General features: G+C 70.6%; 42 protein-coding genes and 5 pseudogenes. 15 read left to right on the plus strand and 32 right to left on the minus strand.

Annotation, left to right across the window (positions count from 1 at the left end; genetic code table 11):
- The coding region (locus tag STSP_RS41290) for a DUF6777 domain-containing protein (protein ID WP_067281579.1) at positions 1 to 1,273 on the minus strand (1,273 nt) is incomplete at its 3' end.
- Positions 1,274 to 2,095: 822 nt separating this feature from the next.
- On the opposite strand from STSP_RS41290, the gene STSP_RS23290 reads away from it, so the two are divergent.
- Positions 2,096 to 3,334, plus strand: coding sequence for a streptophobe family protein (locus STSP_RS23290; protein ID WP_067281642.1), 1,239 nt, complete (start codon positions 2,096 to 2,098; stop codon positions 3,332 to 3,334).
- A gap of 187 nt (positions 3,335 to 3,521) precedes the next feature.
- Here the strand turns inward: STSP_RS23290 and STSP_RS23295 are convergent, their stop codons facing one another.
- The 6 genes from STSP_RS23295 to STSP_RS23320 form a co-directional block, all read right to left on the minus strand.
- Entirely contained in the window at positions 3,522 to 4,541 is a 1,020-nt protein-coding gene (locus STSP_RS23295) for a serine/threonine-protein kinase (protein WP_067281582.1), read from the minus strand.
- A 6-nt stretch (positions 4,542 to 4,547) separates the two neighbouring features.
- Positions 4,548 to 5,264, minus strand: coding sequence for an SH3 domain-containing protein (locus STSP_RS23300; RefSeq protein ID WP_067281584.1), 717 nt, complete (start codon positions 5,262 to 5,264; stop codon positions 4,548 to 4,550).
- 11 nt (positions 5,265 to 5,275) lie between these two features.
- A complete protein-coding gene (locus tag STSP_RS23305) occupies positions 5,276 to 7,678 on the minus strand; it encodes an ABC transporter ATP-binding protein/permease (RefSeq protein ID WP_067281586.1) in 2,403 nt (800 codons plus the stop codon).
- A gap of 106 nt (positions 7,679 to 7,784) precedes the next feature.
- Positions 7,785 to 10,340, minus strand: a complete 2,556-nt coding sequence (locus tag STSP_RS23310; protein WP_232789755.1) for a glycoside hydrolase family 65 protein — start codon at positions 10,338 to 10,340, stop codon at positions 7,785 to 7,787.
- On the minus strand, positions 10,337 to 11,128 hold the full coding sequence (locus STSP_RS23315) for an HAD family hydrolase (RefSeq protein ID WP_067281644.1): 792 nt from the start codon (positions 11,126 to 11,128) through the stop codon (positions 10,337 to 10,339). The genes STSP_RS23310 and STSP_RS23315 overlap by 4 nt, the downstream gene beginning before the upstream one ends.
- Positions 11,125 to 13,509, minus strand: a complete 2,385-nt coding sequence (locus tag STSP_RS23320; protein ID WP_067281589.1) for a phosphoketolase family protein — start codon at positions 13,507 to 13,509, stop codon at positions 11,125 to 11,127. The genes STSP_RS23315 and STSP_RS23320 overlap by 4 nt, the downstream gene beginning before the upstream one ends.
- A 50-nt stretch (positions 13,510 to 13,559) precedes the next feature.
- On the opposite strand from STSP_RS23320, the gene ppk2 reads away from it, so the two are divergent.
- Positions 13,560 to 14,378 (plus strand): polyphosphate kinase 2, encoded by an 819-nt coding sequence (gene ppk2, locus STSP_RS23325; RefSeq protein ID WP_067281592.1) that lies wholly within the window; start codon positions 13,560 to 13,562, stop codon positions 14,376 to 14,378.
- A gap of 12 nt (positions 14,379 to 14,390) precedes the next feature.
- On the opposite strand, the gene STSP_RS23330 is transcribed toward ppk2, so the two are convergent.
- On the minus strand, positions 14,391 to 15,269 hold the full coding sequence (locus tag STSP_RS23330; RefSeq protein WP_067281594.1) for a universal stress protein: 879 nt from the start codon (positions 15,267 to 15,269) through the stop codon (positions 14,391 to 14,393).
- 166 nt (positions 15,270 to 15,435) lie between these two features.
- Between STSP_RS23330 and STSP_RS23335 the strand changes: the two genes are divergently transcribed.
- Positions 15,436 to 15,915: a VOC family protein gene (locus STSP_RS23335; RefSeq protein WP_067281596.1), complete on the plus strand. Its 480-nt coding sequence runs from the start codon at positions 15,436 to 15,438 to the stop codon at positions 15,913 to 15,915.
- Positions 15,916 to 16,011: 96 nt separating this feature from the next.
- A complete protein-coding gene (locus tag STSP_RS23340; RefSeq protein ID WP_067281598.1) occupies positions 16,012 to 17,244 on the plus strand; it encodes an FUSC family protein in 1,233 nt (410 codons plus the stop codon).
- 191 nt (positions 17,245 to 17,435) lie between these two features.
- On the opposite strand, the gene STSP_RS23345 is transcribed toward STSP_RS23340, so the two are convergent.
- The 4 genes from STSP_RS23345 to STSP_RS23360 form a co-directional block, all read right to left on the minus strand.
- Complete coding sequence (locus tag STSP_RS23345; RefSeq protein WP_067281601.1) at positions 17,436 to 17,999, minus strand: hemerythrin domain-containing protein; 564 nt, start codon at positions 17,997 to 17,999, stop codon at positions 17,436 to 17,438.
- Positions 18,000 to 18,213: 214 nt separating this feature from the next.
- Positions 18,214 to 18,732 carry a mycothiol transferase gene (locus tag STSP_RS23350; protein ID WP_067281647.1) on the minus strand — a complete coding sequence of 173 codons (519 nt, stop codon included), beginning with the start codon at positions 18,730 to 18,732 and terminating at the stop codon, positions 18,214 to 18,216.
- Positions 18,733 to 18,932: 200 nt separating this feature from the next.
- Positions 18,933 to 20,039, minus strand: a complete 1,107-nt coding sequence (locus STSP_RS23355) for an NAD(P)-dependent alcohol dehydrogenase (protein ID WP_067281603.1) — start codon at positions 20,037 to 20,039, stop codon at positions 18,933 to 18,935.
- A gap of 523 nt (positions 20,040 to 20,562) precedes the next feature.
- Complete coding sequence (locus STSP_RS23360) at positions 20,563 to 22,050, minus strand: aldehyde dehydrogenase family protein (protein WP_067281606.1); 1,488 nt, start codon at positions 22,048 to 22,050, stop codon at positions 20,563 to 20,565.
- A gap of 161 nt (positions 22,051 to 22,211) precedes the next feature.
- Between STSP_RS23360 and STSP_RS23365 the strand changes: the two genes are divergently transcribed.
- On the plus strand, positions 22,212 to 22,694 hold the full coding sequence (locus tag STSP_RS23365; protein WP_408646346.1) for a MarR family winged helix-turn-helix transcriptional regulator: 483 nt from the start codon (positions 22,212 to 22,214) through the stop codon (positions 22,692 to 22,694).
- Positions 22,695 to 22,745: 51 nt separating this feature from the next.
- On the opposite strand, the gene STSP_RS23370 is transcribed toward STSP_RS23365, so the two are convergent.
- Positions 22,746 to 23,153: a hypothetical protein gene (locus STSP_RS23370; RefSeq protein ID WP_067281608.1), complete on the minus strand. Its 408-nt coding sequence runs from the start codon at positions 23,151 to 23,153 to the stop codon at positions 22,746 to 22,748.
- 234 nt (positions 23,154 to 23,387) lie between these two features.
- Between STSP_RS23370 and STSP_RS23375 the strand changes: the two genes are divergently transcribed.
- Entirely contained in the window at positions 23,388 to 24,203 is an 816-nt protein-coding gene (locus tag STSP_RS23375) for a PP2C family protein-serine/threonine phosphatase (protein ID WP_067281611.1), read from the plus strand.
- Between the two features lie 19 nt (positions 24,204 to 24,222).
- Complete coding sequence (locus tag STSP_RS23380) at positions 24,223 to 25,218, plus strand: MASE1 domain-containing protein (RefSeq protein ID WP_067281650.1); 996 nt, start codon at positions 24,223 to 24,225, stop codon at positions 25,216 to 25,218.
- Between the two features lie 27 nt (positions 25,219 to 25,245).
- Here STSP_RS23380 and STSP_RS23385 read toward each other — a convergent pair whose 3' ends face one another.
- The 3 genes from STSP_RS23385 to STSP_RS23395 form a co-directional block, all read right to left on the minus strand.
- Positions 25,246 to 26,253, minus strand: a complete 1,008-nt coding sequence (locus STSP_RS23385) for a LacI family DNA-binding transcriptional regulator (protein WP_078067432.1) — start codon at positions 26,251 to 26,253, stop codon at positions 25,246 to 25,248.
- A 176-nt stretch (positions 26,254 to 26,429) separates the two neighbouring features.
- The gene (locus STSP_RS23390) at positions 26,430 to 27,773 is read right to left on the minus strand and encodes a glycoside hydrolase family 27 protein (protein WP_232789756.1); all 1,344 of its coding nucleotides are present in this window, start codon (positions 27,771 to 27,773) and stop codon (positions 26,430 to 26,432) included.
- A 102-nt stretch (positions 27,774 to 27,875) separates the two neighbouring features.
- Positions 27,876 to 29,393: an alpha-N-arabinofuranosidase gene (locus STSP_RS23395; protein ID WP_067281613.1), complete on the minus strand. Its 1,518-nt coding sequence runs from the start codon at positions 29,391 to 29,393 to the stop codon at positions 27,876 to 27,878.
- Positions 29,394 to 29,757: 364 nt separating this feature from the next.
- Between STSP_RS23395 and STSP_RS23400 the strand changes: the two genes are divergently transcribed.
- Both STSP_RS23400 and STSP_RS23405 read left to right on the plus strand, forming a co-directional pair.
- Positions 29,758 to 30,441, plus strand: coding sequence for a DUF899 family protein (locus STSP_RS23400; protein ID WP_067281615.1), 684 nt, complete (start codon positions 29,758 to 29,760; stop codon positions 30,439 to 30,441).
- A 203-nt stretch (positions 30,442 to 30,644) separates the two neighbouring features.
- Positions 30,645 to 31,163 (plus strand): VOC family protein, encoded by a 519-nt coding sequence (locus STSP_RS23405; RefSeq protein ID WP_067281618.1) that lies wholly within the window; start codon positions 30,645 to 30,647, stop codon positions 31,161 to 31,163.
- 43 nt (positions 31,164 to 31,206) lie between these two features.
- On the opposite strand, the gene STSP_RS23410 is transcribed toward STSP_RS23405, so the two are convergent.
- The 3 genes and pseudogenes from STSP_RS23410 to STSP_RS23420 all read right to left on the minus strand — a co-directional run bounded on the left by STSP_RS23410 (position 31,207) and on the right by STSP_RS23420 (position 33,781).
- On the minus strand, positions 31,207 to 32,271 hold the full coding sequence (locus STSP_RS23410; RefSeq protein ID WP_232789757.1) for a sugar ABC transporter substrate-binding protein: 1,065 nt from the start codon (positions 32,269 to 32,271) through the stop codon (positions 31,207 to 31,209).
- A gap of 183 nt (positions 32,272 to 32,454) precedes the next feature.
- Positions 32,455 to 32,876 (minus strand): annotated as a pseudogene (locus tag STSP_RS23415) (PPOX class F420-dependent oxidoreductase).
- A 17-nt stretch (positions 32,877 to 32,893) separates the two neighbouring features.
- Positions 32,894 to 33,781 carry an NAD(P)-dependent oxidoreductase gene (locus STSP_RS23420; RefSeq protein ID WP_067281655.1) on the minus strand — a complete coding sequence of 296 codons (888 nt, stop codon included), beginning with the start codon at positions 33,779 to 33,781 and terminating at the stop codon, positions 32,894 to 32,896.
- Positions 33,782 to 34,033: 252 nt separating this feature from the next.
- Here STSP_RS23420 and STSP_RS23425 point away from each other — a divergent pair.
- Together STSP_RS23425 and STSP_RS23430 are read left to right on the plus strand one after the other, a co-directional pair.
- A pseudogene (locus STSP_RS23425) lies at positions 34,034 to 34,727 on the plus strand (LysR family transcriptional regulator); the annotation flags it as partial.
- Positions 34,728 to 35,182: 455 nt separating this feature from the next.
- Positions 35,183 to 36,658: a short-chain fatty acid transporter gene (locus tag STSP_RS23430; protein WP_067281625.1), complete on the plus strand. Its 1,476-nt coding sequence runs from the start codon at positions 35,183 to 35,185 to the stop codon at positions 36,656 to 36,658.
- Between the two features lie 89 nt (positions 36,659 to 36,747).
- Here the strand turns inward: STSP_RS23430 and STSP_RS37375 are convergent.
- Together STSP_RS37375 and STSP_RS23435 are read right to left on the minus strand one after the other, a co-directional pair.
- Positions 36,748 to 37,102: pseudogene (locus STSP_RS37375) on the minus strand (FAD-dependent oxidoreductase); the annotation flags it as partial.
- Between the two features lie 6 nt (positions 37,103 to 37,108).
- Positions 37,109 to 37,693, minus strand: a complete 585-nt coding sequence (locus STSP_RS23435) for a helix-turn-helix domain-containing protein (protein WP_067281626.1) — start codon at positions 37,691 to 37,693, stop codon at positions 37,109 to 37,111.
- A gap of 116 nt (positions 37,694 to 37,809) precedes the next feature.
- Between STSP_RS23435 and STSP_RS23440 the strand changes: the two genes are divergently transcribed.
- From STSP_RS23440 to STSP_RS23450, 3 genes and pseudogenes are all read left to right on the plus strand, one after another.
- A complete protein-coding gene (locus STSP_RS23440) occupies positions 37,810 to 38,646 on the plus strand; it encodes an EamA family transporter (RefSeq protein ID WP_067281628.1) in 837 nt (278 codons plus the stop codon).
- A 22-nt stretch (positions 38,647 to 38,668) separates the two neighbouring features.
- Positions 38,669 to 39,316 (plus strand): FMN-binding negative transcriptional regulator, encoded by a 648-nt coding sequence (locus STSP_RS23445; RefSeq protein WP_067281630.1) that lies wholly within the window; start codon positions 38,669 to 38,671, stop codon positions 39,314 to 39,316.
- Between the two features lie 62 nt (positions 39,317 to 39,378).
- Positions 39,379 to 40,080: pseudogene (locus STSP_RS23450) on the plus strand (B3/B4 domain-containing protein); the annotation flags it as partial.
- A 208-nt stretch (positions 40,081 to 40,288) separates the two neighbouring features.
- On the opposite strand, the gene STSP_RS37380 reads toward STSP_RS23450, so the two are convergent.
- The 4 genes and pseudogenes from STSP_RS37380 to STSP_RS41295 all read right to left on the minus strand — a co-directional run.
- On the minus strand, positions 40,289 to 40,858 hold the full coding sequence (locus STSP_RS37380) for a DinB family protein (RefSeq protein WP_408646348.1): 570 nt from the start codon (positions 40,856 to 40,858) through the stop codon (positions 40,289 to 40,291).
- Between the two features lie 249 nt (positions 40,859 to 41,107).
- The gene (locus STSP_RS23455) at positions 41,108 to 42,952 is read right to left on the minus strand and encodes an SDR family oxidoreductase (protein WP_078067437.1); all 1,845 of its coding nucleotides are present in this window, start codon (positions 42,950 to 42,952) and stop codon (positions 41,108 to 41,110) included.
- Positions 42,952 to 43,245, minus strand: a complete 294-nt coding sequence (locus STSP_RS23460; RefSeq protein ID WP_232789758.1) for a hypothetical protein — start codon at positions 43,243 to 43,245, stop codon at positions 42,952 to 42,954. Before STSP_RS23460 ends, STSP_RS23455 begins: the two co-directional genes overlap by 1 nt.
- Before the next feature lie 163 nt (positions 43,246 to 43,408).
- Positions 43,409 to 43,834 (minus strand): annotated as a pseudogene (locus STSP_RS41295) (metal-dependent hydrolase); the annotation flags it as partial.
- Between the two features lie 365 nt (positions 43,835 to 44,199).
- Between STSP_RS41295 and STSP_RS23470 the strand changes: the two are divergent.
- Positions 44,200 to 44,637, plus strand: a complete 438-nt coding sequence (locus STSP_RS23470; protein WP_198547415.1) for a hypothetical protein — start codon at positions 44,200 to 44,202, stop codon at positions 44,635 to 44,637.
- Here STSP_RS23470 and STSP_RS23475 read toward each other — a convergent pair.
- The 7 genes from STSP_RS23475 to STSP_RS23505 form a co-directional block, all read right to left on the minus strand.
- A complete protein-coding gene (locus tag STSP_RS23475; protein ID WP_232789760.1) occupies positions 44,562 to 46,133 on the minus strand; it encodes an LLM class flavin-dependent oxidoreductase in 1,572 nt (523 codons plus the stop codon). The two genes, STSP_RS23470 and STSP_RS23475, sit on opposite strands and share 76 nt — an antisense overlap.
- Entirely contained in the window at positions 46,130 to 47,032 is a 903-nt protein-coding gene (locus tag STSP_RS23480; protein ID WP_078067433.1) for a carbohydrate ABC transporter permease, read from the minus strand. The genes STSP_RS23475 and STSP_RS23480 overlap by 4 nt, the downstream gene beginning before the upstream one ends.
- Complete coding sequence (locus STSP_RS23485; RefSeq protein WP_067281633.1) at positions 47,029 to 47,946, minus strand: carbohydrate ABC transporter permease; 918 nt, start codon at positions 47,944 to 47,946, stop codon at positions 47,029 to 47,031. The genes STSP_RS23480 and STSP_RS23485 overlap by 4 nt, the downstream gene beginning before the upstream one ends.
- Positions 47,943 to 49,292, minus strand: coding sequence for an ABC transporter substrate-binding protein (locus STSP_RS23490; RefSeq protein ID WP_067281635.1), 1,350 nt, complete (start codon positions 49,290 to 49,292; stop codon positions 47,943 to 47,945). Before STSP_RS23490 ends, STSP_RS23485 begins: the two co-directional genes overlap by 4 nt.
- A gap of 21 nt (positions 49,293 to 49,313) precedes the next feature.
- Positions 49,314 to 50,555: an acyl-CoA dehydrogenase family protein gene (locus tag STSP_RS23495; RefSeq protein ID WP_067281637.1), complete on the minus strand. Its 1,242-nt coding sequence runs from the start codon at positions 50,553 to 50,555 to the stop codon at positions 49,314 to 49,316.
- 11 nt (positions 50,556 to 50,566) lie between these two features.
- Positions 50,567 to 51,751 (minus strand): SfnB family sulfur acquisition oxidoreductase, encoded by a 1,185-nt coding sequence (locus STSP_RS23500; RefSeq protein WP_067281639.1) that lies wholly within the window; start codon positions 51,749 to 51,751, stop codon positions 50,567 to 50,569.
- The coding region (locus STSP_RS23505; protein ID WP_067281641.1) for an LLM class flavin-dependent oxidoreductase at positions 51,748 to 52,825 on the minus strand (1,078 nt) is incomplete at its 5' end. The genes STSP_RS23505 and STSP_RS23500, both read right to left, overlap by 4 nt.

Here is a 52,825-nt window from a genome sequence, read left to right on the forward strand (position 1 = left end):
GCTGCTGCGGTGCAGGCGGCTCAGGCTTGGGCTGCTCAGGCTCCGGCTGCTGCGGTGCAGGCTGCTCAGGCTTGGGCTGCTCAGGCTCCGGCTGCTGCGGTGCAGGCGGCTCAGGCTTGGGCTGCTCAGGCTCCGGCTGCTGCGGCTGCTGCTCCTCAGGCCTAGGCTGCTCAGGCTGCTGCTCCTCGGGCTGCTGCTCCTCGCGCCTCTGCTCCTCTTCAGGCTGCTGCTCCTCGGGCTGCTGCTCCTCGCGCCTCTGCTCCTCTTCGTCCTGCTTCGGGCCCTCCTCTCGCTTCGGGCCCTCCTCCCGCTCCTCCTCCTGCTTCTTCTTGTCTTCCTGCTTCTTCTTCTCGTCCTCCTGCTTCTTCTTGTCCTCCTCCTGCTTCTTCTCGTCCTCCTCCTGCTTCGGCTCCTCGTCCTCCCGCCTCGGCTCCTCCTCCCGCCTCTGCTTCTCCTCGTCCTCCTGCTTCGGCTCCGACGTGCCCGGGGGCGGGATCGTCTCCTTCTCCGTAGGGAACGGCCTCTTGGGCGCAGCCGTCTCCTTGTCGTGCGCTCCCGTCTTGTCGCCGCTCTTCCGGGCGATCCACTCGTCGTTCTCCGGGTCGTGGACGACGAACTCCTTCACCGGTTTGGGCGCGGGCACCACGACGACGGTGTTCGTCGGCTGGTAGCCCGGCCAGGAGTCGCCGGTGCTCTTGGGGGCCTTCTTCTGCGCGACCGGCGGCTTGAGCGGGTTGCCGCAGGCGCAGCGCACCCGTGGCACGCCGCGGTCGTCGACGAGGACCGCGGTGCCCGCCTGCAGCACCGCCTGATAAGGAGTGGCGACGCCGTCCCGGAAGCCGTGGTTGGTGACCCGGGTGTCCGCCCGCAGTTGAACGGGCGTGAGGCCGCGCAGATACGCAGGGACTTCGGAGGGGGCGATGCCCAGCGCCGAGGCGAACGCGTTGTTCTTCGCCGAATCCTTCTGGAGCGCACTGATCTGCTTCTCCACGTCGCAGCTGGCCACGCTCCGCGTACCGCCGTAGAGGCCCGGAGCGTTGCCGTCCACGCCCTTCGCCACGTTGCCTGTGGCCTCTGACGTGTCGGTCGGCGAGGGCCTCGGCGGCGGCGGGGCGCTCTTCCGTGCCGTCGACTCCGTGAACGGGTCCGGCCCGGTGCTCGCGGCGGGCTGGAGGAAGATCTCACCCTGCTGCTGGTTCGACGTACCGTCGGGCCGGGTGAAGACGACGATCAGCGCCACCGCCGCGACGATGGCGGCGGCGATGGTCGCCACCCGGGGCACCGACCTCCACCAGGGGCGACGAGGGCCTTCGCCGGCGCCGCCCCCTCGACCGCGGCCCCGGCCTCCTCCGCCCGGCGGCTCACCCGTGGGAGGCCTGGCACCGCTGGGCGGGGGCGGTGTGCGATGTCGCTGTGAGGGGCCCGAGAGCGGACCTGTCGGGGGGCCTGTGGGGCGCTCGGACGGCGGAGGTTCGACGTTCACGAGCTCTCTCCCCTGCTTGGGGGCCTGCGGTTCTTCAGGCCGCATAGGGCCTGCGGTGCTCCCGCGGCGGGGCGGCGGCACTCCGCGCGGCGGATGCACCGGCGCGGCAGGCGTCCCGGAGCGGAAGCGTTCCAATGAGGCGGAACGGTCCTCCGCAGCAGAGGTTCTTCGACGCAGAAGCCAACGTGAAAGCCCGGACCCGGCCCGGATCGGCCCGGGAACCCTGCCCCCGGCGCGGCGCCCCGGACACCCGTACACCGCCCGGAAACCCGGCCCCCGGGGAAGGCTGAGAACCATGCGGCCAGAAGGCCATGCGTCACTCTTCCCTCTGCATCCATTGTGTGCGCCCGCTCTCGGCGGCCCGCAAGTCGACCTGTGCGTCTTCAAGTCGACGTGTGCGGCCCCGCCCGCAAGCCGACCTGTGCGCCTGTGCCGCCCGCAAGCCGACGCGGTCGGCTCTCCCGAGGGGCGGGTCTGCGACATGCTGCTTAGCGTGACAGCGTGAGCGGCGAGACACCGACTGACCGGGCAGGCGCCCAGGACGCCTCCCACCAGCAGCGGAGGAGCGCCCCCGGCCACCAGCAGGCCCGCCACGGCTGGCTCGAGGCCCTCGTGACGGTGCTCGCCGGGCTCCTCGTCATGGCCGTCGTCGCGGCACTCGGCTTGTGGGCTGCCGACGCGTCCCGCCTTCCGGGGGCGGCGTTCCCCCGTGTCGTGGCGGGCGTGGTCGTGATGGCGGTCGGCGGCTCCCTACGTTTCTCGGGTGACGCCGGGGCGCTGGCCGAGACGCGTGCCGAACTGTCCGTGATCCCGCTGTCGGTGACGCTCGCCGGTGCCCTCGTGATCGCCGCCGGGATCCTGCGGCCGCTGCGTCACCGGGCGGTCGCCGGGGCCCGCGAACTGGCGGGGTGGGCCGGCCGCCTCGTGATCCTGTGGGTCCTGGCCCTCGTCGGCCTGTCGTTCCTGGCGCGTCAGACGTTCGCCGTGCCCGCGGGGAGCGAGACGCTGAGCGATCTCGGTGACCTACTGGACATCTCGCCCACGATCGGGTTCGAGACGGATCTGCCCCTCACGCTCGTCTTCGGGCTGCTGTGGCTGGTCGGCCTGTTCCTGCTGACCCTGCTGGTGTCCCGTAAGGCGCCTCTTCCGGCCCGTCTGGTGCGCTTCCAGGAGACGGTACGGCCGGCTGCGTTCGCGATGGTCGTCCTGCTCCTGGTGTGCGTGGTCCTGGGTGCGGTCATCGGGCTGGTATCGGCGGCGACCCAGGGAGGTGCCGCCGACAAGCTCGCCGTGATCCTGCTCTGCCTGCCGAATCTGACGTGGCTCGGCCTGACCATCGGTCTCGGCGCCACCTGGGAGGGCCGCGTCGAAGGGCAGCCGTTCGAACTGCCCATACCGCAAGCGCTGGACACCGTGCTGCGCAACGCAGACGATCCCACGCTCAACCTGCGCAGCCTCACCGAGATCGACGGCCGCTGGTGGTGGCTGGCGGTGGCCGCCGGGATCCTCGTCCCGGCCTGCGCCTTCCTGATGGCGGCCCGGTCACCGGCCCGTATGCGGGCCTGGCAGCACGCGGTGCACATGGCGGTGGCGCTGACCCTGACGGTGCTCACCATCTGTCTCGTCGGACGGGTCTCGGCGCACTTCGCCCTGTCGGTCCTGGGCATCGAGGACCTCGGCGGAGGGCTGTCAGGAGAGGTGTCGCTGCGCCCCCAGCCCTGGACCGCGCTCGGCTTCGCCGTGCTGTGGGGGTTCATCGGCGGCTTTCTGGGCGCTCTGCTCGCCCGGCCGGTCCAGCGTCGGGGCGAGATCAGGGCCGCCGGCCGCCCCGCCGCGGCACACCGGGCCTGACCGGCCTGACCCGCATAACCCGCCTAACCGACCTAACCGGCCTGACCCATCTGACCCACCTGACCGGGCCTGACCGGGCCTGACCGGGCCTGAACTTCTAGCGGGCAGGACGAGGGGCCTGCCCGGCCCGCCCCGCGCTCCGGCAAGACCGCTCCGCCCTCCGGCAAGACCGGCCCCGCAACGGGCCCTACCTAGCCAGATACGGGAACACCGGCCGAGCCCAGCGTGGGGGTTCCGGAGGCGGCCCCGGACGGACGGGCGCGGCGACGACCCGCATGTCGACCTCGGTCGGCGCATGGCCGCCCTTGCCGGCGGCGGCCGTCGCCGCCGCGCGCAGTGCGGCAACGAACTCAAGGCAGGAGCCGTAGCGGTCGTCGGGGGTCTTGGCCAGGGCCTTCGCCATGACGCCGTCGACGGCGGGGGGCAGGTCCGGCTGCTTCTCCGTCAGCGGAGGCGGCTGGTCGTACTGGTGTGCCCAGAGCAGCGCCATGTCCTCCTCGCGCTGGAAGGGCGGCTTCCCGGTCAGGGTTTCGTAGACGACGCAGGCGAGGCTGTAGACGTCGCATCTGCCGTCCACAGGGCGGCCGGAGATCTGTTCCGGTGCGACATAGTCGAGCGTGCCGACGAACTCGCCCACGGTGGTGAACCCGGTGAGCGACAGGGATTTCTTGGTCAGCCCGAAGTCCGTGAGGTAGACGTGCTCGGGATGGTCGATGTCGGTGCCCTTGGCGACCAGGATGTTGCCGGGCTTGACGTCCCGGTGGACCAGGTTGTGTTCATGGGCGGCGTCGAGCGCGGACGCCACCTGGGCGGCGATGCGGATCGCGGTCGCGGCGGGCAGCGCGCCGTCCCGGTCGAGCATGGCTCGCAGGTCCACACCCGAGACGTAGCGCATGGCGATGTACAGGACGCCTTCGGTCTCGCCGGCCTCGAAGATCGGCACGATGTGGGGATGGTCGATGGCGGCGGCCACACGGGACTCGTGCGTGAATCGGCGACGGAACGTGTCGTTGCGGGCGAGCTCGGGGGCGAGCAGTTTGAGCGCGACGGTGCGGTCGAGGCGCAGGTCCTTGGCGCAGAAGACGACGGCCATGCCGCCGCGGCCGATCTCGCGTTCCACCCGGTAGCCCGCGATCTGCTTGCCGATCAGCCCGGAGGGCCGGCCGGAGTACACGCTCATGTCGTCTTCGTTCGGTGACGAGCTCATGGAGCGTCACCGCCCGCCCGGCGGGCCCTCGCCCGAGGGCGCCGGATCGTCCGTGACGGGTGGAATCACGCGGGTCGGCTCGCGACGGGAGTCGCCGCCCTGCGCTGTCCCGCCCGGCTCGCCCCCGACCGCCCGCGCCGCCCCCGTCGGCCCCTCGGGGTACGCGCCTCCGGCCCAGTCGATCCCCGATCTCGTCTCCTCCGCACCGGCCGGTCCTCCGCTCTCCGCGGCCTGGATCCGGGGTTCGCCCGTGGTCGCATACGTGGTCAGATGTGTGCCGTCGCTGTAGACCCACCGTTCGTGCTCGGCGTCGTACAGCCAGGTGCCCTCGCCGTCGACGACCATCCCCACGCGCAGGCCGCGGGTGCGGCTGCGGAAGGTCTCGCCGTCGATGCGGCCGGCCATCAGGTCCTCGGTCGCACGGCGGTAGCGGCCCAGCTGGTCCTCGGCCCTGGCCAGCAGCGGCCGCGGGTCCGCCGTGCGGGCGAGCGGGCTGCTCGCGGCCGGCGGCTCCTGCGGTACGGCGACCAGGAGCCGGCCGTCGACCCAGCCCGACCAGCCGTTGGAGCAGACGATCCGGCCCCAGTCGCCGCGCCGGTCGACCAGCTGGACCGGCAGCAGCGCGTCGAGCGCGGCCGTCGGGCCCGTGGCCTCCGGGGTCGCCCAGGCGGGCAGTCCGTCCTGAGGGACCACATGGGTGGGCCGGAAGTCCGTCGTGGTCATCGCACGTGCTCCTACTTCCGCATCAGGGCCGGTTCGCGCCGCCGCAACAGCCGCATGACGGCGAAACCGAAGACAGCCGCGAGAACGACGAGCATGCCCGTGTTCAGCAGCCACGCCCCCGCCGTGTGCGCGAACATCGGATCGTCCGTCAGGTCGCCCGGTACGGTCCTGGCCAGCCCCACGGTTCCCGCCATCGCGGCCACCGCCCACCGGGAGGGCATCAGCCACGCCAGTTGCTCGAGCCCGGGAACGCCGTGCAGGTCCAGCAGCAGACCGCAGAACACGACCTGGACGATGGCGAGCAGCACCAGCAGCGGCATCGTCACCTCCTCCTTGCGGACCAGGGCGGAGACCAGGAGGCCGAGCATCATCGACGTGAACGCCAGCAGCGCCACGGCCACGATGATCTCCAGCAGCGGCGGCATGAGCACCCCGTCGTCGCGCGGCGCGTTCAGATCGACGCCGAACAGCGCCACCAGGGTCAGGACGACGGCCTGCGCCACCGTGACGGTGCCGAGCACGACGACCTTGGACATCAGATACGCGGATCTGGATAGCCCGACCGCGCGTTCGCGCTGGTAGATCACGCGTTCCTTGACCAGCTCGCGTACGGCGGTCGAGGCACCCGTCAGGACCGCGCCGACGCAGAGGATGAGCAGCGCGTTGATCGCGGTCTCGGAGGTGAGCCTGCTTCCGCCGAGAGCGCGGGCCATGACGCCCATCACGAACGGCAGGGCGATCATGATGGCGAGGAAGATCCGGTCGGCGCTGAGCACGGCCGCGTACCGCCGCACCAGCGTGCGCAGCTGCGCCCCCCAGCTCTGCGGCTTCGGCGGTGCGCCGACGGCCGGGGCACCGGCGGTCTCGGGTGCGCCCGGCTGCGCGGTGGAGTCGCCGATGTACGTCAGGTGGAACGCCGAGCGCCGGTACTCCCCCGCCCAGTCGCGCCCCCGGTCGTTCTCGAAGGCCTCGAAGGCCTCGGGCCAGTGCCGGAAGCCGAAGAAGCGCAGGGCGTCCCGCGGCGGGCCGTAGTAGGCGATCCTGCCGCCCGGGGCGAGCACCAGGAGGCGGTCGCACACGTCGAGGCTGAGGACGCTGTGCGTGACGACGATGACCGTGTGGCCGTGGTCGGCGAGCCCGCGCAGCATGTGCATCACCGAGCGGTCCATGCCGGGGTCGAGGCCGGACGTCGGCTCGTCGAGGAAGAGCAGCGAGGGCTTGGTCAGCAGCTCGAGCGCGACGCTCACGCGCTTGCGCTGGCCGCCCGAGAGGCTGTGGATCGGCTGGCCGGCGCGCTCCTCCAGGCCCAGCTCACGGAGGACCTCGTCGACGCGCTCCCACCGCTCCGCAGGGGCGGTGTCCTGCGGAAAGCGCAGCTCGGCCGCGTATCCGAGTGCCCGGCGGACGGTCAGCTGCGTGTGCATGATGTCGTCCTGCGGCACGAGGCCGATGCGCTGACGGAGCTCGGCGTAGTCGTGGTACAGGTCGCGGCCGTCGTACAGCACCGTGCCGTGGTCGGCGGGGCGCTGCCCTGTGAGTGCGTTGAGGAGGGTGGACTTTCCGGCGCCGCTGGGGCCGACGACGGCGAGCAGGCTCTTCTCGCTGACGGGGAAGGAGACTCCGTCGAGGAGCGTCTGGCGGCCTCCGTCGACCGCGACCGTCAGATCATGGACGTCCAGCGAGACCTCGCCGGTGTCGACGTACTCCTGCAGCTGGTCGCCGACGAGGCAGAACGCCGTGTGGCCGATGCCCACGATGTCGCCCTCGGAGACCGGTGCGTGGTCGACCGGCTGGCCGTTGAGAAAGGTGCCGTTGTGGCTGCCGAGGTCGGCGATCTCGTACGTTCCGTCGTGGTGGACGTGCAGTTCGGCGTGGCGGCGTGAGACCACCAGATCGTCGATGACGAGGTCGTTGTCGTCGGCGCGGCCGATCCGGACGGTGCGGGCGGGCAGCGGCCGGACCGTGGTCGGCCTGCGGAAGGTGCCCGTGGCGGCGGGAGCGAGGACGGCCGTCGGCCGCTCGGGCTCGTGGGCCGCCGCGGGACGGGCCTCCTCCACACCGGGCACAGGACCGGCCGCGTCGGAGTCGGGTGCCTCCCGGCCGACGAGGACGGCGCGCGGGCCGTCGGCGGGGTTGCCGAAGCGGATGACGCTGCCCGGACCCACGCCCTGGACGCGGATCCGCTGACCGTCGGTGTACGTGCCGTTGGTGCTGCCCGTGTCCTCGATCGTCCAGCCCCCGGCCTCGGCGCGCAGCACCGCGTGGTGCCACGAGACCCGGGCGTCGTCGAGGACGATGTCGCTCATCGGGTCGCGCCCGACGAGATAGTCCCGGCTCGGATTCATCACCGTCGATCCCGACTCGGTTTCGATGACGAGCTCGGGCGCAGTGGGCGCGACAGGCCGCTCTCCCATGCCGGAATTCTAACGATTGATCCATATGTATGCCTGGTCCCCATGAGTGCCTGCGTCGGCTCGCGAGGGCGGTCCACGGCGGGCCGGCCCGCGAAGAAAACGCAGGTCATCCGTGCGGCAGCATCAGCGTGACGGACTCCCCCGGCGCGACGGCCACCGTGCGGTCCGGGAGGGTGATGTCGATCGGGTCCTGGTCCGATTCCGGCACCGTCACCTCCAGCTGTCCCGAGCGCAGCACGAACCGCACACCCCAGTGGCCCTGGTAGCGCACCGCGAAGCCGTACTCGGACAGCTCCGGGAGCGGCACGGGGTCCAGGCACAGGGCGCCGGCCCGGGTCTCCAGGCCGGTCAGCCCGCGCTGGACGAAGTCGAGCGTGCCCGCCATCGCGCCGAGGTGGATGCCCTCGCCCGTGGTCCCGCCCTGGACGTCGGCGATGTCCCCGGCCAGCGCCTCCTGGCAGTACAGCCATGCCTCCGCGCGCTGGACCCGGGCCAGCACCCAGCCGTGCACGAGGCTGCTGAGCGTGGAGCCGTGGCTGGTGCGGTGCAGGTAGTAGTCGACCGTGCGGTGCCAGTCGTTCTCGTCAAGGTCGTACCCGAGCCTGCGGAACAGCCCCCGGAGTTCGGCGGGCGGGAACAGGTAGCCGAGCATCAGCGCGTCGGCCTGCTTGGAGGCCTGGTAGTGGTTGACCGAGTCGCCCTCGGCCTCCAGGATCCGGTCGAGGCGCCGGATGTCCCCGTAGCGCCTGCGGTAGCCGTCCCAGTCGAGCTCCGCGAGATCGCCGAAGCCGTCGAACTGGCTGATCACGCCCGCGTGGAAGGGCACACGCAGCCTGCGCGAGACGTCCTCCCACAGCTCCGGCTCCCCCGGTTCGAGCCCGATGCGTTCGAAGAGCTGCCCGCGGCGCGGTTCGGGGAGGAGGTGCAGCACGTCGATCGCCCGCGCGAGCACCCAGGCGGCGGTGACGTTGGTGTACGCGTTGTCGTCCAGGCCCGCCTCCTTCGCCCCCGGATAGGCCTCGTGGTACTCGTCGGGGCCGACGACACCCCGGATCCGGTACCGGCCGAGCGCCTCGTCGTACGTCGCGGAACTCGCCCAGAAGCGCGCGATCTGCAGCAGCATCTCGGCGCCCTTGGTGTGCAGGAACTCCGTGTCGCCGCTGGCCTCGCAGTACTGCCACACGTTGTACGCGATCGCCGAACCGACGTGGTGCTGGAGGTGCGAGTGGTCCGGCAGCCACCGGCCCGAGCGCGGGTTGAGGTGCAGCTTCTGCGTCTCCTCGCGGCCGTCGCTGCCGCTCTGCCACGGGTACATCGCTCCGGCGCGGCCCGCGTCTCGGGCGGCCCAGCAGGCGCGTTCGAGGCGGCGGTGGCGGTAGTCGAGCATCGCCCGCGAGACCTCGGGGAAGTGCAGGTTCAGATACGGCAGCACGAACAGCTCGTCCCAGAAGACGTGCCCCCGGTAGGCCTCCCCGTGCAGACCGCGGGCCGGCACGCCCACGTCGAGGTCGGCGGTGTTCGGCGACAGGGTCTGCAGGACGTGGAAGAGGTGCAGGCGCAGGATGGAGCCCGAGCCGCCCGGCACGTCCAGCTCCGCGATGTTCCACAGCTGCTGCCAGGCGGTGTACTGGGAGGTCAGCAGCGCTTCGGCGGACGGGGCCCGGAGTATCCGGTCGACCGCCGCGTGCAGCGGATCGCTGATGGCCCGGTCCCGGGACGTGTGGAGGGCCACGGTCTTGTCGACGGTGACGGTGCGCCCCGGAGCCAGCGGGAAGCGCAGGACGTGGACGACCTTCATGTCCTCGTGGCGGACGACCGACTCGCACGGCGTGTCCGCGGTCGTACGGGCCGCCATGCCGACGCGGATGTCGGATGTGCTGGTGCGGCAGCGCAGCCAGACGGTGTCCTCGGCCGACGAGCCGGTGTGGACGTGGGTGAGATGGCGGGTGTTCAGCTGCCGGTACCGCTCGACGCCCGTGTTCTCCACCGTCCCGTCGATGGCGGACTCGACCTCGAGGTCGCCTTCCCACCCTTCCGCGGTGAACTGGGTGCGCAGCACGGCCAGATGGGGCTGGAACATATGGACAAGGCGCGACTGCCGCACCGCGACACGGCGGCCCAGCTCGTCCTCGTAGCGGAACACGCGCTCGAGCGTGCCGGAGTCCAGGTCCAGTGTCTGGCGGTGGTAGACGAGCCGGTGCGTCTCCGGGGTGAACCAGCCCATGTGGTCGGTCGCGGCGGCAGGGGGTGCCTCTGCGGTCTGGAGCGTTGCGGTGGCCTCGAGCGTCACGGCGGAGGAGGATGTCCGGGAGCGCTGCCCGGGTCGTCCGCCGTCCTCGGACGGCACGGCCAACTGTGCCGGCTCCCTGGACCCCGACGGATTCGATGCCTCTGGTCGCTCCGGGCGGATACGGAAGCGGAGAGACAGCCAGTTGGGCATGTTCACGATGTCTTCGTTCTCGACGATCCGCCCGGCCACGTCCGACCTCAGGCGGTTGTAGCAGCCCGCGATGTAGGTGCCGGGGTAGTGGACGGCGTCCGCCGTGCACTCGGGGAGGGCGCCCCGCGTCGCGACATAGCCGTTGCCGAGGGTGCAGAGTGATTCGCGAAGCCGCTCCTGTACCGGGTCGTAGCCCTCGTACTCCCAGGTCAAGTGGCTCATCGTCGGTTCTCCGGACTGTCTTCGGTGAGGAGCTCCCCCAGGTCGTGTACCACCAGGTCCGCTCCCTGCTTCAGCAGTTCAGCACGTGTGTGCGGGGTGCGCGCCCGGTCCACGCCCACGACCAGTCCGAAGCCGCCGCGCCGCCCCGCCTCCACACCGGCCAGGGCGTCCTCGATGAGGGCGGCAGCGGCGGGCAGGACGCCCAGTCGCCGGGCCGCCTCCAGGAACAGGGCGGGATCGGGCTTGCCGGGCAGGTGCAGCCGGGCGGCTTCGACGCCGTCGACGAGGACGTCGACGAGGGCCAGCACAGCCGCGCGTTCGAGGAGTTCGCGGGCGTGCCGGGATGCGGACGCTGCCGCCAGCGGGATTCCCGCGGAGTGCAGCACGGTCAGCAGCCGCACAGTGCCCGGATAGGCATCGACGCCGTGTGCGCGCAGCCGGTCGGTGAACAGTCTCTCCTTGAGCGCGGCGACGGCCCGCACGGTGTCCGTTCCGGGCCCGTCCGCCGGGTCGCCGGGGGGCAGGTCGAGCCCGCGGGAAGCGAGGAAGTCGGCTGCTCCGTCCAGGCGTGACTTGCCGTCGACGTACCGCCGGTAGTCCTCGCGTACGTCGAAGGGGCGGCGCTGGGCCGGGTCCGGGGGCGGGTGGGCGCGCAGGCAGGTGTCGAAGGCCTCCTGCCACGCGGCGGCGTGCACCCGTGCGGAGTCGATGATCACGCCGTCGGTGTCGAGGATCACGCCCGCCATGCCGCGCAGGATCCGGGGCAGCGCCCCTGCCGTGGTGTTCATCCGGCCCAGGTCCATTCCGCGACCTCGGGCATGTCGACGCCGTGCGCGCGGATCCAGTCGTGGTGGCGGGTCCTGGCGTCGGCCATCTCCTGGCGTACGGCGGCGGCGCGCACCGCGAGTCCGGGGACGCGGTCGACGACGTCCATGACCAGCCGGTAGCGGTCCATGTCGTTGCTGACCACCATGTCGAACGGGGTCGTGGTGGTGCCCCGCTCCTTGTAGCCGCGGACGTGCACGTTGTGGTGGCCCGCGCGGCGGTAGGCCAGCCGGTGGATCAGCCACGGGTAGCCGTGGTAGGCGAAGATCACGGGCTTGTCGCGGGTGAAGAGGCCGTCGAACTCGAAGTCGCTCATGCCGTGCGGGTGTTCCTCCCGGGGCATGAGCCGGGCGATGTCGATGACGTTGACGACGCGGACCGCGAGATCGGGCAGATGGCGGCGGAGCAGCCCGGCCGCGGCCAGCACCTCCTGCGTCGGCACATCCCCGGCGCAGGCGAGGACGACGTCGGGTTCGCGCCCGCCGTTCTCGGTGCCCGCCCACTCCCAGATGCCGGCGCCGCGCGCACAGTGCACCCGCGCCTCGTCCATCGACAGCCAGTCGAAGCAGGGCTGCTTGCCGGCGACGATCACGTTGACGTAGTCGCGGCTGCGCAGCACATGGTCCGCGACCGACAGCAGGGTGTTGGCGTCCGGCGGCAGATAGACCCGTACGACCTCGGGGCTCTTGTTCAGGACATGGTCGACGAAGCCCGGGTCCTGGTGCGAGAAGCCGTTGTGGTCCTGGCGCCAGACATGCGAGGTCAGCAGGTAGTTGAGCGAGGCGATCGGGGCCCGCCAGGACAGCTGCCGTGAGGTCCGCAGCCACTTGATGTGCTGGTTGACCATCGAGTCGACGATGTGGGCGAACGCCTCGTAGCAGGAGAACAGGCCGTGCCGGCCGGTGAGCAGATAGCCCTCCAGCCAGCCCTGGCACAGGTGCTCGGAGAGGATCTCCATGACCCTGCCGTGCCGGGACAGGTGCTCGTCGGACGGCAGGACCTCCGCCTGCCAGGCCTTCCCGGTGGCGCCGTAGACGGCGCCCAGCCGGTTGGACTCGGTCTCGTCGGGGCCCACGACCCGGAAGTCGCGGCGCTCCCGCGTGGCCTTCATGATCTGCTCGACGAAGCCGCCGAGGACCTTGGTGGGCTCGTGCATCGTGGCGCCCGGCTTGTCGACGGGCACGGCGAAGCGCTCCAGTCCCGGCATCGGCAGTTCCCTGACGAGCAGGCCGCCGTTGGCGTGCGGCGTCGCACCGAGGCGCCGGTCGCCTTCGGGGATGCAGGCGAGGACCTGCTCGCGGGGCCGGCCGTGCTCGTCGAAGAGCTCCTGGGGCCGGTACGAGCGCAGCCACTGCTCCAACTGGCGCAGGTGCTCGGGGTTCTCGCGTACTCCGGCGAGCGGCACCTGGTGGGAGCGCCAGGTGCCCTCGACCTGTTGGCCGTCGACCTCGCCGGGTCCGGTCCAGCCCTTGGGCGTGCGCAGCACGATGACGGGCCAGCGCGGTCGCTCGGTCGCGCCATCCTCGCGGGCCGCTCGCTGAGCACGGTCGATGCGGTCCAGGGCCTGGTCGAGAGCCGCGGCCAGGGCGCGGTGCACGGTCATCGGATCGTCGCCGGAGACGTGGATCGGCTCGTGGCCGTACCCGCGCAGCAGCTCGTCGAGTTCGCTCTCGGGGAGCCGGGCCAGGAACGTCGGGTTGGCGATCTTGTAGCCGTTGAGATGGAGGATCGGCAGCACGGCGCCGTCGTGGACGGGGTCGAGGAGCTTGTTGGAATGCCAGGACGCCGCCAGCGGGCCGGTCTCGGCCTCGCCATCGCCGATGACGCAGGCGACGAGCAGACCGGGGTTGTCCAGTGCGGCGCCGTACGCGTGCGCCAGGGCGTAGCCGAGCTCGCCGCCCTCGTGGATCGAGCCCGGGGTCTCGGGGGCGACGTGGCTGGGCACGCCGCCGGGGAAGGAGAACTGCCGGAAGAGGCGCTCCATCCCGGCCTCGTCCCGGGTCACGTCCGGATAGGTCTCGGTGTAGCTGCCCTCCAGCCAGGAGTTGGCGAGGACCGACGGGCCGCCGTGGCCGGGGCCCCAGATGCACACCGTGTCGCGGCCGCGGGCCTTGATGACGCGGTTGAGATGCGTGTGGACGAGGTTCAGGCCCGGCGATGTGCCCCAGTGGCCGAGCAGCCGCGGCTTGATGTGCTCGGGGCGCAGCTCCTCCTTCAGCAGCGGGTTCGCCATCAGGTAGATCTGGCCCGCGGACAGGTAGTTGGCGGCCCTCCAGTGGGCGTTGAGGCTGGTCAGTTCGTCGTCGGTCAGTACCGTGCTGTCCTGGCGCTTGGCCTTGGGCATGAATGGCTCCGTAGCGTCGTAGGTGAGCGTCGTCGGGGTACGGAGGCGGTATGGCCGGAAACAAGTCCGAGGAGCCGACCGCCCTGCCGCGGAAGGTCTACGAGCGCGAGCTGCTGCGCCTTCAGACCGAGCTCGTGAAGCTTCAGGAGTGGGTGCGTGCCGAGGGCGCCCGGCTGGTGGTGGTGTTCGAGGGGCGGGACGCGGCCGGCAAGGGCGGCACGATCAAGCGGGTCGCCGATCGCCTCAACCCCCGGGTCGCGCGGATCGTCGCCCTGCCCACACCCACCGAGCGCGAGCGTTCTCAGTGGTACTTCCAGCGGTATGTCGCGCATCTGCCCGCGGCGGGCGAGATCGCGCTCTTCGACCGCAGCTGGTACAACCGCGCGGGCGTCGAGCACGTCATGGGCTTCTGCACGAAGGAGGAGCACCAGCGGTTCCTCCACCAGTGCCCGATCTTCGAGCGGATGTTGGTCGAGGACGGCATCCTGCTGCGCAAGTACTGGTTCTCGGTGAGCGACGCCGAGCAGGAGAGGCGCTTCCGCAAGCGTCTGGAGGACCCGACGAAGCGGTGGAAGCTCTCCCCGATGGACCTGGAGTCGATCACGCACTGGGAGGACTACTCGCGCGCCAAGGACGACATGATGGTGCACACCGACATCCCGGAAGCGCCGTGGTTCGTGGTCGAGAGCGACGACAAGCGCCGGGCACGGATCAACATGATCGCCCATATGCTCGACTCCGTTCCCTACCACGACGTGGCATTGCCGGACCTCGAACTGCCGCCCAGGCCGCCGTCCAAGGGCTACGAGCGCCCGCCACGCGACCTGCAGACATACGTCCCCGACCACGCGGCGAGCCTGACGGACTGACCGGGCCACGGCTCAGGCCCGCTGCGGTACGACGGCGACGGGGCACGCGGCGTGGTGCAGCATCGAGTGGGCGATCCGGCCCAGCTGAAGGCCGAAATGACCATGGCCGTGCTGGCGCTGCGCGCCCACGACCAGAAGATCGGCCATGGCGGACGCCTCGCGGAGCGCCCTGCGGGCCGTCCCCTCGAAGGTCCGCCGGCACAGCCTGACTCCGGGATGGTCCTGCTCGGCCTCCTCCAGCGCCTCGTCGAGGATCTCCGCGGCCCGCGACTCCAGGTAGTGCGCCGGGTCGCCCACCATCAGCGGATGGTTCGGGGTGTCGTGCGCCGGGCGCCGCCAGGCCCGTACGGCGTGCAGCTCGGCGCCGCGCACCTCGGCCTCCTCGAAGGCGAAGCGCACGGCGGCCATGCCCCGCGGCGGCTCGCCGACACCGACGACGACACGCCCGTGCCCGCTGTGCGTGACGAGGCTGCCGCGCAGCACGATCACCGGGCAGTCGGCACGGCCGGCGACCGCCAAGCTCACCGAGCCGAGCACCAGCCCGGCAAGACCGCCCCGGCCCCGCGAACCTGTGACCAGCACCGACGCGTTCCGGGCCGCGCGCAGCAACGCGGTCACCGTGTCCTCCGGCAGAATGGCAGTACAGATCTTCGCCTCCGGATTGCGCAGCCGCGCACGCTCGGCGGCGGCGCAGACGATGTTCTCGGCTATCACCCGCTCCGACGGATCGCCCACGTCATCGGCGAGCGATTCGCCCTCGTATCTCTCCCACAGCGACGCGTGCACCACGCGCAGTTGCACCCCGTGCAGCACGGCCTCGTCCGCGGCCCACTCGGCGGCCCGAAAACTCGGCTCGGATCCGTCCACGCCCACGACCACGGGCAGCTGCATGGTTCCCACCGCCTTGACCTCACCAGCTGAAACACCCTTTTGGGGTGCTGGGTGCCCCCGATCGAGCCGATCACACGGGTGAACAGGACGTCCGCCCGGGCACCGATGAGTTTTCGGCCCGGGACGGGTCGGTACAGCTGCACAGTCCATCTGCAAGGAGGTACCGATGGCAGCAAAGGGATTCACCACGTGCCTGTGGTTCGACGGGCAGGCAGAGGAGGCGGCGAACTACTACATCTCGATCTTCAAGGACTCCAGGCTGGGCAGGATCGTCCGGTACGGCGAGGCTGGGCCGGGTCCCGCCGGCTCTGTCGTGACCGTCGAGTTCGAGGCCAACGGCCACAAGTTCGTCGCCCTGAACGGCGGGCCGGAGTTCAAGTTCACCGAGGCCATCTCGTTCCAGATCTTCTGCGACGACCAGGAGGAGCTCGACTACTACTGGGACAGGCTCTCCGAGGGCGGCCAGGAAGTCGCCTGCGGCTGGCTCAGGGACAAGTTCGGCGTGTCCTGGCAGGTCATCCCCGCAGGCCTGATCGAGATGATCAGCGACCCGGACCCGGAGAAGGCGAAGCGTGCCACCGAGGCGATGCTCTCGATGGTCAGGTTCGACATCGCCGCCCTGGAGAAGGCGTACGCGGGCGGATGATCCCAGCCCTCGGACGCGGCCACGCTTTCGCGCGCCCTGCGGCACCCTGTACCACGTTGGTGGTCTGTGGTGCCGCAGAGCCGGGAAGTGACAAGGATGCCTCAAGTACGTGGTGCAGCAGTCGCTGCGCCGGTGGCCGAGTTCGTGAAGTGGAGCCGCGAGCCCGTCGTGGTGCAGACGCTGCGTTCCACCGCGGCGGCCACCATCGCCTATGTCGTCGCACTCCAGCTGAGCAATGAACCGGCGCCGCTGACCGCTCCGCTCACCGCGCTGCTGGTCGTCCAGGTGACTCTCTACGCCACGCTGACCACCGGCGTCCGCCGCGTGAACTCCGTCGTGGTCGGCGTCCTGATCGCCATCGGATTCAGCGTGCTCGTGGGGCTGACGTGGTGGAGCCTCGGTCTGATCATCCTGGCGTCTCTCACCGTGGGCCATTTCGTCCGCGTGAGCGAGTTCGTGCCCGAGGTGGCGATCAGCGCCATGCTGGTGCTCGGCGTGACACGCGTGGCCGACACCGCGTGGGACCGGGTCCTTGAGACGTTGATCGGCGCCGCGGTGGGCTTGGCCTTCAATTTTCTGCTGGTGCCGCCCGTGTGGGTCGGCGAGGCGGGCGCCTCGATCGAGGATCTGGCCCGCCGTATGCGCCGGCTGCTGCTGCGCAGCGGTGAGCAGCTGACCTCGCCCACGCCGCCTGAGCTGGCGGCCGACCGGCTGCATGAGGCGCGCCGCCTCGACCACGACATCGCCGAAGTCGACGCGGCGCTGCGGCAGGCGGAAGACAGCCTGCGGCTCAACCCGCGGGTGAAGGAGGGGCTGCTGCATCGCGTCGTCCTGCGCACAGGGCTCGACACCCTGGAGATCTGCACGGTCGTCCTGCGTGTCCTCTCCCGTACCCTCACCGATATCGCCAAGGTACGGAGCACCGACGAGCCGCTCCTCCGGCGGGACATCGGTGTGGCCCTGCAGGAACTGCTGGGCCATGTCGCCGATGCCGTGGTCAGTTTCGCGGTGCTGGTCACGACCCAGGTCAGCGAGAACGCCGAGGCCGCCGAGGCAAGGCTCGCCGGCGAACTGGCGGCGGCCAACGCGAGCCGCGACAAACTGGCACTCGTGCTGCTGGAAGGCGTGCAGCAGGACCCCCGCAACTGGCACCTCCACGGTGCGCTGCTCACCGAGGTCAACCGCATCCTCGACGAGCTGGACATGGAGCACCGCTCCAAGCGCCTGCTGGAGGAACTCGACCGCAACGCACGCGAGCAGCGGGAGCGCTATCCGCGACTGGCCCGCCTCCGCCAGCGGCTGGGGTGGGACCGGTCGCCGCGGCCGTGAATGGGGTGGTGTGCGGCGCCGAGCGCTCGCTGTGGGCAGGCGTTCCGCAGGGCGGAACGGGTGGGCGCAGCGGCACCCCGGACGGCTGGGAGCGGCCACCCCGACGGAGGTGACTGCCCTGGGCATGCGTCTGCCCGGCTCGTGGGTCGCGACCTCACGCGGCCGGGCAGATTCGCGCTCCCGGAGCGCCCTCAGGACTCCTTGCCGCGGCCGGTCAGCGTGTCACGCAGCCGGTCGACGAGTCCGACACCGGGTGCCAGCAGCTTGTTGAGGGGCGGCTGGTCGGGAGCGGCCGGATGCGGGCGGGTGGGCGCCGTCTTCTTGGCCTGCCTCACCTTGTCCCCGAGTTCGTTCAGCATGTCGGCGGTGCAGGACTCGCGCAGTCGCGGGAAGAGGTTCTCCTCCTCGTCCGTGATGTGCTCCCGGATCTCCGTGATCAGCTGGGTGATCAGTCTGTCGAACTGGGGATCGTCGGCGTCGAGGCCTTCCAGGTCCTTCATCGTGCGCTCGGCGCGGGCGTGGTCCTCAAGCTCCTTGTCCGCGATCTCGCCACCGCCGGGGATGTGCTCGCGTACGGCCGGATAGAGATACGCCTCCTCCGCCACCGAGTGCCGGACCAGTTCGATGGTCGCCCGGTCGGCATGCTTCTTGCGCATCTCGTCGCCGGACGGCAGTCCCTCGATATTGACGAAGATCTCCTCGACTTCCTCGTGATCGGTGATCAATTCGGCGATGACGTCTCCGCCGTGTCCCATGTCGCTGCTCCTCTGTGCGTTCCAGGGCCTTCCCTCCCCTACGAAGACCCGTCCGGACGACAGTGAAACCCTTCCGTACGAGAACCCGTGTGCTCCGGGCTGCGTCGGCACCGTGGCTACGCCCCATCGGACCAGGGACGATGGGCCGCCCGGCCGCACGGGCGACGGACCCGACCTGAGGCTCGGGGAAACCGCACCACGGAAGCGATGTCTGTCAGTCCTCCTCACGGCGCTCCAGCACGCCGCGGACGAAAGCCGCCTGGCCCGCGTGCTGGAGGTCGTCCTCGATGACGCTGACCAGGCGGACGCCGAGGGTGACCGCAGGGGTCCAGCTCTCGTCCACGATGCGGTCGAGGTCGCCGTCCTCGAGGCCGCTCAGAAAGTCGAGGGTCTGCTCGTGCACCGCGTCGTAGTACCCGAGCAGCAGGTCGCCCGACTCGATCCTCATCTTCCCGACCTGGCGGCTGCTGTGTCCGAAGCCGGTGGCCCCCTTCGCGTAGGGCAGTCCGAAGCGGTCGGCCCAGTTCTGGGTGAGCCAGACCTGTTCGAGGCCCGCGACGTCGGAGATGTGGTCGTCCTGCACCCGGGTCAGATGCCACACGAGCCAGGCGATCGAATTGGCCCCGGGATCGATGCGGGCGGTCAGCTCCTCGGGCGAGAGCCCCTCGACGGCGGCGTGCACCGCCTCCTGGATGCGGCCGTAGCCGTCGCGCAACACATCCGTACTGTTCACGTCTTGCCCCTTGCCCGTTGCCCATTGCGGCTTGCCGTCGGCACCGGCCCAGTCGGGCCGTACCTGCTGTTCCACAATGGCGGAGCTGCTGCCACCTCGGCGGTTGCGACGCGAGGGCCGCCGCGGCGTGCGAACGCCACGGCGGCCCGGTGGTCCTGCGTGCGTGGTCCTGTGTCGTGGTCCTGCGTGTTCCGGGTGGCTCAGAACTTCAGGACCGGCTTGATGGCTTCGCCGGCGACCACGTCGCCGACCGCCCGCTGGATCTCCTCGAACTTGTAGTGCTTGACCAGCCGGTCGACCGGCATGCGTCCGGAGGCCACGAGCTCGACCAGGACGGGGATGAGCGCCTCCGTCTCGCTGTCGCCGAGGGTCAGACCCACGACCTGGCGGCCCGGCAGCATGAAGTTGACGTCGACCGGCACGGTCGAGCCGAAGGCGGGAGCGCCGACCAGGACCGCCGTGCCGCGGGCGGCGAGGCTGCCGATCGCGGCGCTCGCCATCTGGATGTTGCCGGTCGTCTCGACCACGCCGTCGGCGCCGTGGCCACTGGTGATCTCGGCGACGGTCTCGGCCAGGTCGTCGCTGGTGGTGTCGATGGTGTGTGTGGCGCCGAGTTCGCGCGCCAGCTCGAGGCGGGCGGGAACGCGGTCGACGGCGATGATGCGGGTGGCGGGGGTCAGCCGGGCCGCCATGACCGCGGACAGGCCCACGGCACCCGCACCGGTGACGACGAGCGTGGCGCCGGGACGGGGCTTCAGTACGTTCCACACGGCGCCCGCACCGGTCTGCACGCCGCAGCCGAGCGGAGCCATGAGCTCCAGCGGCACGTCCGCCGGGACCTTGACCAGGCTGCGCTCGTCGACCAGGGCGTGCCGGGCGAAGGACGACTGGCCGAAGAAGTGCCCGCCGATGGCCTCGCCGCCGCGGGTCACGGTGGCCGAGCCGTCCGCGCGGGCGCCGCCGAGCAGGTTCAGCGGCAGCCAGGCCTCGCAGTACGCGGGGTGCCCGTCGCGGCAGTTGGCGCAGCGGCCGCAGGAGGTGAAGGACAGCAGCACGTGGTCGCCGGGCTTGACCCGGCTCACGGCGGAGCCGACGGCCTCCACGACACCGGCGCCCTCGTGGCCCAGCACGCCGGGCAGCGGGAAGGGCAGTCCGCCCGCGGCGACACCCAGGTCGGTGTGGCAGACGCCCGCGGCGACCATGCGTACGAGGACCTCGTCCGGGCGGGGGTCGGCGAGTTCGACCTCGGTGAGGGAGAAACCGGCGCCCGCCGACTCGACGACGGCCGCGGCAGTGGTGGTGGTCATGGGGAATCCTCCGTGGAAGCTCCACCCTTCAGGGCGGAGGGGATACTGGAGCAGGGCAGGGAACGGCGGTTGGCCGCCAGGGCGGATCGCGGCACCCCGACCCGCAGCCGTGCGATAGGATCGGCGCGCCCGGTCGGCGATAACCAAGCCGGTCGGGCCTACCGCCGGGCTGGCGGGATGTCAGGTCTGTGGAGCTGGCGTAAGAGCGATGGCTGGCACACCAACCCTTGCCGTTAGTTCGGGTCGGCTGCTGTCGATGAAGCAGAAAGCTCAACCCGCGAGGGTTGAATCCCCCTGCTTCGGCTATGGGGAGAAGTCAAGTGCAAGCTCCTTGCGGACACAGCGCGGATCGGGCGGCGAAGCCGCCCGATCGGGGACTGAGGAAGGCCGATCGAGTGGGACGGGGCCTGCAGGGGAGGCACGAGGTCTCATCCGGGAGAAAGGCCCTCGCCGGGAGCAACGAGGGCTGGCGATCCGGACCTCCCCGGCGGGGGCGGACCGGCTGCGGCCCGGAGGACGCCCGTCAGGCCAGCGAGATCACCACGGACTTGACCTTGGTGTACGCCTCCAGGGCCTCCGGACCGTACTCCCGTCCGAAACCGGACTGCTTGACGCCGCCGAAGGGGATGGCCGGGTCGAGCATGGCCCAGTCGTTGACCCAGACGATGCCCGCCTGCAGCCGGGCGGCCACGCGGTGGGCACGGGCCACGTCCTTCGTCTGCAGGCCGGACGCCAGGCCGTAGGGCGTGCTGTTGGCCATGGCCACGGCCTCGTCCTCGGTGTCGAAGGACTGCACGGTGAGGACCGGGCCGAAGATCTCCTCCTGCACGGCACGGGAGTCGTTGCCGAGGTCGGCGATGACGGTCGGCTGGAAGTAGTAGCCACCGCCGAGGTCCAGACGCTCACCGCCGGCGACGATGCGGCCGCCGTCCTCCTTGGCGATGCGGACGTATTCCTCGACCTTGGCGAGGTGCCGCTCGCCGGCCATCGGTCCGACGACGGTCGCCGGGTCGAACGGGTCGCCGACGGGCACCCCGGGTACGGCGCCCGAGAGCGCTCCCACCACGGCGTCGTACAGGGAGCTGTGCACCAGCAGCCGCGGTCCGCCCATGCAGAACTGGCCGGTGTTGAAGACGAAGCCCTTGATGGCGGCGCCGATCGCCTTCTCCAGGTCGGCGTCCTCGAAGACGATGTGCGCGGCGTTGCCGCCGAGCTCCATGGTGACGGGCTTGAGGGCCTCGCCCGCGATGGCGGCCGCGTGGCGGCCGATCTTCGTCGAGCCGGTGAAGGCGACCTTGTCGATGCCGGGGTGGCGCAGCAGAGCCTCGCCGACGACGGAGCCGCTGCCGGTGACGACGTTCAGCACGCCGTTCGGGACTCCGGCCTCGGTGAGGATCTCCGCCATGAGCAGGGCGCTGAGCGGGGTCTCCTCGGCGGGCTTGTGGACCACGGTGTTGCCGGCGGCCAGCGCGGGGGCGATCTTCGAACTGCTGAGGATGAGCGGGAAGTTGAAGGGGGTGATCGCGCCGACGACGCCGAGCGGCTCGCGGCGGGTGTAGGCGTGCGAGGGGATCGGGATCTGCCGGGTGGAGCCCTCGACGGTCTGCGCCAGGGCCGCGCAGTACTCGTACTCCTCGGCGGCGGTCGCGACGTCGACGGCACGGCACAGTGACACGGGCTTGCCGACGTTCGCGCTCTCGGTGGCGACGAGTTCGTCGGCGCGGCGGCGGATGATATCGCCGGCCCGGTTCAGGATGCGGGCCCGCTCACGGCCCGGAAGCTGCGCCCAGCCGCTCTCGTCGAACGCCTTGCGCGCCGCCGCGACGGCAGCGTCGAGGTCGGAGTCGTCGGCCTCCGCGACGGTCGTGAGCACCTTGCCCGTGGACGGGTCGATCACGTCCCGGCGGCCCTTGGCGTCCGCTTCGCGCCACTCGCCGTCGATGAAAAGCCTGCCCGGTTCGATGTGCGGCCTGCGCACGGTGGAGACGTTCTGCTCCTCGGAAAGGGACATGGCCCGCTCGCCTTCCCGGCGCGGCGGCTCGCCGCACCGCACAGATGGTGGCCGCACCACTGCGACCAACAGGTTTCCTGATGATTACGCCCCATGGCGTCGATGGCAAGAGCCCGGGCATAATCAGGAAACCTGAATGACGCAACCAGTGGAGGGGCCACGTGGCGCGCACGGCCGGCAGGAGCGACGGAGGGGCGACGGGCATCGCGGAGGTGCCGCATCCGACCTTGCTGTACACGATCAAGCAGGTCGAGCTCGTGACCCGCTCCCACCTGGACGAGCTGGTCAAGCCGGCCGGCATCACCGCGCTGCAGTACACCGCGCTCACGGTGCTCCGCCGCCGCGACGGGATCAGCTCCGCGCAGCTCGCCCGCAACTCCTTCGTCACCGCGCAGTCCATGGCGGACATGGTCACCGCCCTGGAGCGGCGCGGCCTGATCAACCGCCGCCGCAACCCGGACAACCGCCGGGTGTTGCTCCTCAGCCTCACCGAGGCCGGCCGGGACTTGCTCGACACGTACGAGGAGGCGGTGCGGGAGCTCGAGGAGCGGATGCTCTCCGGCCTCACCCCCGCCCAGCGCCGCAACCTGGCGGACTACCTCAACCGCTGCCGCGCGGCGCTGTCGGAGATTCCACCGCACTGAGCGGCGCCCCAGCGGCGGCGGTTCAGTGCGGTCCGCCGTCCTCCCCGCCGGCTACTTCGTCGTCAGCCGCAGTTGGTTCTCGGTCTCCTGGTCGCCGGAGACCTTGCCCACCACCTCGACGGCGAACACGGCGGCCAGGGTGTCGCGCAGCCGGTCGACCGCGTGGTAGCCGCCCTGGATGTTCGCGATGACGTGACCCGTCAGCCGGGCGGGTTCGGCCACGGCGCCCAGCTTGCCCGCGGATCCCGGTTCACACACGTCGAACGTCGCGTTCCAGACGGTCGGGCGGGTCGCATGGGCCTCGTGCGGCACCTCGTTGGGCCGGCGGTCGCATGCGAAGGACGCGCGCAGCGCGGAGAAGACGGTGTGGGCGTCCTGCGCCGAGCATTCGCTGAGCTCCACCGTGACCTCTGGTTCATGCGCGTGGACGGCCGGCTCGGACGCTTGCGTGCTGTTCACCCTCGGTTCGCTCCTCTCCTCACAGCGCTCTGCCCCCTTACAGCCTCGCCCTTCGGCGCCATGGCGGCGACCGGAGCCGGCTCGAGGGCCATGACACCGGGGTACCCGTCATGCCCGCCCTCAGTACGCTCGCCGGCTCACCGCACGGTCACCAGAATCAACCAGTAAAAGTCTCCTTCAACAGCGGTAACGTGATAAGTGGCGCAACTCCGACAAGCACCGGAGTGTCATGCCATGGCTCGACGTCGTACGGCTCCGCCCACCAGCGCCGAAGAGCGATTGCGCACGCTCGGTCAGCTCACCGGCCAGATACTCGAGCGGATCAAGTTGCAGCAGGCCCGGGTGGAGCTCGCGGCCGCGCTGCAGCGCCAGTGCCTTCCCACCGAGATACCGCGTCTGCCGGGTCTGCAGGTCGCGGGACGGTACGCGCCCGCCAGGGACGGTCTGGACATCGGCGGCGACTGGTACGACGTCTTCCCCATGCAGGACGGCTCGATCGGGTTCGCCATCGGAGACGTGCAGGGCCACGACGTCGAGGCCGCGGCCTACATGGGGCAGGTACGCACCTGCCTGCGCGCCGTCGCAGTGGCCACCACGGACCCGGCCGAGGTGCTGCGCCGCACCAACGACCTGCTCGTCTCCATGGGCTCCGACCTCTTCGTGACCTGCCTGTTCGCCCGCTTCGCCCCGGCGACCGGCGAGCTGACGGCTTCTCGTGCCGGACACATTCCCGCGGTCTGGGCGACGGACGAGGGCCGCTGCGACGTCGTCATGGCCGACGGGGGTCTGCCCCTGGGCATCGTGCCCGACGAGAAGTACACCTCGACCCGCCGCCAGCTGACGGGCAAGGGAGCCTTCGTCCTGCTCACGGACGGCGTGGTGGAAGGACCGGACTACGAGATCGAGCAAGGGCTGGACCGGGTGGTCGAACTGGTCCGTGACGCGTGCGGCGCGGACCCCGACAGCCTGGCCGCCGAAGTGATCAAAGTCGCCGATCTGACCGGCCACAGCGACGACGCCGCCGTCCTCGTTCTCACCTACGACGCGTAAGGACACGACCGCCGTGGCGATCAGCGGCCAGGGATTCCGGCACCACGCCGCCGTGGGCCTGCGGATCGTTGCCATCGCGGCGGTCTACTACGCGGCCGCCAGGATCGGACTCATGCAGCAGCTGGTCCGCGGTCAGATCACACCGTTGTGGCCGCCGACCGGTATCGCCCTGGTGAGCCTCCTGCTGTGGGGGATGCGGATCTGGCCCGGGATCGCGATCGGCGCGTTCCTGGTGAACGTGACGCTTGGTCCTTCAATTCTTCCGGTGGCCGCGATCGCGGCCGGCAACACGCTGGCCCCGGTCTGCGCGTATCTGCTCCTCAGACGGGCGGGCTTCCGCATCGAGATCGACCGGCTGCGGGACGCGCTCGCCCTGGTCTTCCTCGGCGCGCTGGGCGGAATGCTGGTCAGTGCGACCGTCGGTACGGGGGTACTGGTGCTCTCCGGCGCCGTTCCGGCCGACGATTTCTGGCCCGACTGGTCGGTGTGGTGGACGGGCGATGCCATGGGCGTGCTGGTCATCGCACCGCTCCTGCTCGTGATCCGCACCTGGCGGTGGCCGCGCGGCGTCCCCGTCCACCGGTGGGCCGAGGCAGTGGCCCTGCTGGCCGGTACGGCAGCCGTGGCCACGGTGGCCACCCGGAGCACGCTCGCCCTGCTCTTCCTCGTGTTCCCGTTCCTGATCTGGGCGGCGTTCCGCTTCCAGCTGGCCGGCGCCGCCCCCTGCGTACTGATCGTTTCGGTCATCGCGATCGACGCGGCCGCGAACGGGTCCGGTCCGTTCTCCGGTCATGACCTCCTCGCCAAGATGGTCATCGTGCAGGCCCTCAACGGGACTGTGGCCCTGACGGCTCTGCTGCTCGCGGCCACCATCACTGAGCGGGACCACACCCGCCGGGAGATCGAGCAGGTCTGCCGTGGGCTGAGAGAGGCGCTCACCCGGCTCACCCCAGTCGAGAAGGGCGAGGAGTGGCCGCCCACTCGTTCGCCGAAGGAACGGGACCGGGACGTATAGCGCGGGACCGAGGTGCCTCTGGGAGGTTCAGCCGCCCGTCGACTCGCGGACGACCACGGTGAAGGGGCTGACGAACTCCTCGCGATCCGCCCCTGGCTCGTTCTGCCGGATCCGCCTGGCCAGGAGGTCGACCGCCCGCTGCGCCATCGTGTCGTGGTCCGGGTCGATGGTGGACAGCGAGGGGATGAGGAACGCGCTCTCCTGGACGTTGTCGAAGCCGATCACCTTGACCTGGTCCGGCACCCGTACCCCGGCGTCCGCCAGGCCACGCAGCACGCCCATGGCCACCGTGTCGGTCACGCAGAAGACGCCGTCGAAGTCGAGACCGCTCTCCACCATCTCCCGGGCACGCCGCGCACCATCGTGCATGGTGAGCGTCTCCACGCTCTGCAGGAGGCCGGGGTCCTCGGGCAGACCGGCGCTCTGCAGCGCCTGCCGGTAGCCCGTGAGGCGGAGGCTGGTCACGTCGGTCTCCTCGCTCACCACGCCGCACAGGATGGCGATGCTCCGGCAGCCCCGCTCGATCAGATGGCGGGTGGCAGCCTGCGACGCGTCGACATTGGGCATGGCGACGTGGTCGACGGGACCGCCGAAGATCCGCTCGCCCAGGATGACCACCGGGTAGTCCACCTTGAGCAGCTCGACGTCCGCCGGGCCCATGCCCACGGTGCTGAGGATGAGCCCGTCGTAGAGCCGGTTGCGCGAGAGGGACAGTGCGTCCAGCTCGTTCTCCCGCGAGGCGCCGGTCTGCTCGATGCTGACCCGGAGGTTGTGCCGCTGGGCCGCGCTGATGATGGCGGCGGCCAGCCGGCCGTAGTAGGGGCTGTTGACCTCGGGGACGGCGAGTCCGACGGTACCGGTCCGGCCGGTGCGCAGGTTGCGGGCCGCGACGTTGACGCGGTAGTCGAGCCGTGCCATCGCGTCCAGGACCTTCTTACGCGTTGCCGGGCGCACGTTGGGGTGATCGTTGATGACGTTCGAGACGGTCATCGGGGAGACCCCGGCCGCCTTCGCCACGTCCTGGATCGTTGCCACGTTCGCCCCCGGTCTGCGTCTTGGGACTCACCCGCCTTGGGACTCGCCCGCCGCCATGCTAGGGCTTCACCCACGTCGTAACCTGCCGGTTCGGTGGCGGGCGCACAGCCTGCCACCGGCCGCCGCGGCCGCCGCGGTGCACCCGCCGTTTGCGGGCGCACCGCGCCTGGCCGAGTTCAGTCGGTGCTGTCGGTGCTGTCGGTGCTGTCGGCCTCGGTGATGCGATACAGAGCCGCTCCGTGGGCCGGCAGGTCGACGTGCAGGTGGCGGCCGTCGTGCTTGGTGTCGCTGTGGGTCCACAGCTCCCGGATGCGGTCGCCGGGACGGGCGCCGATGGAGCCGAGCGGGACGGTGACGCGCTCGGGGGCGTCGGCCAGGGAGAACACGGCGGCGTACCGGGTGCGCCCGTCGGTGTCACCGGCCGTCCACAGGACGAGGTCCCTCTCGCGGAGGACCTCGCGGTTGTCCCTGCTGTGCCACAGGACCTCGAGCGCTTCGTCGTTGGTGAGCAGCTCGATCGTCTCCCGCGGGCTGCTGGGCAGATCACCGCCCATCATCAGGGGCGAGCGGGCGATGAGCCAAAGCGTCATCAAGCTGATCTGCTCGGGGCGGGTGAGGGCGCACAGCCGGTCGTCGCCGCGCTCGGCCCGGATGCCGATACGGCCCAGCGGCAGCATGTCGGCGTCCGCCCAGCCCCCCGCGGCGGAGCCGCTTGTCGATACTGCGGCCTGCCACGGAGCCCACCGGGCCATGCGGCCGAACTGGGCCTCGACGTCCTCCCACCGGTCCCACAGGTCGTCGCAGACGCGCCACATGGTGGCGTTGTCCCGCAGGTGGTCGAGGTGGGCGAGGGAGACATCGGTGCCGGGCGACAGACTCAGCTCGATGTTCCGGCCGCTGCGGGCGATGGCCCGGGCGTAGGCGGAGATCTCCCGCTCGTGGTAGGGGAAGAGCATGTCGTCGGCCTTGATGAAGTCGACGCCCCACTCGGCGAACTGGGCGACCTGCGCGTCGTAGTACGCCTGGGCGCCCGGGTGGTCGTGGTTCAGGCCGTAGTTGTCGCTGTTCCAGGGGCAGACGGAGTTGGTGTCGGCGACCTCGTCGGCGGTGAAGTCGGTGCCGGCCACGGGCAGGCGGTCGGCGACGGCGCGGCGCGGGATGCCGCGCATGATGTGCAGGCCGAACCGCAGGCCGAGTTGGTGCACGCGCTCGGCCAGCGGCCCGAAGCCCGCACCGTCCGTCGCCGAAAGGAACCGGTTCGGCGCGGGCAGTTGGCGGCCGTGGTCGTCGAGGATCAGCGGGGCGTCGGGGTTGTAGCCGTGGGCGCGGGCCGTGGGCTCGTACCACTGGATGTCGACGACCACGGTGTCCCAGCCGTGCGCGAGCATGTGGTCGTGCATGAACACCGCGTTGGCGAGGACCTCTTCCTCGGTCACGGTCGTGCCGTAGCAGTCCCAGCTGTTCCAGCCCATCGGCGGACGCAGGTGTCGTTCGGGGATGGGGCGTGCGGGTCGCGTCATGGCCGATCGTTTCCTGTACGGGTGCGGAGGACGGAGCGGGGCGTCGGGCGGGACGGCGCAGACCCGACGCCTCGGTCGGGTCTGCGGAGGGCGACGGCGTGATCAGGCCAGCGGGGCCTGGACGGTGAGGAAGGAGTGGGGCGGCAGCGTCAGGGCCAGGCCCTGGTCGGTCGCCTTCAGGCCGTCGAAGGTGCGCGGGGCGACCGCTCCCGGCGTGTCCGCGGTGTTGTGGGCCCCCAGCCGGTCGGCCGTGAGGATGCGCGCGGTCACCTCACCGAGGGAGCCGCCACGCAGGTCGAGCGTCACGTCCGCGGGCTCCTCGGCGTCGAGGTTGGACAGCGAGATGAGGACCGTGCCGTCCTTGACGCTGGCGGAAGCGGAGACGGTGTCCAGCTGTGCATCCCCCACTGCGCGGCGGGCGTCGTCGCTGCGCAGGTGCACGGCGAGCGAGGCGGCGTCCTGGTGGCCCTTGTTCATCTCGAAGACGTGGTACGTCGGGGTCAGCACCAGCGCGTCGCCGTCCGTGAGGACCATCGCCTGCAGGACGTTGACGGTCTGGGCGATGTTGGCCATGTACAGGCGCTCGGCGTGCTTGTGGAAGATGTCGAAGTGGGTGCTGGCCACGAGCGCGTCGCGCAGGGTGTTCTGCTGGAACAGGAAGCCCGGATTGGTGCCCGGCTCGACGTCCCACCAGGTGCCCCACTCGTCCAGGACCAGGCCCACCTTCCGGCCGGGGTCGTAGCAGTCCATGACCGTGGAGTGGCCGGTGAGGATGCGGTCGATCTTCCGCGCGGAGACCATCGTCCGGTAGTAGTCGTCCGTGTCGAAGTCGGTGGCGCTGCCCTTCGCCTCCCAGGGACCGGCCAGCGTGTAGTAGTGGACGGAGATGCCCTGGAAGAAGGTGCGCGGTGTGGCCTCGCAGCCGAAGCAGTTGATCTGCTGCATCAGCGTCTCGGTCCACTTGTAGTCGGCGTCGGACGCGCCCGATGCGATGCGGTAGAGCTTGTTGTCGCCGTGGTCGCGGCAGTACGTGGCGTACTGCCGGGCCAGGTCGGCGGAGTACTCGGCGCGCATGTTGCCGCCGCAGCCCCACGTCTCGTTGCCGATGCCCCAGAACTTCACGCGCCAGGGCTCCTCGCGGCCGTTGGCCTTGCGCAGCCGCACCATGGGGCTGTCGCCCTCGCGGGTCAGGTACTCGACCCACTCACTCATCTCCTGGACGGTGCCGCTGCCCACGTTGCCGCTGATGTACGGCTCGGCGCCGAGCAGTTCGCACAGGGCCATGAACTCGTGGGTGCCGAAGTGGTTGTTCTCCTCGACGTTGCCCCAGTGGGTGTTGACCATACGGGGGCGCTGGTCCCTGGGGCCGATGCCGTCCTTCCAGTGGTACTCGTCGGCGAAACAGCCGCCCGGCCAGCGGAGGTTGGGGATGTTCAGGGCCCGCAGGGCCTCCACGACGTCGAGCCGGATGCCGCCCTCGTTGGGTATCGGGGAGTCCTCGCCGACCCAGAAGCCGCCGTAGATGCACCGGCCCAGGTGCTCGGCGAAGTGGCCGTAGAGGTGGCGGCTGATCTTCGGACCCTCGATGTCGAGGTTGATGATCGCGGTGGCGTTGGGCACGGGGTACTCCAGGTCAGCAGGGGTGGACTACGTGAGTGTGAGCGTGAGCGGCAGGGGCTCTGCCGTGCTGGCCGGGCCGTTACGTCCGTCGCACCCGGGGCGTTTGTATCGATAAAAAATTCCCACCGTGTCGCTCGAGTGTCAAGGGGTGCGCAAATCGGGAATCAGGTCAGCCGATCTGATGGGCCGCGGCCCGCGAGGAGTCGGGCTCGCTCGGAGCCGCCCGGCCGCGGCGCCGAGCACCGAGGGGACGGCAGCCATAAACTCGAAGGACTGGTTCGGGGAGGCGGGGGGCCGCGGGGACGCGGTCGGCAGACCGGGGTCCGGACCGGGACCGGGGGGATCGCCACCCCAGGAGAACGCGATGTATCGGCACACCACACTGGCCGGGGAGTCAACGGACTACCTCGACGCCCGCGAAGAGCTGCGCCTGGCCGAAATCGAGCTCATGCGCCACCGCGAGAAGGTCGCGGCCCGGCGACGGGCGCTCCCCCAGGGGCCGCCCGTCGACGACTACGTCTTCCTCGAGGGCCCGGCCGACCTCGACGCCGGCGACACACCGGTCCGCGAGGTGCCCCTGAGCGGGCTGTTCACCGCGCCGGACCGCCCGCTGGTCGTCTACCACTTCATGTACGGCAAGCTGCAGACCGACCCCTGCCCGATGTGCACGATGTGGATCGACGGCTACAACGGCGTCGCCCACCACATCGCCCGCAACGCCGACTTCGTCATCGCCGCGGCCGCCGACCTGCCCACCCTGCGGCAGCACGCCCGCAATCGCGGCTGGCACCGGCTACGGCTCCTGAGCTGCGGCGACAGCACATTCAAGTACGACCTGGGCAGCGAGGACAAGGACGGCGAACAGGACTCCACCATCTCCGTCTTCACCCGCGACGGCGACGGCACTGTCCGCCATTTCTACTCCGCCCACCCACGCATGGCCGACGACATCGACGAGCGCGGCATCGACCTTCTGACCCCCGTCTGGCACTTCCTCGACCTGACCCCGCAGGGCCGCGGTGAGTGGTACCCGAGCGTGGACTACTGACGGCTCCTGAAGACCGAGGTTCCTGAAGACTGAGGTTCCTGAAGACTGAGGTTCCTGAAGACTGAGGTTCCTGAAGACCGAGCGGACAGGGCACCGCAGCACGTCCCGTCGCGAACCCGCCCGCCCCGGTGACTGTCACGGCATCGGCCGGGATCCTGGTAGCGCGAACGCCCGTTAACGCCCGCCACACACCGAGGAGACTGATGACCGAGACGCAGAAGGATGCAGAGCCGGACCGCCGATCGGCCCTCGAGGCGGAGCGGCAGCGCATCCGGGACCGGCACCTGCGACCGAGCGGCGAGCGGCCCGCCTCGTCCGCCCGGGGACTGCACCACACGGCGCTGATCAGCAGCGACGTCGAGCGGACCATCCGCTTCTACCAGGACGTGCTGGAATTTCCGCTGACCGAGCTGATCGAGAACCGCGACTACCCCGGCTCATCGCACTTCTTCTTCGACATCGGCAACGGCAATCTGCTCGCCTTCTTCGACTTCCCCGGACTCGACGTGGGCCCGTACGCCGAGGTGCTGGGTGGACTGCACCACGTGGCGATCTCCGTGGAGCCGGACCGCTGGCGCCACTTGGTCGGCAACCTCGAGCAGGCCGGCGTCGACCATGCGGTGCACAGCGAGGTCTCGGTGTACTTCCGGGATCCCGACGGCGCCCGCATCGAACTCATCGCCGATCCGCTCGGCGAGATGTACGGAAACGAGGTGCTGTAACGAAGCGGTCGGGCGAGGAGTCCGGTGCGGCCGCTGCGCTCTCTTACGAAGTCAGTCCGGCTTCGTCGCACGCCGACCTGACGGCCGGGGTGCAGATCTGATCGATCGTGTACAGGCCGTCCTTGACGACGGTGTCCTTGATGTTGTCCCGCGTCACGGCGACCGGGGCGAGCACGACGGCGGGGATGTCGCGGTCGGTGGGGCTGTCGACCGTCTCGTTCGGGGTCTGGCCCAGTCCTTCGCCGCGGCCCAGGCTGACGGCCATCTCCGCCGCAGCGTCGGCCTGGGCCTTGTAGGACTTGTAGACGGTCATGTACTGCTCACCGCTGACGATGCGCTGCACGGCCGAGAGAAGAGCGTCCTGGCCGACGACCGGCGGCATCGGCTTGATGCGGGCGGCCTTGAGGGCCGAGATGACTCCGGAGGCGAGCCAGTCGTTGGCGGCGTAGACACCGTCGATCCGGTCGGAGCCGAGGGCCGCGATGGCGCCGACCATGTTGGCGTGGGCGGTGTCCATGCTCCACCCGGGCGTGTCGTAGGACTTGCCGATCGTCACCTTGCCCTTGAGGACGGAGAGCGCACCGGCCTTGAACTCTCTCGCGTCCGGGTTGATGGGGTCGCCGTTCATCATGACGATCTGGCCGTCATGAGCCTTGTCGCCCAGGGCCCGGAGAAGTGCCTCGCCCTGGAGCTCACCGATGCGGTGGGCGTCGAAGCCGACGTATGCCGAGATCGGCCCCTCCGCGAGATGGTCGTAGGCGACCACGGGGACGTTCGCCGCGTGCGCCCTGTTGATCGTGGAGCGGATCGTCTCGGAGTTGACGGAAGCGAGGATCATGACGTCGACCCCCTCGATGATCATCGCCTCCGCTTGCTGCTGCTGGGTGGCCGCGTTCAGCGCGGCGTCGGCGTATTCCACCGTGCAGTCACGGCACAGGTCTGCGATCTTTCCCTCGACCAGGGGCTTGTCGAACTGTGCCCAGCGGGTGGCTCCCCCGTAGCCGGGGAGCAGCAGCCCTATCTTCAGGTCCTTGCCCGCGGCGTCCCCGCCGGAGCCGCCGGACTGTCCACAGGCGCCAAGGCCGACGGCCAGCGACACAGCGGCCACGACCCCGACAGCACGACACAGACGCCCATCCATGTCACCCGCCTCCGCTACCAGTGCACCGCGCGAGCGGCTCCGCCGCCAGCGGGCGCCCGCACCGGCAACGACGGGACGTGAGGGGCGCGCCAAGAGGCCCCTCACGTGCGGAGACTCAGCGGCGTCGACCGTCGTGACCGCCGCGCGTGCTCAGGTCGACGCCTGGTCGCTGTCCTTCATGGCACCCCAGCCGTGCCAGCGCTCGACCTCGATCCAGGCGCTGACCCGGGCGCGGACCCGGTCCGGGTAGGGCTTGCCCGTGTAGTGGCGGGCGATGCGGTCGATGTCGGCCAGGCCGTCGTCGTCGTGCATCTCGGTCACCCGGCCGATGAGCGTGACGTGCGTGTACCAGTCGTCCGTGTCGAGGACGGTGAGGGTCACGCGCGGGTCGCGGCGCAGGTGCTTCAGGCGTACGCGGCCTTCGTCCAGGCTGATCAGGACACGGCCGTCCTCGCACACGTACCAGGTGGGCGTGGAGACCGGGGTGCCGTCCGAGCGCAGGGTCGCCATCACACAGAGATTGGGGCGGCTCAGCAGCTCCACGGCCTCGGGCGGCAGGGCGGCTTTGACATGGCGGTCTCCCTTGGGGTCAGGCGGAGTTGTCGTCGAAGCTGGCGAAGTACGCGGCGGCCATGTCCTCGTCGGCGTGGCCCTGTGCGGCCGCGCGTTCCAGGCGGTCGGCGCTCGCGGCGGCCACGTCGAGGCGGAGGCCGTTCTTCTCGCCGGCCTGGACGATCAGACGTGCGTCCTTGGCGGCGGTCGCCACCGCGAACTGGGCCGGGGACAGCTGGTCGTTCAGGATGAGCCCGGACTTGACGCGCAGATAGCCCATGTCGAGCGGGCCGCCCGCGATCGCGTCGAAGAAGCTCTGCGGGTCCACGCCGAGGGCCTGGGACAGGGCCAGGACCTCGCCCATCGCGGCGGTGGTCGCGATGACCCAGCTGTTGGCGACCAGCTTCAGGCGGGTGGCGGTGCCGGCCGCGCCGTCCTCGCCGGTCCACACGGTGCGGGAGCCGACGGCGTCCAGGACCGGCGCGACCGCGTCCCGGCCTTCCGTGGGGCCCGCGGCCAGGACCAGCAGTTGACCGGCCTCGGCGGGCGCGCGGGTGCCCAGGACGGGGGCGTCGAAGAAGACGAGGTCGTGTTCGCGGGCGAAGTCGGCCAGTTCGGCGATGGCCTCGATGCCGGCCGTGGTCGACTGCACCCAGGCGGCGCCCGATCGCAGGGCCGGAGCGGCCTGCCGCATCACGTCGAGGGCGGCCGGGCCGTCGTAGAGCATGGTCAGGACGACGTCGGCGTCCCGCAGGGCTTCGGCGGGGGTGTCGACGACGTGTGCACCGTCCGCTGCCAGCGGCTCGGCCTTGGCACGGCTGCGGTTCCAGGCGCGGACGGTGTGTCCGGCCTTCACGAGGTTGCGGGCCATCGCGGCGCCCATGATGCCGGTGCCCAGAACGCTCACGGTGAGCTTGTCGGTCATGACGTCATCTTCCTGAAGTTTGTGGGTCGTTGCGTGGTTGTGGAGTGGTCCGGGTACGCCCTGAAGGTCGGAGGGCGCACCCGGGGCCTCGTGACGGTCAGCCGCCGTCACGAAAAGGATCTTCGCCATGTGCATTCTCCGTCGTCCTGGCTGCATGGTTGCCGCCCGCGGTTGCCGCTGCCACTCGGGGACGTCTCGAAGGCAGGCCCACACGCGGAGAGCGACAGCAAGCAGCTCCCGTCGCACGCCGACCTGAACCTGCTGCGTACCTTTTTGGCCGTCTGCCGCTCCGGCTCCTTCACCGCGGCGGCCCCGCTCGTCGGGCTCTCCCAGCCGACCGTGACGGCGCAGATCTGCACGCTGGAGCAGCAGACCGGCCGCGAGCTGTTCACCCGGCTGCCGCGCGGGGTGGAGCCCACTCCGCGCGCCCATGAGCTGGCGGGACAGATCGCGGGCCCGCTCGACGCGCTCGCAGCCCTCGAAGGCGGCAGCGGCCCCCTCGCCGGGCACACCGGGCACACCTCCCCCGTCCACCTCGCCGGTCCGTCGGAGCTGCTGTGCGTCCGGGTGCTGCCCGCTCTGGTCCCGCTCGTGGCCGACGGCGTCCAGCTGCGCGTTGCCCAGGGGCTCACGGAGCCCCTCCTGGAGGAGATGCGCTCCGGTCAGCACGACCTCGTGATCGCCACGCGCCGCCCCCGCGGTCGCGCCCTCGCCTCGGTGCCGCTCGCCGACGAGGAGTACGTCCTCGTCGCGAACCCCGACTGGGCCCGGCGCGCCGCCGACCTACCCGGAGGCCGACGACGTGTGCGCCGCACTCCGGGAGGTCCCGGTCGTCACCTACGCGGAGGACCTGCCCATCGTGCGGCGCTACTGGCGGACGGTCTTCGGCAAGCAGCTCACCGCCCGCGCCGCGGTCACCGTGCCGAACCTGTACGCCGTGCTGTCGCGGCTGCAAACTCCCGTGGAGTGTGGTCGTCTCGGGAATGCAGTCACCGCCCCTGCAATCCCCACCGCGGACACTCAGAGGTCCGCGGGCACGGTCGCGAAGGGAGCCCGTCGGTGGGCCCCGCGCCGTGGGCTGGCATGTGAACCATGCGCGATGACCAGAGGCTGCCGCCGGTGTGTTTCCCCCCGGAGTCAGGGCACTTACGCCCACGTAAAAGGGGTGCGGCGGCGATCAGCAGCCCCACGGCGGCATCGGTCAGCCCGCAGCGCACACGGAACACCCAGACCGTACTGGCTCACGCACGGCCCCGAATGGCGACGCCCCACATGAAGTGACGCGGTGCTGTGTGGATCACCGCCATTGTCCTTCGGCCCTGCACGGCACATGATCTTCGGCACCGCACGCACCCGGCCACGGGACCCCGGCGGCCCCAACCCTCTTCGGGAGGACACTCGATGACCAGTGCGCCCTCGCAGGAGGCGAACCCCGCGGTGAGCAGGGAGAACTGGCTGGCGCGCATGGCGCTGCGCTTCACCGCCTTCACCGAGAAGTGGCTGCCCGATGCCCTGGGGTTCGTGTTGGTGGGCACGTTCGCGGTCTTCGCGCTTGGCCTGGCCACCGGCGAGAAGCTGTTCGGCACCCCGGCCGATCCGGCGGCGACCACCGGGTACGGCCTCATCGACGCATGGGGGCAGGGATTCTGGTCCCTCATCACCTTCACGCTGCAGATGGCGATGATCATTATCGCCGGATACGCGGTCGCCGTCTCACCGCCGGTCGGCCGGCTGATCGCCAGGATCGCACAGGTGCCTCGTACCCCACGCGGCGCCATCGCGTTCACCGCGGCCGTCGCCATGGTGAGCTCCTACCTGAACTGGGCGTTCAGCCTCATCTTCACGGCGATCCTGGCCAAGGAGACAGCCCGCCGGGTCCCGGGCGTGGACTACCGGGCGCTCGGCGCGATGGCCTTCCTCGGCCTCGGCACCGTATGGGCCCAAGGCCTGTCCGGGTCGGCGGCGCTTCAGGTCGCCAGCGCCGCATCCAGTCCGCCCGCCGTCCAGAAGGTCATCGCAGAGGGTCGCGGCAGCGGTCTCATTCCTCTGACGGACACCATCTTCCTGTGGCAGGGCATGGCGGCCACAGCGATCGTCTTCGTCGTAGCGGTGGGGACGGCCTGGTTTCTGTCGCCCTCGCCCGAGCGTGCGAAGACCGCCGAACAGCTGGGCATCGACCTGGGTCCCGGTGTCGGTGAGGGACGCTCTCCGCTGCGCCGCAACAGGCCCGGAGAGTGGATCGAGTACAGCCCCGTGTTCGCGATCCTGCTGTTCGCGCTCGGAGTGTGGTACCTGGCACGGCACTTCGCCCGCGCGGAGGGCAACGCCCTCAACGCCCTCGATCTGAACACCGTCAACCTCATCCTCATCCTGCTGGCGCTCATCCTGCACTGGCGTCCGATACGCCTGGCGCAGGCGGTCAAGGACGGCACGCCCGCGGCCTCAGGTGTCCTGCTCCAATTCCCTCTGTATGGCGGCATCTTCGGGATGATCGCCTTCACCGGCCTGAGCAAGACCATCGCAGGCTGGCTGGTGTCGGTGTCGAACGAGTTCTTCTATCCGGCATTCATCGCCATCTACAGCTGCGTACTCGGCGTCTTCGTGCCCAGCGGCGGCAGCAAGTGGGTCATCGAAGCTCCCTACGTCCTGGACGCGGCCAACCAACTCCATGTGAACCAGGGGTGGGTGGTCGTGGTGTACGACCTCGGTGAGGCCAGTGCCAATCTGCTGCAGCCGTTCTGGATGCTGCCCACGCTGACGATCCTGGGACTGAAGGCGCGCGACATCATGGGGTACACCTTCGCGATGTTCCTGGTCTGCTTCCCCGTGGTGCTGATCCTCGTCACCCTGTTCGCGCGCACGCTCACCTTCCCCTGACCGGGACGCCGTCAACGGGGGTAGGGGCCGCGGTGCCGCAGCCGACGTCACTCACCGAGTGAGACGTCGAGCACACACGTCTGCGCGCGGCCGTCGGCCGGGCCGAACCGCACGATGAGCGGGGTTCGGTGGATCGGCCGGTAGAAGCGGGGTTGTCTGCGGTGCCTGCCGGAACTGTGCAGGTAGGCGGAAGGTGTCGAGCCGCACCTCCACTTCATGGGACTCCAGCCAGGCGCGGGCCTTGCGCCCGGCCCGCTCGCTGCCCGTGGAGTGGAGCAGCTCCGGCCCGGAGTGGGCGAGCGTGACCCGGGCGTCCGACCGGGCCAGGCGGATCTCGGCGCTAAGCTCGACGCCGGACGGTCCGCCGCCGACGACGAGGACGTGGTCGGCGGTGGCGACGCTCTCCTGGTGTGCAGCGAACGACTTGGCTGCCTCCTCGGTCGTGGCGGGTCAGGTCGCCGAAGCGGGACCGGGCGGCAGGTGGACCGTCATGATCAGGTGGCAGGTCTCGGTGCCCGAGCCGCGGTACGTATGAGAGGTGTCGCCGTCGAACGTGGCGGTCTGTCCTGCTTCGACGGTGTGCTCGATGCCGTCGACGACCAGGGTCATCCGGCCGGAGGTGACGCTGACGGTTTCCACGACCCCGGCCTGGTGGGGGTGACTGGGGTATTCCTCGTCCGGTTCCAGTCGCCAGCGCCAGACCTCGACCGGGGCCGGGCCTGACGTCGTCAGCATGAGCCGGGCCTCGCCGCCGCGTTCTCCAGTCCACAGGGGGGCCACCGTGTCGGCGGCCACGACGCGCACGCGGCCTTCGGGCGGCCCCTGCATCAGGGCGGACACCGAGATGCCGAGGGTGTCGGCCAGCCGGACGAGGGTGGCCAGGTTGGGGTTGCCCTGGGCTTTCTCCAGTCCCACCAGGGCACCCTTGCTGACCTGGGCCCTTCGGCTGAGTTCCTCCAGGGACAGACCCGCGCGGATGCGGGCCGCCCGGACGTTGTGCGCGACCGTCCGCAGGGCTGCGGCTGTCTCGGCCACCTGATCACCATCCTCGCAGCTGAACCAGTTGAATGCACCGCCCGGTCGTTTTGTTGAGCCGTTCGGTCGCTTTGTTGTACGGTTTGGTCGTTCCATTGAATCGTAAGGGATGTACCGTGATCGCTCTGCTGCTGGCCCTGGGCAGCTCACTCGCCTACGGATGCGCCGATTTCCTCGGCGGCCTCGGCGCCCGTAAGGCTCATGTGCTGCGTACCGTGATGATCGCGGCCCCGGCGAGTCTCGCGGTCGAGCTGCTGCTGTGGCCGGTGCTCGGCGCCTCGTTCAGCGCTGCGGCCCTCGGCTGGGGTGCGGCATCGGGCATCGCCTCGGCCGCCGCGTTCGCCCTGCTCTACCGCACCTTGGCGATCGGTCCGATGAACGTGCTGTCGCCCGTGACCGCGCTGGTGTCCGCCGCGCTGCCCGTGGGTGTGGGTCTGCTGCAGGGCGAGCACCTGGCCGCCGCCGGGCTGGTGGGTCTGCCGCTCGCGCTGGTGGCGGTGGTGCTGGTCAGCGCCGGACACGGCGCGGGCTCGGCGCGCCCCTCACGTACGGCGCTGCTGCTGGCCTTCGGCGCGGGCGCCGCCATCGCCCTTCAGCTGATCTTTCTGCACCAGGCGCCGTCCGACAGTGGCGTTGCTCCGCTGATCGTGGGCCGGGCAGTCTCCTCGGCTGTCACCCTGGCCGCGGCGGGTCTGCTGCACCGCAGGCTGGGTCCCGAGCGTCCCGCGTACGCGATGTCGGCCGCCGCGGGTGTGCTGGACTCTCTGGCGAACCTGCTGTTCCTGCTCGCCGCCCGCAGCGGGGACCTCGCCGTCGTCGCCGTGATCACCGCCCTCTATCCGGCCGGCACGGTCCTGCTCGCCCGCGGGGTGCTGGCCGAACGGATCCACCGCGGCCAGCTCGTCGGTCTGGGCACCGCCGCCGTCGCCGTCAGCCTCCTCGCCCTGACCTGAGCCCCCAACCAAGGAGTACGGCATGCTGGTTCAGCCCTGGGACGCCAACCTGGACGAAGCCGAATGGCAGACCTGGATCGCCGAAGGACACGACTTCGGCCTCCTGAGCGTCAACGGCCTGCCCGGCCAGGCGCCCGTCGCCGTCCCCACCCACTTCACCAGCAACGGCAACCACCTCCTGGTCCACCTCGCCCGCCCCAACCCCGTCTGGAAGGCGATCGAGAACGACCCGCACGTCCTCTTCACCGTGTTCGGGGACTACGCCTTCATCCCCGGCCCCTGGCGCGCCAAGGCCGGCACCCCGCCCACCGACGGCGTCCCCACCAGCTATTACACAGCCGTCCAGTTCACCTGCCGTGCCCACATCGTCGACGACGTCGAGGCCAAGGCCGAGCTGCTGCGCCGCCAGCTCGCCCACTTCCAGCCCGACGGCGACCACGCCCCCGTCGCCGTCGACCAGCCGCCGTACGGCCGGATGCTGCCCGGCATCCGCGGCCTGCGCCTGGAAGTCACCGAAGTACTGGCCAAGTTCACATACGACGACCACAAGCCCGTCGAGCACCGCACCGCCGTCGCCGACCACCTCACCGCACGCGGCCAGGGCCTCGACGTGCCCACCGCGCGACAGCAGCGCCGCCGCCTGGACCGCATCGGCCCCTGGAAGCCCTGACCCCCCGCCCCCTCCCACCCGCGGCCCTCCCCCGCCCGGACGCAGGAAACGGAACCCCGCCCATGACCGCCTTCAGCCTCACCCCCGCCGTCGCAGACGCCTTCCCCGACACCCTCGTCGCCCTGGTCACCGCCACCGGCCTGCGCGGCCGCGAGCCCTGGCCCCACACCACCACCGCCGTGGAGGAACTGGAGCAGCAGCTCGCCGACGGCTCCTGGCAGCCCGCCGACGAGACCGACCCCCGCATCGAGGCCTGGCACACCGCCTACCGCTCCTTCGGCACCAACCCCCGCCGCATCCGCCCCAGCGTCGACGCGCTCGGCCGCCGCCTCGCCAAGAAGGGGACCCTGCCGCGTATCAACCCGGCCGTCGACTCCTACAACGTCGTCTCCGTCCGCCACGGCCTGCCCGCCGGCGCCTTCGACCTCGCCCACGTCACCGGCGACGTCGTCATCCGCCACGCGGACGGCAACGAGTCCTTCACCCCGCTCGGCGAACCCGACACCGTCGAGACCCCCAAGTCCGGCGAGATCATCTACGCGGACACCACCGGCGTCCTGACCCGACACTGGAACCACCGCGACGCCCACCGCACCCGCGTCACCGAGGACTCCACACGCGTCGCCTTCATCCTCGAAACCCTCCACGCAGCCCGCGACGGCGACCTCCTCAAGGTCGCAGCGGAGGAACTGCAGGGCCTCCTCGCCCCGCACGCCGAACAGACCACCGTGCACTACCTCAGCCCGGCACAGCCCCGGGCCACCGCGATCGCCGTCAGTGGCGGGGGACCGGCGACGAACTCATCGATGACGCTGACGGAGGAAGCGGCGCCTCGTCGCCGCGTCGGCGAGCGGCCGACCGTGTCGGGCATCGTCAAGGCAGTCCAAGGCGGCCAAGGCGGTCCGGACGCCGGCGGCCGGAGTCACCTCCCATGGCTCCGGCCGGCCCGCGTGCTCTGGGCCTTGCGAGCGGCTATTGCCCCACCCGGCCGTCGATGCATTCGCGCAGCAGGTCGGCGTGGCCGCAGTGGCGGGCGTACTCCTCGATCCGGTGCACCCACAGCTCCCGGACGGAGTTGCCGTCCTTACCGACCCGCGCGCCCAGATCCGCATACTCGGCCAGCGCCGCATCGGTTGCCGCCTGTTCGCGTGCAAGATCGGCGAATGCGCCTTCTACCAGCTCCTGCTCCGCTACGGCTCCCTTGAAGTCGCCGTCATCCGCTCCGTACAGCTCCGGTGCCGGGTTTTCTGGCTGAATCCAGTTGCGCCAGTCCCGCTCCACCTCGGCAAGATGGCGGACCAACCCCAGCAAGGACATGGTCGACGGCGGCACCGACCGGCGCGCCAGTTGCTCCGGGTTCAACCCCTCGCACTTCATCCGCAGGGTCAGTCGATAGCCCGTCAGGAAATCCTGCAGCGTCGCCAACTCACCGTCGGGACTGACTCCGTCACTGTTACGGGGGTCCTCGTCGGGGTCCACCCACATGTCGGGATAGACGCTGGCCTGGCTCCACCGCTCGGGCATGTCGCTCACCGTGTGCATGATTCTGGGCAGCGGCCTGACAGGCAAGTGATTATGCAGGCTGCCGGGTCGACCTTGGGGCACTGCCCGGCCGCGACACAGGGTCTTCTCGGCGCAGGCGCCTATGCCCAAGGCCGGGGGCAGCTCAGTGCCGTGGATGAGCGTCAGCGCTGCCTGGCCCAGTGCTGGTCTGGCGGTGCGACTCGCTGGGCGCCCGTGACCGATAGCCCGGCCCGTGCTCCTGCATCGGGCCGGGGTGCGGAACGGCGCTCATCCCGTGGCGTTCAGGCGCGCGGCCGCGCGCAGGACGGCGGGTGAGATGCGGCCGATGAGGCGCGCGGCCTTGGCCTCGAAGGTGACGGGCACGACCGGACGGCGGCGGAGTACGGCGCGGACGATCTGGTCGGCGACCTTTTCCGGCGGGTAGTTGCGCTTGGCGTACAGGCCGGAGAACTTGGCCTGTTGGGCGGCCTGTTGTTCGGGAGTCAGTCCGGAGAAGGTGGCGGTCCGGGTGATGTTGGTGTTGACGATGCCGGGGCAGATGGCGCTCACACCGATGCCGGCTTCCGCGAGTTCGGCGCGCAGGCAGTCCGACAGCATGGAGACCGCCGCCTTGCTGGTGGCGTAGGCGGCCAGCACTTTGGAGGGCAGGTACGCGGCGGCAGAGGCGACGTTGACGATGTGGCCGCCCTCGCCCCGCCCGACCATCCGGGTGCCGAAGGCGCGGCAGCCGTGGATGACGCCCCACAGATTGACGTCGAGGACCCGCTGCCATTCCTTCTCGGTGGTGGCGAGGAACGTTCCGGAGTGGCCGATCCCGGCGTTGTTCACGAGGATGTCGGGGACTCCGTGCTCGGCGGCGACCTCGGCGGCGAACGCCTCCATGGCCGGGCTGTCGGAGACGTCGACCCGGTAGGCGTGGGCGGCGGCGCCCGTCAGGCGGGCGAGCTCCGCGGTGCGCTCGGCCGCGTCCTGGTCGATGTCGCAGACGACCACGTCCGCGCCGCGTTCGGCGAACGCGAGCGCGGTGGCCCGTCCGATGCCGCTGCCGGCCCCTGTCACGACGGCCAGCCGCCCGGCGAAGGAGCTGCCGCCTGACTTGCCCCGGCGACGCCCGGCCGGCCGGATGCGGCGGGACCGGTCGAGGCCGGGAGCCGCAGCGGCACCCTCGGTGTGGGCGGCGAATTCACGGACCAAGCGTGCCACGGTCGTTCCTTTCTCCAGCAGTGCCGACCAGTGGGTGGCGGGCAGGGTACGCCGCCACAGGTTCGGCACCCACCGCTCCAGGCCCTCGGCCAGTGCGGGGCTGACGTAGTGGTCCTTGGTCAGGGTGACGAGCTGCACCGGGACCTCGGTGTGCCGATGCCGTGGGCGGAGCACGCTGGGCAGCATGTTGGCCCGGTACAGGCCGATGCCACGTACCGCGTCGTCTCGGAGGGTCGGTTGCGGGTGCCCGGGCCGGGGTGTGACGCCTTCGATGCGGTGGAGCACCTGGTCCCAGCGGCGGGCGAGGCCGTGGCGCCAGACGGCTGGTGCGAGGAGTGGCAGGTGGAAGGCGGCGATGTACCAGGAGTGCGCGCCTTGGGCGAGGAGTTGGGCGAGGTGCCTGGGGGTGGGGCGGGTGAGCCGGCGCCGGATCCAGTTCCCGGCGTGGTCCAGGCAGGGGCCCGACATGGTGGTGTACGAGGCGATGCGGCCGGCCGCCCGTGGATCGGTGACCGCTTCCCAGGACTGGATGGAACCCCAGTCGTGGGCGACGAGGTGGACAGGCCGGTCGGGGCTGACCGCGTCGGCCACGGCGAAAAGGTCGTCGGCGAGCTGCGGCAGCCGGTATCCGGCACGGCGCGCAAGCGCCCCGGAGCGGCCGGCGCCGCGCACGTCGTACCGGACGACGTGGTGTTCCTCGGCGAGATCGGCGCTGACGTCGTCCCACACGCGGTGGGTGTCGGGGTAGCCGTGCACCAGCAGCACGGTGGGGTTGGCGGGGTCGCCCTGCTCGTACACGGCGAGGGCGACGCCACCGGAGATCACGGTGCGCTGGGGGGACTCGGCGTCGGTGGGAGCCTCGGACGTGCGGCTGCTGCCGGCGGATCCGGGTTCGGGAGTGGTGGTCATCAGGCCTCGTCCTTCGTCCAGCGGTGTACGTGGGGCAGGTCGTCGTCGAGCCAGTAGGCGTCGTCCTCGGTGACCACGAGGAGTTCCTCGAACTTCAGCCCTACGTCGTGGAAGCCGACGTGCGGCTCGACGGCCCACAGTCCGGGGGTGGGGGCGTGCCGGGATGAGCGTCCGCCGGCCCACAGGGGGGAGCGGCCGTGGAGGCGTTCGCTGATCAGCTCTCGGCCGAGGGTCTGCAGGGTGCGTACGCCGAAGCCGAAGACGGTGACCCCAGCCGGGCCCCGGGCCTTCATCCGGGTGACCTGGTGTCCGATGACGCGGCCCGGGTACACCTGGTGCCGGTTGTCGTAGCCGTGGTGGGCGATCAGCGCGTCGACGGCCTGGCAGATCTCGTTGAGCGGTGAAGTGCTCGATCGCCGCGATCAACGCGACTTGCTCGATGAGGTGTTCACGCTGCTGAGACGGCGTCAGGCCCTCGCGGTCGCCCAGCACCCGGTGGAAGAGCCACTCCATGTGCCGGACGTACGGGGCGGGGTCGAGCCCGTTGGAGAGGAAGTGGTCCAACACACCCTGGTGCGCTTCGGCGTGGACGGCCTGCCGTCCGACGAAGCCGAGCACGTCCTCCTGCAGCCGCTCGTCGGTGATCATCGGCAGGGCCTGCTTGAAGGTGCGCACGAACCACCGCTCGCCCTCGGGAAGCAGGAGATGCAGCACATTGAACACGTGGCTCGCCAGCGGTTCGCCCGGAATCCAGTGCAAAGGGAGCCGCGCCCAGTCGAACTGCACGTCCCGCGGTTGCAGGACCAGATGGTCGTGCTCGTCCTCACGGGGAGTCGGAGAAGTGGGGTTCTGTGCTGACTTCTTGAGCATGGCAGGCGGCATGGCAGGCCTCTCAGTCGCGCACAGGGGGCGGTGGCGGGCAGCGCTTACGAGGTCCTGGTACGCGGCACACCTGATGCGGGCCGCACACCCGGACCTCGGGCGCAACTATTGAGCGCTACTCAACAGTAGGTATTGTTGACTTGAAGTCAATAAGATGTGCACATGGCACGATCCGACTCGTCCGCACGACGTCTTTCCCTCGGCGACCGTAGGCAGCAGATCCTCGCCACCGCACGACGCCTGCTGGACCTCGGGACCATCGACGACATCTCGGTCGAAGCCGTGGCAAAGAGGCCGGGGTCTCCCCGGGGCTGCTCTTCCACTACTTCGGCTCGCAGCGCAAGTTCCGCCATGCGATCGTGCAGATGGCGGCGGAGGAGCTTGTCGGCCAGCTTGCGCCCGACCCTGCGCTCAGCCCCGCCGAGCAACTACGCTCCGGCATCGAGACCTTCGTCGCCTACGTCGCGCACCACCCGGCCATGTACCTCGCCGTGGTCCGCTTCTCCAAGAGCGGCAACGACCTGGGCACCCTGCACCGGACCGTACGCTCCACCCTCGGGGAATGGCTCCTCACCGGGCTCGCGGGGGCGGGGATGCCCATGACACCGGCCGTGACCCTCTCCGTCAGCGGCTGGCTGGCCTTCATGGAAGAGACCGTGCTCAGCTGGCTCGACCAGCCTCAGATGACCCGCGTGGAACTGGTCGGCCTGTGCGAACGCGCCGTCTATCAGCTCCTGGCCGGAGCCCTGGACGACCCACAGCAGTGGCAGGAGATCAGGACCGCCATCGAGCGGCGTCCATGAGCAGCGACGTCGATGACCGAACCCGAGTGTTCCCAGAACAGGCTGTCCAGCGGAAGCGGAACGGACGGCTCACACGTGCTGTGAGCGGGCCGAGTGCCGTTCACGCTCGGCGAGTTCGCGATGGCGAGCGGCCGGGTGGTCGTCGCGGACCCTGGGGTTGCCCGGCCCGTGGATGCGTCGCGGAGAGTCGTGCCGGTGTGGGCGTCCGGGACTCGGCCGCGGGTGCGCAGCTCGGGGACGACCAGGTCGACGAAGTCGGTGAAGGTGCCGGGGGTGGTGGCGTACGCGAGGTTGAAGCCGTCGATGTCGGCCTCCTCGACCCAGCCCTCCAGTTCGTCGGCGACCGTCGCCGCGGATCCGACCACCACGGGGCCGATGCCGCCGATGCCCAGGTAGCGGGCGACCTGGTCGGGGGTCCACCGGCGGGACGGATCGGCGGTGGAGAAGATCGCGAGCGCCGAGCGAACGGCATCGGTGTCCGTGTACTCCAGCGGCTGGTCCGGCGCGAGTCCGGACAGGTCGAGGCCGCTCCAGCCGCCGTAGAGCGCGAGGGCGCCCTCGTAGGAGGCGTACGAGATGAGGTCGGCGTACTTGGCCTGGGCCTCCTCGTCGGTGGGTGCGGTGATCGCGGTGAGGAGGATGAAGATCTTGACGCTGTACGGGTCGCGGCCCTCGGCGGCGGCCTTCGCCCGGATGTCGTCGACGATGCGCCGAGTGGCCCGCGGGTTGACCGCGTTGATGAAGACGCCCTCGCCGTGCCGGGCCGCGAAGGCACGGCCGCGCGGGGAGGCGCCGGCCTGGAAGATGACCGGGGTGCGCTGCCGGGACGGCTCGGACAGGAACACACCCGGGACCGTGAAATAGCGGCCTTTGTGGGCGATGTCGCGGATGCGGGCGGGGTCGGTGTAGACGCCCCGCTCACGGTCGCGGACGACCGCGTCGTCGTCCCACGAGTACTCCCACAGCTTGTAGCAGACCTCCAGGAACTCCTCGGCGACCTCGTATCGGTCGTCGTGGGCGACCTGTTCGCCCAGCCCCAGGTTGCGGGCGGCGCTCTCCAGGTAGGAGGTGACGACGTTCCACGCGATCCGGCCCTTGGTGAGGTGGTCGAGGGTGGTGAGGGTACGGGCGAGCTTGTACGGCTGCTCGTACGTGAGGGACACCGTGATGCCGAAGCCGAGCCGCTCGGTCACCGCGGCCATCGCGGAGACCGCGGGCAGCGGATCGGACAGGGGGATCTGCGCGCCCTGACGGACGGCCGCGTCGCGCGAGCCCTGGTAGACGTCGTAGACGCCCAGTACGTCGGCGATGAAGAGGGAGTCGAAACCGCCGCGCTCCAGAAGCCGTGCCAGGTCGGTCCAGTAGGCGAGGTCGGTGTAGCGGTGGGCCTGGTCGTCGGGGTGCCGCCACAGGCCGGGTGACTGGTGGCCGACGCAGGCCATGTCGAAGGCGTTGAGATGGATACGGCGGGGCGAGTGGTCAGGGAGAGAGGTCACTTGACGGCTCCGGAGGACAGGCCGGCGACCAGCCAGCGTTGGGCGGCGACGGCCAGGACGTAGACGGGCACGATGCCGGCGAGGGAGACGACGGCCTGCTGGCCGAACTCGACGTTCTTGTCGCCCTGGAAGAGCGAGAGCACCACCGGCAGCGTCTGGGAGCCGCTGTCCTGGGCGAAGCTGAGGGCGAACAGGAACTCGTTGTAGCTGAGGAAGAAGCAGATCAGGGCGGCCGCGGCGACTCCGGGCGAGATCAGCGGCAGGACGATGCGGCGCAGGCTCGTCCACGTGCCGAGCCCGTCGAGCCAGGCGGCTTCCTCGATCTCCCTGGGTACCTTGCGGATGAACCCGTCGAGCAGCCAGATCGCCACGGGGACGTTGGCCAGGCCGTCGACGAGGGCGAGCCCGGTGAGGGTGTTGTTCAGCCCCAGGTTCCGCAGCAGGAAGAACAGGGGAAGGATGGCGACGACCGGTGGGGCGCAGTAGCTCGACAGGACCAGCGAGGCGAGCCGCGCACCGCGGCGTCCTGCGCGGGCGGTGAAGTAGGCGCCCGGGACGGCGATCAGCAGCGTCAGGACGACAGAACCGGCGGCGACTGTCCAGGAGTTGACGAGGTAGCGGCCGAGGTCGACGGCGCGGAAGGCGTCCGGCCAGTTCTGCCAGAACGGATGTGAGGGCAGCAGTCCGCCGTTGAGCACGTCGTCGCGGGAGCGGATCGACAGGGTCACGACGTACAGCACCGGGACCGCAGTGAGCAGGACGATCACCGCGAGCAGAACGGTAAGTCCTGCCCGGTGGTGCCGCATTCCGCGGCGTCGGGCGCGCGCAAGGCCCGGCTCGGGTGCGCGAGGCGGGGTGTCCGTCACGCTCGGGCTGAGTTCGAGTTCGGCCGTAGTCATACGGCGACCTCCTCGTGGCGCTTGCGGCGCAGGGCGACGACGGCGGTGACCAGACCGATGAGCAGGGAGAAGACCACCGTCCCGGCCGCCGCGGCACCGACGTCGAACTCCTGCAGGGCGGTCCGCTGGATGTCGTAGGTACTGGTCGTGGTGGAGAAGCCGGGACCGCCCGCGGTGACGACGTACACGATGTCGAACACCTTGAAGCCGATCACGAGCTTCAGCAGGAGCACCGACAGCAGGGTCGGTTCGATGTACGGCAGGACGACCGAGCGAGCGGTGCGCCGGCGTCCCGCGCCGTCGAGGGCGGCGGCCTCCCGCAACTCGTCCGGGACGCCGAGCAGGGCCGCGTACGTCAGAAGCATCACGAACGGGGTCCACTGCCAGCTGTCGATGACGACGAGAGTGATGAACGCACTGGTGGCGCCGCCGAGTGGATTGACGCCGGGCAGTCCGAGCACGTGCAGGACGCCGTTGAGGGCACCGCCGACCGGTGCGAGCAGCAGCTTCCACGCCACCCCGACCATGACGGGCGGGGTGACCAGCGGTAGCAGCAGGAGGGTGCCGAGGAGTCCGGGGCGCCGGGCCCGTGCGCGCAGCAGCAGCGCGAGCGCGGTGCCCAGCACCAGTTGAACCGCGGCGGCGAGCACCGCGAACAGCACCGACCGCCACAGAGAGCCGGTGAACGACTGGCTCTCCAGCGCCGAGCGGAAGTTGTCGAATCCCGTCCAGCGCTGGAGCGGCTGGGCGAGGGTCGACTGGGTGAACGCCAGGCCGATCAGGTAGACCAGCGGGTAGGCGGCGAACACGACCAGGAAGGCCACCGCCGGCGCCGCGAGCCCACCGGGAACCCGCGCGCCGGACCTGCCCCGAACGGTGCGCGGACCGGCCTTCAGGGTGGGCGCGGTGGTCATCCCGTCGTCCCCTTGAGCTCCTTGACCCACGCCTGCTGCGTCTTCTCCAGGGCCTCCTTCGCGCTCTGCTTGCCCTGCAGGCCGAGCGCGAGCTCGTCCACCAGCGTCTGGAGCAGCTCGGGGGCCTTCGGCACGGTCGGCCAGGGCAGCGGATCGCCGGCCAGGCCGGTGCGGACGACGTCGTACGAGTCGGGGGACGCCTTCTTGAACTCCTCGGAGTTCAGTGTGCTGGTACGGATCGGGTCGGCGCCCGCGTCCGCCTTGCCCAGCACCAGAAGGTTCTGCTGGGCGGCGGTCGCCCACTTGATGAAGGCGGCGGCCGCCTCTTTCTGCTTCGACGCCTTGGAGACGGCGAGGCCGAAGCCCGCGTCGAGCGACGTGCGCGGCTTGGCGTTGTCACCACCGACGGGCAGCGTGGTGACGCCCCACTTGCCGGCGACCTTGGACTGCTTGGGGTCCTCGGCGCGTTTGGCGAAGTCGGTCCAGAAGTCGAGCATCGCGCCCTTGCCGTCGAGGAAGGCGGGCAGCGCCTGGTCGAAGCCGATCTGCAGCGGGGTGGGCAGCGCGGAAGGTGCTGCGTCGAACAGCGCCTGGGCGGCGGCGATCGCCTCGGGCGTGTCGAGGGTCGGGTTGCCGGACGCGCCCTTGTCGAGGAACGTTCCGCCGTATCCCGCGAGGCGGTTGGCGAAGTCGCAGCCGAGGATGACCGGGACCTGCTGTGCCTCGATGATGGTGCCGTAGTACGTGCCCTTGGCGTCCTTGGTGATCTTCGCGGCGATCTCGTTGTAGTCGTCCCAGGTCTTCGGCGGCTCCACCTTGTGACGCTCGAAGATCTCCGTGTTGTAGAAGAGGATGTGGGTGTCGCCGTCGTAGGGCAGGCCCCAGCGCTTCCCGTCGTACAAGGTGTAGGTGTCGTACAGGGACGGCAGGAAGTCGTCGGCGTCGATGTCCTTGTGGGCCTTGATGTAGGCGGTCAGGTCCTCGATGACGCCGCCCTGGGCGAGCGTGCCGACGGCCGCGTACCAGTACATGAACACGTCGAACTGGCCCGCGCCCGACTGCACGTCGAGCACGGCCTTGGCCGTGAGCTTGTCGTAGGGAACGGGCGTGACCTTCAGCTTGGCGCCGGTGGCCTCTTCGAAGGGCTTACTCAGGTACTGGAACGACAGGGCGTTGGGCTGGTTGGCGAGGATCTTGAGCGTGACGCCGTCCAGGTCGGGCTTGCCGGTCGGGTCGAGCGCGGCGCCCTCGGCGGAACCGCAGGCGGTGAGGAGGGGTCCGGCGGCGGCGAGAGCGGCGGCGCCGGTGGTGGCGCGGAGGAGTTGTCTGCGGGAGAGCGGGGACATGGGGGCGGATCTCCTGGCTTGTCAGGTGTACAGGGTGAAGGGCGGATGAGCGCCGTTGAGGAAGTGGTCGCCGACCTCGCGGAGCTTGTAGGCGACCGGGTCGTGCAGGGTGTGGGTGCGGGCGTTGCGCCAGAAACGGTCGAATCCGTAGGCGGATGCGGTGGAGCGGGCACCGGTGAGTTCGAGGATCCGGGCGGTGATGTCCAGGGCCGCCTTGGTGGACTGCACCTTGGCGGCGGCGACGGTGGCGGCGATCTCGCCGCGCTCGTGCTCGGTGAGGTCGTGGCCACGGTCCAGGCCCTGCTGGACCGCCTCGGCGGCATGGTCGGCGAGCGTGCGTGTGGCGCGGGCGGCGACGGCCAGTTCGCCGTAGGTGGCGAGGACGTACGGGTCCTGGGTGGCCGACTCGACGCCGGACAGCAGCCAGGGGCGGGTGGTGGAACGGGTGTAGTCGGCGGCCGCTGCGAGCGCGCCCTCGGCGATGCCCAGGTAGAAGTGGACGAAGACGAGCTGGATGGCGGGGGTCACCAGGGTGGCGAACGGGGACAGCACACCGTCGTCCTGGGACAGCGACCCGATGACGTCGTCCGCCGCGACCGGAACCGAGCGGAACTCCACGCTGCCGCTCGCCGACAGCCGCTGCCCGAAGTTGTCCCAGTCGTCGTTGCGTACGACTCCCGGGTGGGCCGGGTCGACGAAGACCACGAGCGGTTCTCCGGAGTCGGAGCGTGTTGCCCCGACGACGAGCCGGTCGGCGACCCGGGCGCCCGTGGCGAAGCTCTTGCGCCCGTCGAGCCGGAAGCCGTGGCCACCAGGTTCCGGGGTGAGGACGACGTCGGGGTCGCGGGGGTTGAAGGCCCCGCCCCACAGCCAGCGTCCTTCGGCTGCTGCACGGTCCAGCCGCTCGACGACGGCTGGGCCGCCGAAGAAGCGGGCGTTCCACGACAGCAGGTAGTGGTAGCCGATGAGCTGGCCGATCGAGCCGTCTCCCGCGGCGATCTCGCGGATGACGGCGTAGGCGGTCCGCCAGTCCGCTCCCCCGCCGCCGCGTTCGGACGGGATGAGAAGGGTGAGCAGTCCTGCCTCCCGCAGGCGGTCCGCCTCCTCGAACGGCGGTTTGTTGGCCTTGTCGCGCTCGGCGGCGTCCTTGGCGAGGTCGGCGGCGACCGTTCGTGCGACGGAGATCCAGTCGGTGGAGGCCGGGTCGGTGGAGGCCGGGTCGATGGAGGCCGGGTCGATGGAGGCCGGGTCGGTGGTGGTCATGCGTACGGTCCTTAGACGATGCCGTTGGCGGGCGGGTTGACGCCGTTCAGGGCGTGGTTGCCGAGGTGCTGGATCTTCCAGCGGCGCGGGTCGTGGAGGGTGTGGGTCCGGGCGTTGCGCCAGTGCCGGTCGAGGCCGAGGCCGCCGGTCACGGACCGGGTGCCGATCAGCGCGAACACGTCGCTCGCCACGGTGAGCGCCGCGGTGTCGGCCTGGGCGCGGGCGGCGGTGACCGCGAGCGACGCCTCCGCGGCGAGGTCCTCGTCGGCGGGTGCCTCGCGGGCGGCGTCGATGGCGCCCCCGGCCCGGTCGAGCAGCGCCTCGGCGGACCGCACGAGCAGGCTCAGCTCGCCGAACTTCTGGATGACCAGGGGTTCGTCACTCGCCCGATCGGCGCCCGACTCGCCCCAGGGCCGGGCGATCGTACGGATCAGCTCGCCGCCCTCCTCCAGGGCGGCCCGGGCGATCCCGGTGTCGACGGCCGCGTGGATGTACTGACCGAACGCGCCGAACACCTCGGGCCGTTCGAAGGTGAGGTGGTGCGGCACGACCCGGTCGGCGGGAACAGGGACGTGCTCCAGACGAACGGTGCCGCTGGCCGTGGTGCGCTGGCCGATGCCGTCCCAGTCGTCGACGACCGTGAGACCGGGTGCGTCGTGCGGGAGGAACGCGGCGGTGAGCCGGTCCTCGGGGTCGAGGGCGAAGACGGGGATCCAGTCGGCGAACAGGGCGCCGGTGGAGTAGTTCTTGGTGCCGGTCAGCACGTACGACCCGTCCGGCTGCGGTTGCAGGCGGGTGGCGAAGGCCAGGGCGTGCTGGGTGCCCTTCTCGGCGAGGGCGTTGCCGAAGCGCCGTCCGGCGAGCAACTCGGCGTAGAAGAAGTCGCGCTGCTCCGGCGTGCCGTTCTCCTTCAGCACCTCCACGAAGAAGAAGTGGTTCTGCGGGATCTGCCCGATGCTGGAGTCGGCTGCGGACAGCAGCCTGATGACCTCGCCGAGGGTGCGGGCGCTGACCTCCGCACCGCCGTGGGAGCGGGGCACGGTGATGGCGAGGAGCCCGGATTCGGACAGTTCGTCGAGTTCGGCGCGCGGCAGGATGCGTTCCGCGTCGCGCAGGGCCGCCTCACGGGCGAACTTGGCGGCCAGATGCGCCGCGGTCTCGATCGCCTCGGCGTCGGTGGCTATGACGTGGGTCATCGCACGCTCCCGGCGGTCGCGAACGGCACCTGGGCGGCAGGCTGTGCGTCGGCGGTAGTGGGCGACGGGTGGGACCACAGACCCTGCGCCGCAAGCTTCGGCAGGACGCCCTCGCCGAACCAGTACGCCTCCTCGAGATGCGGATAGCCCGACAGCACGAACTCGTCGATACCGAGCCGGTGGTACTCGGCGATCCGCTCGGCGACCTCGGTGTGGCTGCCGACCAGCGCCGTTCCGGCGCCGCCGCGGACCAGCCCGATGCCGGCCCACAGGTTCGGGTGGATCTCGAGGCTGCCCCTGGTGCCGCCGTGCAGGGCGAGCATTCGCTTCTGCCCCTCGGACTCGCTGCGGGCGAGCCCGCTCTGCACGGCCCGTACGGTCTCGGGGTCGAAGCCGTCGAGGAGCCGCTGCGCTTCGGCCCAGGCCTGCTCGGAGGTGTCATGGGTGATGACGTGGAGGCGGATGCCGAAGCGGATGCTGCGGCCCTCCTTCTCCGCCAGGGCCCGGATCCAGGCGATCTTCTCGGCGACAGCGGCGGGCGGCTCGCCCCAGGTGAGGTAGACGTCCACGTGGCGGGCGGCGACCTCGCCGGCGATGGGTGAGGAGCCGCCGAAGTAGATCTCCGGCAGCGGATCGGGCACCCGTGCCAACTTCGCGTCCTCGACCTGCAGGTGCTTGCCCGCCAGGTCCACGCTCTCGCCGGTCCACAGTCCCCGCACGATCTGCAGGAACTCGTCCGTACGCTCGTAGCGGCCGGTCTTGTCCAGGAAGTCGCCGTAGGCGCGCTGCTCGTGGCTCTCGCCGCCGGTGACGACGTTGAGGAGCAGCCGCCCGCCGGTCCCCCGCTGGTAGGTGGAGGCCATCTGCGCGGCGAGCGTGGGCGAGACGAAGCCGGGCCGGAAGGCGACCAGGAACTTCAGGCGTTCCGTCTGCTGGCTGACCATCGCAGTGGTCAGCCAGGCGTCCTCGCACCAGGCACCGGTGGGCGTCAGTGCGCCGGTGAAGCCCAGGTCCTCGGCGGCGCGGGCGATCTGGGTGAGGTAGCCGATGGTCGGCGGCCGGTCGCCGCCGGCC

It is taken from the genome of Streptomyces jeddahensis, assembly GCF_001642995.1.
GTDB classification, from domain to species: domain Bacteria; phylum Actinomycetota; class Actinomycetes; order Streptomycetales; family Streptomycetaceae; genus Streptomyces; species Streptomyces jeddahensis.

What these genes read in the sequence shown, in the direction of transcription:
- STSP_RS23500 (WP_067281639.1), bottom strand. Translation starts at nt 51,751, where the DNA reads ATGACCCACGTCATAGCCACCGACGCCGAGGCGATCGAGACCGCGGCG.
- STSP_RS23495 (WP_067281637.1), bottom strand. Translation starts at nt 50,555, where the DNA reads ATGACCACCACCGACCCGGCCTCCATCGACCCGGCCTCCATCGACCCG.
- STSP_RS23400 (WP_067281615.1), top strand. Translation starts at nt 29,758, where the DNA reads ATGTATCGGCACACCACACTGGCCGGGGAGTCAACGGACTACCTCGAC.
- STSP_RS23340 (WP_067281598.1), top strand. Translation starts at nt 16,012, where the DNA reads ATGCCTCAAGTACGTGGTGCAGCAGTCGCTGCGCCGGTGGCCGAGTTC.
- STSP_RS23480 (WP_078067433.1), bottom strand. Translation starts at nt 47,032, where the DNA reads ATGACTACGGCCGAACTCGAACTCAGCCCGAGCGTGACGGACACCCCG.
- STSP_RS23490 (WP_067281635.1), bottom strand. Translation starts at nt 49,292, where the DNA reads ATGTCCCCGCTCTCCCGCAGACAACTCCTCCGCGCCACCACCGGCGCC.
- STSP_RS23420 (WP_067281655.1), bottom strand. Translation starts at nt 33,781, where the DNA reads ATGACCGACAAGCTCACCGTGAGCGTTCTGGGCACCGGCATCATGGGC.
- STSP_RS23320 (WP_067281589.1), bottom strand. Translation starts at nt 13,509, where the DNA reads ATGCCCAAGGCCAAGCGCCAGGACAGCACGGTACTGACCGACGACGAA.
- STSP_RS23485 (WP_067281633.1), bottom strand. Translation starts at nt 47,946, where the DNA reads ATGACCACCGCGCCCACCCTGAAGGCCGGTCCGCGCACCGTTCGGGGC.
- STSP_RS37380 (WP_408646348.1), bottom strand. Translation starts at nt 40,858, where the DNA reads ATGCACACGGTGAGCGACATGCCCGAGCGGTGGAGCCAGGCCAGCGTC.
- STSP_RS23460 (WP_232789758.1), bottom strand. Translation starts at nt 43,245, where the DNA reads ATGAAGGCCCGGGGCCCGGCTGGGGTCACCGTCTTCGGCTTCGGCGTA.
- STSP_RS23310 (WP_232789755.1), bottom strand. Translation starts at nt 10,340, where the DNA reads ATGAGCCACTTGACCTGGGAGTACGAGGGCTACGACCCGGTACAGGAG.
- STSP_RS23315 (WP_067281644.1), bottom strand. Translation starts at nt 11,128, where the DNA reads ATGAACACCACGGCAGGGGCGCTGCCCCGGATCCTGCGCGGCATGGCG.
- STSP_RS23345 (WP_067281601.1), bottom strand. Translation starts at nt 17,999, where the DNA reads ATGGGACACGGCGGAGACGTCATCGCCGAATTGATCACCGATCACGAG.
- STSP_RS23375 (WP_067281611.1), top strand. Translation starts at nt 23,388, where the DNA reads ATGGCTCGACGTCGTACGGCTCCGCCCACCAGCGCCGAAGAGCGATTG.
- STSP_RS23335 (WP_067281596.1), top strand. Translation starts at nt 15,436, where the DNA reads ATGGCAGCAAAGGGATTCACCACGTGCCTGTGGTTCGACGGGCAGGCA.
- STSP_RS23445 (WP_067281630.1), top strand. Translation starts at nt 38,669, where the DNA reads ATGCTGGTTCAGCCCTGGGACGCCAACCTGGACGAAGCCGAATGGCAG.
- STSP_RS23430 (WP_067281625.1), top strand. Translation starts at nt 35,183, where the DNA reads ATGACCAGTGCGCCCTCGCAGGAGGCGAACCCCGCGGTGAGCAGGGAG.
- ppk2 (WP_067281592.1), top strand. Translation starts at nt 13,560, where the DNA reads ATGGCCGGAAACAAGTCCGAGGAGCCGACCGCCCTGCCGCGGAAGGTC.
- STSP_RS23300 (WP_067281584.1), bottom strand. Translation starts at nt 5,264, where the DNA reads ATGACCACGACGGACTTCCGGCCCACCCATGTGGTCCCTCAGGACGGA.
- STSP_RS23330 (WP_067281594.1), bottom strand. Translation starts at nt 15,269, where the DNA reads ATGCAGCTGCCCGTGGTCGTGGGCGTGGACGGATCCGAGCCGAGTTTT.
- STSP_RS23295 (WP_067281582.1), bottom strand. Translation starts at nt 4,541, where the DNA reads ATGAGCTCGTCACCGAACGAAGACGACATGAGCGTGTACTCCGGCCGG.
- STSP_RS23360 (WP_067281606.1), bottom strand. Translation starts at nt 22,050, where the DNA reads ATGTCCCTTTCCGAGGAGCAGAACGTCTCCACCGTGCGCAGGCCGCAC.
- STSP_RS23455 (WP_078067437.1), bottom strand. Translation starts at nt 42,952, where the DNA reads ATGACCACCACTCCCGAACCCGGATCCGCCGGCAGCAGCCGCACGTCC.
- STSP_RS23305 (WP_067281586.1), bottom strand. Translation starts at nt 7,678, where the DNA reads ATGGGAGAGCGGCCTGTCGCGCCCACTGCGCCCGAGCTCGTCATCGAA.
- STSP_RS23355 (WP_067281603.1), bottom strand. Translation starts at nt 20,039, where the DNA reads ATGACCACCACCACTGCCGCGGCCGTCGTCGAGTCGGCGGGCGCCGGT.
- STSP_RS23390 (WP_232789756.1), bottom strand. Translation starts at nt 27,773, where the DNA reads ATGACGCGACCCGCACGCCCCATCCCCGAACGACACCTGCGTCCGCCG.
- STSP_RS23470 (WP_198547415.1), top strand. Translation starts at nt 44,200, where the DNA reads ATGGCGGCGGAGGAGCTTGTCGGCCAGCTTGCGCCCGACCCTGCGCTC.
- STSP_RS23405 (WP_067281618.1), top strand. Translation starts at nt 30,645, where the DNA reads ATGACCGAGACGCAGAAGGATGCAGAGCCGGACCGCCGATCGGCCCTC.